Here is a 40,808-nt window from a genome sequence, read left to right on the forward strand (position 1 = left end):
GGGGCTTTTTGGCCTTTGATCAATACCTTTCCTAGGCCGTTGCTGAACCTACGGTCATAGCCGTCAGCATAGCCTATGGCGATGGTAGCGATTTTTCCGTCCTGCGTCATGGTCCCTTTTCGGCTGTAGCCTACAGACTCTCCCTTTGCCAGTTGCTTGATCTGGGAAATGGTTGTTTTTAGGATACTTACCGGTTGTAGGGCTTCCTCATGAAGGCTGTTCACTTCTACTCCATACAGGCCAATTCCCAATCTTACCATGTCCATTTGGTGCTCAGGGTATCGGATGATGCCGGCCGAATTCAAGGCGTGCATCAGGGGGGTGTAATGAAGGATGGATTTTATTTTGCTTCCCATTGACTGAAACTTTGCCAGTTGTTGTAGGGAGAAATCCTTGTGCATTGCCTCATCCGCACCGGCCAAATGGGTGTAAAGGCTGGCTATTTCCAATTCGGGATATTCCTTGATCAATTTTTGGAGCTGCTCGAGATCCTCCTCCTCAAATCCCAAACGGCGCATTCCCGTGTCAAGATCCATATGTATCCGGATCAATGCTTGGTTTGCCCGGCAAAATTCACCTAGCTGGCGGAAAAAGGAGAGGCTGTATACGACCGGCTCAAGTTGGTACTTGATGAGGTTGCTGAAGGATTCTGGGGCCGGGTTGAGGACCATGATGGGCAGCTCGATTTTATCCTGCCTTAGGGATACCCCTTCGTCCGTATAGGCCACAGCCAGATAATCTGCCTTCAATTGCTCTAGGTGGTGGGCAATTTCCGTGGCTCCTCCTCCATAGGCAAAGGCCTTGACCATCACCATGATCTTTGTTTCCGGCTTCAGTTGTTTTTTATAAAAAGTGAAATTTCTCCTTAGGGCATTGAGGTTGATTTCCAGCACTGTCCCGTGCAGCCTTTCCTGTAAGGCATTCACCACATTCTCAAATTGGAAAGTCCGGGCTCCCTTGATCAAAATCAGATCGTTGTGGAGGTTTATCCCGGCCAAAGAGGAGAGAAGATGTGGAGTGTCGCGGAAAAAGATAACCTCGCAGGGAGGAGTTTTTTCAAGCCGTCTGATGTCTGTTCCTACTGCAATTAAGAGGTCCAACTGATAGTGCTGAAGGAGGTCATGGACTTTTTGGTAAACCTTTTCTTTTTCTCCGGCCTGAAGTAGGTCAGAAAGGATAAGTACTTTTCGGTTTTTGGGCCTTTGGCTTTGTAAAAATTCCAAGGCAATGTCCAGCCCTGCCAGGTCATTGTTGTAGGTGTCATCGATCAGCAGGCATTGATGGATGCCTGATTTTAAGGTCAGCCGCATTTCTACGGTATTTAGCTGGGGCAGGGTTTGCTGGATTTCCCGCTCGCTCAGCCCGAGTGTGATGCTGGCAATGATGGTATGTCTGAGGTTTTCTAATGAAGCTTCATCAGTAAATTTGGTATGGAAGGTGTAAAGCCCCATGTCCGGCTTGATCAGGGTCAACTTACTGCCGTTGCTCTCTTTTTTCACAGAAAGGGTATAATCGGCCCCTGTTTGTTGGGACCATGAAATCAATCGGTCAGATGGAAACCGTTGGATCAGGTAATCGTGAATCAGTTGGTGATCTTTTCTATAAATAAGATATTGGACATCCTGAAAAAGCAGGGCTTTTTCGTGAAGTTTCTCTTCCTGGTTCTTAAATCCTTCAGCATGTGCCGTACCAATATTGGTAAAGATCCCAATATTGGGTTTGATCATCATCTCCAGTTTTGCCATTTCTCCGGGTCTGGAAATACCTGCTTCCAGAATGGCCACCTTATGGTGCTTCTCAATCCCAAAGATGGAAAGCGGAACCCCTGTTTGACTGTTATAACTCTTGGGGCTCTTGGCAATGTCAAACTTTTTCACTAGGAATTGCCCTAGCCACTCTTTGATGATGGTCTTTCCATTGCTGCCCGTGATCCCGATTACAGGGCCCTGAAAAGCATTCCTGTTCCATTTTGCCAATGCTTGTAGCGCCACCAATGCATCAGGGACTTTAATGACATTGGTGTTCTTTAAACTGCTTAAATCAATGTCTTTTTCAATGATAAAATGGCTTACACCTTGCATGGCAGCTGTCTCAAGAAAGTCGTGACCGTCCACTTTAAAGCCTCGAAGCGCAATAAAAAGCGTCTGGCCGGCATTGATGACCTTTCTGGTGTCTGTCGAAACAAAGTTGACGATTTCAGTGCTCTCTTCTTGGAGGATTTTTCCTTTTACGATGAGGGCAAGCTCTTTTACTGTAATGGGGTGGATCATTGTTTTTTATTTGCCGGAAACAGAGGACAAAGTTAATAGAGTTTTGCTCCATTTGGAACCGGAAGGTCGGCAGTGGCGAGTGCCACATGGCCGTTTTCATCGGGAAAACCGGTCACCAGCACTTCCGACATGATGTTGGCGATTTGTTTGGGAGGAAAATTGCAAATACATATGACCTGCTTGCCCAATAATTTTTCAGGTTCATAATTGTCGGTTAGTTGGGCAGAAGTTTTTTTGATGCCCAGGCCTCCCAAATCCACTTGCAATTTGTAGGCGGGTTTAAGGGCTTCTTTAAAAATCTCCGCAGCTATGATAGTGCCTACTCTTATTTCAACCTTTTGAAAATCAGAAAACTGAATGGTTTGCATATTATTTATTAATTTGTATATTTGGAAACTTTGAATGTGTGAAGGATAAACAAGGAAAATTAAAATTATATTTTATAATGCTTCAAATCGGCCAAATCCTGCCTTATTACAGTAAAGCACTCCTTATGGGGCTTGCAATTGGCACGTTTTGGTATGTTGATGCGGATGCGCAGGAAGTTAGGGATTGCGATAACCGCAACGGGCAGCGGGAAAAGAGTATTCTTAATGCTCCCGTGGAGGATGCGGAAGAGCCTATGATCGATGGGTATCGACCAGAGAAAATGTCGCCAAACCATTCCAGCAAAACGGTGAAAGAGGTAAAGGAAAATCCTGTATATAAGGCTTCTGGCGAAAAAGAAGAGAAAAAAGAAGAAATGTCCACTCTATCCTTTAACTTGTTTTTATACATCGTGGATCGATTTAAGGAAGATTAAGCAAAGAACCCAATATATTTTACAATTAACAATAACCCAAACGAGGAGGCTTTTAAGCCTCCTTCTTTTATTTTGATATTAGACTGTAAGAACGAATTCCTTAAGCTCGTTCAGTTTGATTTTGCCTTCATAATAGGCCTTTCCAAAAACCACCCCTCGCAGTCCCATGTCCCTAAGCTTTCTGAAGTCATCTACGTTTCTTATTCCGCCACTGGCTACCAGGTGTAGATTGGGGAATTTGTCGATGATTTCTTTGTAAAGCTTAAAATTAGGGCCTTTCATGGCTCCCTCGCGGGTAGTGTCGGAACATTTGAGGTATTTCAGGCCTCTGTCATAGAAATGCTGTATCTGGTCAAAAATATGGATGTCTGTATTTTTTTGCCAGCCTCTTATTTTGATTTTATGATCCACAGGATCAGTATCAGCCGCCATGTTTATTTTCTCACGTCCATAAGAAATCAGCCATTGATGAAATTTTTCAGGTGATTTGACTGCAACGGTCCCCGCGGTGATGGTTTTTGCGCCATGTTCAAATACCTTAATCACCGCACCGTCAGTGGCCACACCGCCTGTAAAGTCCACCTTGAGCGTGGTGTAGGCTGCAATGGTGCTTAGGATATGGTAATTTTTTGGCTCTCCTCTCCTGGCACCATCCAAATCGACTAAATGCAGCCATTCAATGCCGCAGTCTTCAAATTCCTGTGCAATTTCCAAAGGGTTGTCAGAGATGATTTGCTCTGTTTTAAAATCCCCTCTTACCAGACGGACACACTTTCCGTTTATCAGCCATATGGATGGTATGATGTCAAACATTTGGGTTTCTATTAAGTTGAGGATGGCTTCTCGTTTTTCTTCTGATCCTAAGATGTTTCAGAATACAATGTCTTTACTTGTATTTACTAATATAACATATCAAACAGGGATTTAATAGTTTTATTCTGTAAAATATGTTTAACTGTCTATTAGATAGTGGTTTATTGGCTTAGGATGGCGACGCTTCCGTTTGCACCAGAAGCCCAGATAGCTTCTTCGTTTTTGGACAGTTTGACAGCATGCAGGCCCAATTCTGAGAATTTTGACCAGTTTATACCCGCATCTTTGGAAACATCGCTGCCATTTGGCCCTACAGCTATGATCCAGCCATATTTTGGGTAATATACGACTCCAGAACGATAGCCTGAGGGATTTTTGCCATTGGGCTTTTCCCAGGTGAGTCCCCCGTCAATAGAGAGTACAATATTGTTCTCCTGTTGCTCTGGATTTTTATAATCCCCACCCACTGCAACAAGGTTTTTCTTATTGATGGCCCCCAATGAAAAAATCCCTTGCGAAGGTTCTCCTTGTATGATCGGTGTTGGAATGGTGTCCCAGTCAGCTCCCTGGTTATTGGAGTAATAGACATTGCTTTTGGTTCCCCCGGAGGCAATCCAGACGCGCTGGTCTTTTGCCAAGATTCCTGAGCCGCTTGCGGCAAAACTAGCCTCACCAGCAGAAGCTTTCGGAGCAGTGGCAAGCAAGTCCCATGTCTCGCCGCCATTTAAGGTGTTCAAAATCATCCATTTTCCGTTCACGGGGTCTCCATAGGCATAGCCATTGCGCTCGTCTACGAAAGCTAAACCGTCCAGAAAGGCCTCAGGAGGGCCTTCATATTTCTTTTTCCAGGTTTTGCCCGAATCGGTGGTTTTATAGATGACAGCCGGTTGTCCTGCCGATACCGCAATTGCTGTACTTGCACTAAAGGCTTCAATATCCCTGAAATCTACCGTGTCCAGTCCGTCAATGATCCCGTGTTCCCAGCTGGCTCCTCCGTCCACTGTGAGCATCCATTGGCCATTGCTTCCTGTTGCCCAGGCAATATCTTTTGTCAAAGGAGATAAGCCCCTTAATGAACTTTTGGTGGGAGTTTTTAGTACCTTCCATCCCAGCGATGCTTTGACATCATCTGCTTTAGGGGAATTGCAGGAAGTGAATGAACTTGAAACTACGCTTACCAAAAAGAGGAGTAGAATTAAATGTCTCATCTTAGTTTAAAAGCCTTAATTTTTATAAAACAGGATAATTTTTTAACCTGTTTTAGCCTAGAATAGTTTCTTAAAAAGCAGCAGATTACCACTATTTTTCGGTTATGTTTTTAATGCTCACATAGGGCTGTTTTAATCAATGCTTGATTCTCGAAGGTACATGGCTGTGTAGTTTGTCTCTACTTCCCTCAAAGCCTCCGGAGTCCCTTCAAATATGACTTTTCCCCCGCGTTCTCCTCCTTCAGGGCCAAGATCGATAACCCAATCGGCAGATTTGATGACTTCCGTATTGTGCTCAATGATGATGACAGAGTGCCCTTCCTCAATTAGCGCATTGATGGAATGAAGCAGTTTCTTGATGTCGTGAAAGTGGAGGCCTGTAGTGGGTTCATCAAAGATGAAGAGAATCTGATCCTTGTTTTTGCTGTTTCCTTTGCCTAAAAAAGAGGCCAGTTTGACCCTCTGGGCCTCACCCCCACTTAAGGTATTGGAAGATTGGCCAAGGCCGATATAGCCCAATCCCACCTCCTGCAGGGGCTGCAGCCGGTGGATAACAGCGTTTTTTCCCTGGAAAAACTCCATGGCCTCGTCTATGCTCATGTCCAATACTTCAGCAATGTTTTTCCCTTTGTAAGTAACGTCCAGGATTTCATTTTTGAAGCGTTTTCCTTTACAGGATTCACAGGTTAGGAAAATATCAGCCATGAACTGCATTTCGATTTTTTGGGTGCCTTCTCCCTGACAGGCTTCACATCGCCCTCCGTCCACATTGAAACTAAAGAAGGCCGGTTTGTAGCCTCTTTGCTTGGAAAGGGTTTGCTCTGCAAATAAACTTCGGATTGCATCGTAAGCTTTTACGTAGGTCACCGGGTTCGAACGAGAGGATTTTCCTATGGGGTTTTGATCGACAAATTCTACTTGGGAGATGGATTTATAATCGCCTTCGATTTTATCAAATTTACCCGATTCATCGATGACGGTCCCCAGCATTTTACCCAAGGCTGGATAGAGGACTTTTTTGATCAAAGTGGATTTTCCTGAACCACTGACACCGGTGATGACGGTCAGTGTGTTTAGCGGAATCTGTACACTGACATTTTTTAGGTTGTTTTCACGGGCACCTTTAATGGTGATTTTATCTTTCCATTTCCTGTTGCCGTTTTTGACGTTGATTTTTTCTTCTCCTTTTAGGTATTTGGCCGTATAGGTTTCGCCGTGTGAAAGGAGGTCATCCAGTCCGCCTTGGAAGACCAGCTCCCCTCCATGTATACCTGCCTCAGGGCCTATGTCGATGATTTCATCTGCGGCTTTCATGATTTTTTCCTCATGTTCGACCACAATCACTGTGTTGCCAAGGTCCCGCAGGGATTTGAGTACCGAAATAAGGCGGTCAGTATCCCTGGGGTGCAGGCCTATACTGGGCTCATCAAGTATATACATGGAGCCTACCAAGGCACTGCCTAGGGAGGTGGCCAGTTTGATTCTCTGATATTCTCCCCCAGACAGGGTAGAGGTCAGCCGGTTTAAGGTGAGGTAACCCAAGCCTACCTTGTCAATGTATTCGAGACGATTGAGAATTTCTTTCAATAGCCTGTTGGCGGTTTTTTCTTCAGAAGGGCTGAGTTGCAAATGCTCGAAGAAGTCCAACGCCCGCTCAATAGGCATGAGGACAATGTCCGTAATGGAGTGTCCATTGACTTTTACATAGGAGGCATCTTTTCTGAGTCTTGTGCCTTTACAATCAGGGCAGGTGGTTCTGCCTCTGAATCGGGAAAGCATCACCCTGTATTGTATTTTATGTGTTTTTGTCTGAAGGTGGTCAAAAAACTCATTGAGTCCTTTAAAATGACTGTTGCCCGTCCATAATAGCTCTTTATGGGTCTGGTCCAAATCTTCATATGGCCGATGAATGGGGAAGTCAAAATGGATTCCGTTTTTAATAAGCGGAGCCGCCCACTTTTTGGTGGTTTCGCCTCTCCAAGGGGCGATTGCTCCTTCATAAATGGAAAGTGATTTGTCGGGAATGACCAGGTCAGGGTCTATCCCTAAAACAGAACCGAAGCCTTCGCATGTCTTACAGGCCCCATAGGGATTATTAAAGCTAAAAAAATTAACTGAAGGAAGTTCGAATGTCATGTCGTCCAATTCGAATCTGTCGCTGAAGTGCTTGTCGGTCTTGCCGGGAATGACAATGAAGCATTCTCCATGTCCTTCATAAAAAGCGGTCTGCACACTGTCAGCGATCCGGAATTGATTGTCTTCGTCATCTTTTTGGATAACTGCCCTGTCGATCAAGATTTCAATTGAACCCTTTGGGATTTTTTTGTCCGATAAGAGGTCTTCTACAAAATGGGCCTCTCCTTCTATCAAAACCCTTGTGAAGCCTTTTTGAAGTAATACCTCAAGCTCTTTAAGGACATCTCTGCCTTCGGTAATTTGTAAAGGGCAGCTGATCATTACCTTGTCTCCCTCTTCAAAGGTGTGGATATAATCCACCACGTCGGTGACTGTATGGTGCTTTACTTCCTCACCGCTTACAGGGGAGATCGTCCTTCCGATGCGACTGAAAAGCAGTTTTAGGTAATCATAAATTTCTGTAGTGGTGCCCACCGTGGACCTGGGGTTTTTGGTGGTGACTTTTTGCTGAATGGCGATGGCAGGTGAGACGCCCCTGATATATTCCACGTCCGGTTTTTCCATTCTTCCTAGGAATTGTCGGGCGTAAGAGCTTAGACTTTCCACATACATTCTTTGGCCTTCCGCAAACAAGGTGTCAAAGGCCAGCGAGGACTTTCCGGAGCCGGATAGCCCTGTCACCACCACCAGTTTGTTTCTGGGAATGGCCACGCTCAGGTTCTTCAGGTTGTTTACCCGTGCGTTTTTGATGATAATGTATTCTTTAGGGTCTAATTCTTCTAAGGAAGTCGTGTTCAAGGCAGTCGTCTCATTCATAGCTTACAAAGATACCAAGTGAACTTTTGAAATGGTAATTTGTTTAAAGCTGAATTGTGTCTAAAAGTTCCGCAATGCCCCAAAATGCTTATTTGGCCAAGAGGCGTGCTTTGACTTTGAGCTTTTTGATGATTTTGTCCTGGTAAACAATATTGTCCACCGGGAAAAGCTGGTAATCATCCAGTTCCTCTACGGCCATGATTTCAAAGCGCATGTTCAAGGAGTCCGCATAAGCTGCTATTCTAGCCTCAGCATCTCCCAGGGCATGTTGAAAGCCGCGGTTTTGAAGGGTTTTGTTTTGATCTCTAGGAAGATGAAACCCATTACTGTGGATGGATACCGGGATGTTACTTTTGTTTAGAACTTCGCTGATCAATGTTTTGTCAGATTCTTTTCCCAGTACTATCTGATAATTGATACCGTACTTGAAATCATTATCCTGGCTTTTATCATTGTACATGCCTTCTTTGTAGAAGCTTTCATTCTGTTTTTTTACCTGGAAGTTTTTTAGTTCTTCACTGTTCATTAAAGTTTCAAGCCTTTCTTTGTCAACCACGCTTCCATTGAAACTTACGGTCATGCTTGGCTTAAGGAAGGAGTCCAGCATAAGTTCGTCCATGCCGATTACCTCAATGGTTTTTACGGTATTCGAAGAATGTTGTGAGCAGGAGATAATGCATGTGCACAGCAGCGAGTAGAGGATAAGGTTGAGGAGGAAAGTTTTCATAGTCGGTGAAGGGGTGTTGAAAAGTTCTACAGTTTTTGGAATCAAGTAACAATAAGTGAGCCATTTAAAACTGGAAAAAAAGAAAAATGGTGTGTTTTTCAATAAAGGGAGGGAGGTTCAAGAAAGATTGAAAAGAATGACGGTTTTTTGGAATAGAAATTGGGGTTTTATACGGTTATTTTGAGAAAAATTAAAAAAGATGAATATTCTGATTTTTTAATAAAAAATAGATGAATGTTTCGAACGTATGCCCTAATATGCTTTTGGTGGATTAAAAAAATCAGTTAATTCGTTGCTTTGTGTATTCCTAATATATACATTTGGAATTAACATTGTTTGTTTCACCCTAAAGTTTGCAATATGGAATAAACCTCTACGTTATTTAAACGTCAGAATTTATGAGTAAAAGGTTAGGACCTAAAGACAGTGAGCTTATTGCTCAATACAGAAACGGAAGCGAAGCGGCTTTTGAAGTGTTGGTAGACAAGTATAAGTCCCGTGTATATACGACGATTTATATGATAGTGAAAGATCAGGGAGTAGCGGAAGATCTCTTACAGGATGTATTTGTGAAAGTCATCCAAACCCTAAGTTCAGACAGGTATAACGAAGAGGGGAAATTTCAGCCATGGTTAATGCGCATCGCCCATAACCTGGCCATTGATCATTTCAGAAAGATGAAAAGGTATCCGTCTATTGTAATGGAGGACGGATCAAATCTCTTCAATACCTTGAAATTTGCTGATGATAATGTGGAGGACCGAAAGGTCAAAGACGAAACATATGCATTGGTCAGAGATCTGATCAACGAACTGCCCGAATCCCAAAAACAAGTGCTGATCATGCGTCATTATATGGATTTGAGTTTTCAAGAGATCGCTGACCAGACAGGTGTGAGTATCAACACCGCTTTAGGAAGAATGCGGTATGCATTGATTAATATGCGTAAGAAACTGAAACAAATAAATGTAGCCTATGACAAAATATTTTACCCTAAATGAGCAACTGATAAGGTACATCTATCAGGATATGAGTGAAGCAGAAAGCGAGGACTTTGAGAGGGTGTTACACAGGGATGGAGATTTGATGCAGGATTATTTGGACTTTTTAAGCACCATAGATCAGCTCAAAGATGCGGTTTTGGAGCCCTCAGAGAAGGTCGTCAAGGCCATCAAAAGCAAAGCAAAGTTCTCCGGACTTGAAAAAGTCTAAGTAAAACAGTTTAAACAGTTATTGTGATGCCCTTCGACCGGATTCCGGTCGAAGGGCTTTTTATTGGACTGGGCCTATATTTCTCCTATCTTTGAAGCCGGATTATGTAATAGGATTCGTCGTGAGGACTGATTTTAAAGCAGTTTCAGGCCGTAATAGATTTTCTATTGTATATTTCGGGTTGAGGACCTTAAGGAAGTAGAGTATGTTAAAGAAAGAGCGGTATAAAGCATTTGTTGACCATTTTTCCACCCATATGCCTGTGGCCGAGACAGAGCTGAATTATGAAAATCCCTTTCAGCTATTGATTGCCGTGGTGCTTAGTGCACAGTGTACAGACAAGAGAATAAATATCGTGACACCGGCGATTTTCAGGGATTTTCCAACACCAGCCCATCTGGCTGCCTCCAATTTTGACGAGCTTTTTCCTTATATCAAATCAGTTTCTTATCCCAACAATAAAACCAAGCACCTTTTAGGTTTGGGCAAGATGTTGGTGGATGAGTTTGATAGTGAAATCCCCTCCACTGTAAAGGAATTGATCAAGCTGCCTGGGGTAGGGAGAAAGACCGCCAACGTAATCACCTCAGTGGTTTGGAACCAGCCCAATATGGCCGTAGATACCCATGTTTTTAGGGTTTCCAAAAGGCTGGGATTGGTCCCTCAAAATGCCAAGACTCCTTTGGAAGTAGAAAAGCAGCTTATCAAACATATTCCAAAGGAGCATGTCCACATTGCTCATCATTGGTTGATTTTGCATGGGCGCTACGTTTGCCTGGCAAGAAGCCCCAAGTGCAATGAGTGCCAAATAAGCCATTTCTGCAGGTATTTTGAAAAGAACCAGGAAAAAATTCTGGCTGAAAAAGAACTGCTTGCAGGTAACAAAAAGTGATTTATGTGTGGCGTGAACCTGATCCTGAACTTCCCGAATGGAGGTGCCCGTGCGATTGAAAAACTGATGCAGGGCACCCAACACAGAGGACCGGACCACTCCGCATGGTTAGAATTGTCTACTGGTATTTTCTTGGCCGGCAACCGGCTGAAAACCTCGGATCTAGGTGACTGGCCCAACCTGCCTGTCGTCATCGAAGAAGATTGTTTTTTGGCATGGAACGGCGCCTTGTATAATGCGGATGAGTTAAGGAACCAGCTTTTGTCCGAAGGGCTGAGGTTTGAAAGCCGATCGGATACGGAAGTATTGGGAAAGTGGCTTAAAGCAAGGGGGAGAGATGGCATACAGGGAATACAGGGAATGTATGCCCTACTATTTGTAAACGGAGCAAAAGAGGAAATCCTCGTAGCCAGGGACCCATACGGAAAGAAGCCGCTTTATTTCTTCAACCATAATGAAAGCTGGATTTTTTCCTCCGAAGCTAGTGCAATGGTAAATTCCGGCTTGGTGGAAAATAAAATCGACAGCCACCAGTTTTTGCCCTACTATTTCTCGAGGCACTCTTTTCCTGAACATTCTTTTTTTAAAGGGATCAAACAGCTCCTGCCAGGTCAAATTCTGGAACTGGACTGGAATGGGAAGTTGCTGAATGAAACAAAGGCAAGTCATGAAACTGTCGCGTCCAAAGCGTGCAGCAAAGCGCGTTTCAATAGCCTATTGACAGATGCCGTTTTGAGGCATTTCCATGCAGATGTCCCTGTAGGAGTTTTGCTAAGTGGAGGGGCGGACAGTAGTTTACTTTTACATACCTGGGTGAAGGAGACCGGTGTGCCACTTCATACTTTTACCGTTACCTACGAAGGTAAGGGCTTAGGCGAGTTCCAAGATTCCCAGTATGCAAGGGCTTTGGCCAGTCAGTATAACTGTGCCCATCATGAAATCCAGCTAAGCCCGGGGCTTGTACTCGAAAACTGGGCTGAATATATCCGTACATTGGATCAGCCGGTCGGGGACAGTGCCGGTTTTATCAGTTGGATGATAGCTAAGGAAGCCAAAAAACATGTAAAAATCCTCATTAGTGGAGCTGGAGCTGATGAATTGTTTGGTGGATATAACCGCCATGAGGCTTTTAGGTTTTATTTGAAGCACAAAGCGGGCCTTACCAAATGGGGGGTCTTGGTAAGTAAAATGCCAACTATGGGAAGAGGGATCAATAAGTTTCTGGAAGCCATAGAAAATTCCGAAGAAGCCACATTTCTAAATTTCAGCTCTTTACAGGCCGTGCCTTCAGCGGTCCAAGGTAAGTTTTTAGCCTATTACCCAAAAGAAAAGGGGGCATTTAAATCGGCTTTGGCATGGGATAGGGATTATTATTTGATCAATGATATCCTCAAGATCCATGATAATGCACTGATGGTCCATGGTGTGGAAGGAAGGGCGCCCTATTTGGATAAAGCCCTTGTGGAATTAAGTAACTCCATGAGCGAAGAGCAGCACCTGGCACTGAGTTCGAAACAGTGGATACGGGAATTATTGAATGAGGCTGGCTTGTCTAAATATGCCAAAAGGAAAAAGTTGGGCTTTGGCCTGCCCTTGAAGTCATGGCTTACTCATGAGGAGAATTTCAGGAATGTTATTTGTGAAGTAATTAGGGATTTTGAAAAGGAGTGGACGGATCAACTGCCTCAGGAAATGCGTGATTTAGCCATCGCACCGGAGGCAAATTTGAAAAAAAGCTTTCTACAGGTCTGGAACCTGTTTGTGTTGGCCAGTTGGTGTAAAAAGAATCGGAGATGAGGATAGTTTATGTGCATCAATATTTTCTTACCCCTGAAGAAGGCGGGGCAGTGCGTTCCTATCATTTAGCAAAAGGGATGGTGGATGCAGGGATAGATGTAGAAGTCATTACTGCGCATAATAAGCTAGAATATGATTTTAAAATCATCTCAGGAGTCAAAGTTCATTACCTGCCGGTAGCATATGACAATAAGTTTGGATTCATCAAACGTGTTTACGCTTTCATTGATTTTGTTCGCCAAGCAAAGCGTTTACTGCAAAAGATCCACAGGCCGGATCTTTTGTATATCACTTCTACACCTTTGACGACTGGCCTGATTGGTTTATGGGCAAAAAGGAAAATGGCTTTGCCCTATATTTTTGAAGTGAGGGATCTGTGGCCGGAAGCACCTGTACAGGTGGGGGCCATTCGACATTCCATGCTGAAAAAGGCGCTGTATAAGATGGAAAAAAGGATCTATCAGCATGCACTGAAAGTGGTGGCCCTTTCACCAGGAATCAGGAACTATATTTATGAAAAAGTCCCGGAAGCGCATATCAGCCTTATCCCAAATTTTTCTGATGTTGATTTTTTTAAACCGGTCCAAACGAAAGATAAGACCTATCTGGAGACCTTGGGATGGAAGGAAGATCGATTGACCCTTGCTTATGCCGGAGCCATAGGGGATGTCAATGCTCTTGAAGATCTTTTGGAACTGGCAAAAGCCGCCCAAGATAGCGGAAAAGATTGGCAGTTTGGCATTATGGGAAAAGGAAGGAAATTAGCGGCCCTTAAACAGAAAGCAGGAGCACTTAAGCTCAAAAACCTGGCTTTTTTGCCTTTTGGCGATAAAGACGCAGTAAGAAAATTGCTGAGTGTTTCCGATGTGGCGGTCATTTCTTTTGATCAGTTGCCGGTTTTACGGACCAATAGCCCCAACAAGTTTTTTGATGCCTTGGCCATGGGCAAGGCCATTTTGATCAATCATAGAGGCTGGATACATGATTTGGTGATGAGGAATGGATTAGGACTGTATTACGATATCAAAAAGCCCATTTCAACTGTAGGGGAATTAGAAAAACTGGATGAGAATCCGGGAATGTTAAAAGCAATGGGGAAAAGGGCGAGGAACTTGGCTGAAATGCATTTTACCAAAGAAATGGCTTTAGCGCGCTTATTGTATACGCTGGATCCAAAGAAGTATCCCAGACCGGCTATTGACGAGGTTTATATGCTGATTGCATAAAAATCTTTCGGGCATCTTTTTCTGCCATCATTTCAGTCAGGCTGATGCTATTTTTCTCAGCGAAGGCATCCACAATGTTCCAGCCCACCCAACGGCCCACTCTTCCCGGTGCGTCAGGACTGATCGCGTCTGTAAAGGGGGCTTCCCCAGTGTATTTTCTTATTTCAAATGGGTTGGTTTCATATATCGCTTCATTTTCTATCAAATGCGTCCAGATAAAGCTTTCATTGGCATAGCATGCGGCCAGTTCATCCTGATGATAACCAATGATCAGTTCTTCTTTAGTACAGGGCAACATGGCCTTGGTAAAATGGTAAGCTTTGCCATAAAACACCATTTCTGCCAATAGGGTATTGTCCCGCAAATCGGTTTGGTTGTATTTAGAGGATATGGCGGTGATGATCATAGGAACCAGGTGTTCTTCATTGTATCTTTTGGCGATATAATCCGGGATTTCCGGCGGCTGAAAGCGGTGATCATTCGGTAAGAAATAGTCCAGGCTTATGATGATCATGTTTTCATCCAGGTACAGGTCCGAGGTGAATCCACTTACAAAAGTATATACTGCAGGAATGTTGAAGTCCGGGTAATAATATTTGATATGTTTAAAGGCGCTTTCCAGCTCAAGCTCAATTTTCCCAATATCGCTGAAATAGGAACTGGCCTCCTGATAAAGCTCTTGCATTAAAGTGTCCTGCTTGACTTGAAAAAGGGATTCTGCCAAGGCCTCCCGGCTGGGGTACAGTTCTTCCTGAAGGTATTTTTGGGTAAACTGAGGATGGTTTTCAATAAAGAGGGCAATATCTTCCTTGCTGCTCGCCTCGAATAACAAGGGTTCCAGTCTTTCGATCTCTAGATTTACGGGGACATTGATGATCTCCTCACTGGGGACGCAGCTGCTGTTTTCTTTTTTGCATGCACACAAAAAAGGAAAAAAAAGAAGCATTATGCCGAGTTTAATTCTCATGAAGTAACTTTGTCGGACGGTTGGTGATAAGTTTGTTCTACTTTTACTGTAAACTTAAGCATGGCTTTTGCGGTTCTCCAAAAAAAGCGTTTTATAATTCAAAAATTTATGGGATTCCGTCACTACAGCAGTATAACGTTTTATTCAGGAATGTGTTTTCTGGTTGCTTCAGCTTTTTTTATGGCAAGTTGTGGGGAGGAGGAACACTCTCCCAATTTTCAAAGGTTTACTGTGGAGGGCTTTATCGGTCAAGATCCAAATTTCAGTCTTTTGTCCGAAGTTTTGGAGATCACGGGGCTGGGGGATTCTCTACAAAAACAAACTCATTTTACAATAATGGCCCCTACCAACAAAGCTTTTGAGGAAAATGGGATAGGGTCAGTGGAGGATATGACGGTGGAGGAATGGAAAGCACTCCTTCGGTACCATATTATTAGAGGCTCTTTGCCCAGAGACTCTTTATTGAATAAGATACAGTTGACTTTATTGGCAGACTACTTTTTGTTTGCCGTTGAATCGGAAGGCAGGGTGATATTGAATGGGGATGTGGAGGTATTGCTGGAAGATGTAAGCCTTTCAAATGGAAGGGTTTATGGTATAGACGGGGTGTTGGAACCCATGCAGCTTAATCTCCTAACGCTATTGGGCTATAGAGGAGATTCGGTTTTTCTGGAAGGCTTGGTGGCCAGTGGTTTGAGGCAGCTTGTCCAAGAAGGAGAATTTACCCTTTTGGTTCCTAATGACCAGGCATTTGAAGACTATTTTTCAAGCCAAGGATTGACCAAGGAGAATTGGCTGGCATCCAGTGGCCTAGAAACAATGATGCAATACTTTATCCTGGAAGGGCAAAAGGCCTCAGAAGAATTCGAATCGGGTAAGGTACAAGTAGTATCCGGTGATTCTCTTTTTGTAAGCACTGATCAAGAAGATGTCATTTGGCTAAATGGCCAGGCTCAACTAAGCCAAAAGGATATTTTTGGGGGCAATGGGCTCATACATGAGGTGGATATGGTATATGTCAAACCTGAAAAATCCTTGGCCAACATCATTTCTGATGTGGGAAGCAACAAGGACTACGCAGAATTTGAAGCAGCGGTGATCTTTGCAGGACTTCTGGACGAGCTGGAAGGAAATGCCCGTGGCCCATTTACGGTTTTTGCTCCCAGTAACCAGGCTTTTGCTGATTGGTACGATCAACTGGGCGTTGCGGGATACTTTGAAGTGGAGGAAACGATGCTTAGAGAAACCCTTCAGTACCATATTGGAATGGGGAGAGTTTTTACCCAGGACTTTGCCGGACAATCCCTAAGGACGCGTATGGGAGGTAGGGAGCTCATTTTGGAGGCTGGCGGCACTACCGTAAATGGAGTGGCGATAAGCGAAGATTACCGAAATCAGCATGCTACCAATGGTGTGCTTCATGGAATTTCATCAGTACTGACTCCCTAGTGCTTCAGAAATGGATGGAGCTTAATTAAGCCGTAAAAGGTGCAGTCAATAAAATCGTAAGGAATAAGACTTGATGAATTGGAAATTTAAATGGGAGATCGGTAAGGCCTATGCAAGGTTTTTGACCAGAGAGAAAATTCTTAACTACTGCCTACTTTGTCTTTCTTTCTATTGGTCCCGCCTTGTAAAAAAGCCCATGATGAGGGGACTCCCTACGGCCATGTCCATAGAACCTACCACTGGCTGTAACCTCCGTTGCCCAGAATGTCCCTCCGGACTGAGGAGTTTTTCCAGGCCTACTGGAATGTTGGAGAAAGCCACTTACGAAAAGATCATTCAGGAATGTGCCGGTCATCTGACCTATCTCCATTTATACTTCCAGGGAGAACCTTTTTTACATCCGAATTTTTTGGAGTTGGTAAAATATGCCGATCAACACAAAATATTCACCGCTACCTCTACCAATGCCCATTTTTTAAATCAAAAGACTGTTCCCAAGATTTTGAAGTCAGGTTTAAAGCAATTGATCGTGTCCGTAGATGGGGCGTCACAAGCGGTGTATGAGAACTATAGGATAGGTGGAAATTTGGATCGGGTAAAGTCCGGTATCCGGTTACTGATAGAGGAAAGAGGACGCAGAAACCAGTCTTATCCCCAAGTAATTTTTCAGTTTTTGGTGACGGGCAAAAATGAACACGAAATGGCCGATATACAAGAAATGGCCAGTGAGCTCAAGGTAGATGAACTACAGTTTAAAACCGCACAAATCTATGATTATCGAAACGGTTCCGAATTGATCCCTCAAAATCTCAAGTTTTCACGGTACGTTCCGGAAGGGAATGGAAGGTGGAAATTGAAAAAAAGAATAGAAAATAGGTGCTGGAGGATGTGGCAGGGGGCCGTAGTGACCTGGGATGGCAAGATGGTACCCTGTTGTTTTGACAAAGATGCCAGTCATGTGATGGGGGATCTCAATCTCTCCAAGCTGACTCAAATTTGGTTTAGCGATGCCTATCGGACTTTTAGGCATCAACTGCTCAGAGACAGGACGCAGATTGAAATTTGTAAAAACTGTAGTGAATAGGACCGGTTTTTGTTGTTCCGCCCAACGGCTGATAAAATGCTCCTAGCTAATGGGTAAGTTATTGGCGATTCATGGGATTGGGTTTGGGTTTTTAGTCTCTCGCAGCGGTTCCTCCAATTCTTTGTTAGGAATGGTCCTCAATCCCTCGGAATAATTATCTTTACGGTGGTTTTTAGTTTAGGTACCAAAGACACATCAGAACATGGCTATTATCACTTCTTTGTGAGTGATGTGGCGAAGCTGTGTCTGCCTCGCACAACAATGGAAAGAATATAAGGTAATGATAAAACTTTTGAAGTCAGCTTTGCCCGTTATAATTATGGGGCTGGTGATGTTTTTTAGTATCTGTGATCAATCAGTGGCTCAAACGGTTCCTGATGTTTCGACTATCAAGGTAGATGAACTTTCGGATGAGCAGCTGAGGACTCTTTTAGAGCGGGCATCAAGTTCTGGGATCAGTAAGGCAGACTTGCTGGAAATGGCCAGAGCCAGAGGGATGTCAGATGTAGAGGTGGAAAAGTTAAAGGAGAGGATCCAAAATCTTGAAGGTTCTTCCACAACAATGAAAAGCAGCGCAACGGCATCCAAAAGGGAGCCTAGGATGCAGACCGACCTCAATGAGATTTTGGATGGAGTATTGACCAATCAAAGTAATCTGGAAGAGCATGAAGCCCTGAAGCCTTATTTTGGGCTTGATCTTTTTTATCAAAAGGAGCGCAAGCTTACTTTCGAACCCAGTTTGAGTTTGGCTACCCCAAAAAGCTATGTATTGGGGCCCGGGGATTTGGTTTATGTGGATGTGTACGGAGTCTCCGAAAATTATTATGAGTCGACTGTCACTCCAGAGGGAAAACTGATATTGGACAATATAGGTCCAATCAGTGTCTCGGGGCTTTCCATTGCTGAAGCAAGCAGGGTGATCAAAAACCGTCTTTCCCAGTTCTATACCGAAATGTCCGGCCCAAGCCCGAGTACTTTTATGGAGGTTTCATTGGGTAATATCAGGAGTATAAAAGTACATATGGTGGGAGAGCTACGCTTGCCCGGTACTTTTACGCTGAGCGCCTTTAGCACGGTTTTCAATGCCTTGTATGCAGCAGGCGGCCCCAATGTAAACGGTACCATGCGAAACATTAAAGTTTTTAGGGACAATAAGCAGGTTGCCACGGTGGATGCTTATGACTTATTGGTACATGGTAAAGCGAATATGGGATTTCAGCTGCAGGATCAGGATGTGGTTTTGGTGGAACCTTATCAAGCAAGGGTGAAGTTGGAAGGTGCTGTTAAGCGGCCGCTGATTTTTGAAGTAAAAGAAGGGGAAACATTTGAAGACGTGTTGGGATATGCCGGTGGATTTACCGATGATGCTTTTAAAGATAAGGTCAGTGTAACGCGATACACAGAAAAGGAAAAGGCGGTTTCTGATGTTTATGCGGGTCAGTATGGGATATTTACTTTAAAAGGAGGGGATCAATACAAGATTGGAAGGGTTTTAAACAGATTTAAGAACCGTGTACAAGTCAAAGGAGCTGTTTTTAGGGAAGGGAACTATGCGCTTACAGAAGGGCTGACTTTATCACAGTTGATTGAAAAAGCCGAGGGATTGAAGGGGGATGCTTACCTACAAAGGGCAAGTATCGTTCGTAGTCATGAAGACCTGTCCACTTCCGTGATCCAAGTAAATTTACAGGAGGTGATTTCAGGAGCAACTGACTATGCGTTGGTTGCCGACGATATTGTAAGAATAGCCTCTATTTATGATTTAAAGGATGAGTATTACCTCAAGGTTTCAGGAGAGGTCAGAGATCCTGGCATTTATCCTTATTCTGCGGGAATGACGGTGGAAGACCTTATTTTGAGGGCAGGAGGTTTTAGGGAGTCAGCATCGATCCATGATATAGAAATTGCCAGAAGGCTAACAGATAAGAGGGCTGGGGAGACCGTGGAACTTATACCGGTTGATTTAAATGGTGGATTGGGTATTGATGAGAATTCAGAGGAGTTAGCTCCATTTGACCATGTGATCATCCGCCGCAAGCCTAATTTTTCGATGGATAGAATGGTGAAAGTGGAAGGACAGGTCAATGCTCCTGGGGATTTTGCTTTAAAAGGAGCAGAGGAGCGTATTTCGAATGTGATCAGTCGTGCAGGAGGACTTACGGATTATGCTTATCCCAAGGGGGCGACATTGATCAGAAGGACAGAATATTACAACACTGATTCTGAGCAGATCAGAAGGGCTAAAAATATGCAGCAACTTTTGGATCGTCTGGAAGTGGAAGGAGAAGATCCATCAGAATCACAGCTCAACCAAAAGAGCCGGCTGAATCTCGACAAAGAGCTGGGAGTGAAAGAATCGTCCAAAAATGATGTGGTTACCAAAACCAGAAAGGAAACCTTAGAAAATATCAGTGAGGGAGAGGGTACCCAGACGGAAATCAGGATAAAAGAGACAGAAGCCATTGCCATTGATCTGGAAACCATCATGAAGCAACCCGGTTCAAAATATGACCTGATACTGGAAGAAGGGGATATTATCAGTGTTCCCAAACAGTTGGAAACGGTTAGGCTAAGGGGGGATGTGATTTATCCTACCACCGTGAGGCACGAAAAAAACCGTTCGATGAAATACTATATAGACCGGGCCGGGGGCTTCGATAATAGGGCCAAGAGAAGAAGGGCCTATGTGGTATATGCCAATGGCGAGGTGGCCAGAACCAAAAGCTTTCTGTTCTTAAAATCTTTCCCAAAAGTAGAGCCGGGGTCTGAGGTAATTGTACCTTCAAAAGGTCCCAGGGCACCGATCAGGTTGGGAGAAGTAGTTGGATTAACCTCAGGGCTGGCCACTTTGGTGTTGGTGATTACACAAATCAATAACGGGAACTAATGGCAGACCATAAACATATACTCGATGATAAGATTACTTTTAGGGAGCTTATTCTGAGGGGAGAGGGATGGATCAAGTATTTTAAAAGTAAATGGCGGTTTTTACTGATAGTGGTGTTGGTAGGTGCGGCATTGGGGCTTAGCGCTTCATGGCTGAAAAAACCAAAGTACACTGCAGAAACCACCTTTGTACTAGAGGAGTCAGATGGTAGAGGCATGGGCGGCTTATCAGGCTTGGCCAGTTTAGCCGGGATCAATCTGGGGTCCCTTGGCAGCAGCAGCGGATTGTTTCAGGGGGATAATATCATGGAGCTTTACCGGTCAGACAATATGCTGATTAAAACGCTGCTCAGTCCCTTTGAAGGAGAGACGCTTTTGGTGGAACGATATGTCGATTTTCATAAACTGGATAAGAAATGGGCAGATAAGGTCGATTTCTCCCAGCTGGATTTTAGCTTGGGCCGGGAAGATTTTTCTGTTCAGCAGGACAGTGTAATGAAGGAGCTGGCTAAGGGGATAAGAAATAAGGAACTTTCCGTGAACAAGCCCGACAGGAAATTGAGCATCATAAAAGTAGCCTTGACCTCAAAGGATGAAAGTTTTGCAAAAGTTTATAATGAAAGGTTGGTAGAAAATGTCAATGCATTTTATTATGAAACCAAAACCAAAAAAACAGCTGAAAATTTAGCCATATTGCAGCACCAAGCAGACAGTGTAAGAGCAGTACTGGATGAAAGTCTTGCTGAATATGCAGGGATACAAGATGACCGGCCAAATCCAAACCCACTCATGCAAAGAGCTTCAGTGGAAGCCAAAAGCAAGCAAGTGGATATTCAAGTGGCCAGTAGTGCCTATTCAGAGATTGCCAAAAATCTTGAGATCGCCAAAATCAACCACCGCAACAGTTCCCCTTTGATCCAGATAATCGACAAGCCCCGATTCCCGCTTACCGAGACAAAGCTCAAATGGTATGTGGGGATTTTTATGGGGGGGATGGCAGCTTTTATCCTGGCCGTACTGTACCTCTATGTTTCCAGACTTTATCAGACCAATATTAAGGAATAGCATTGAAAAAAGTGGCCAGGGATACATGGATAGAAATCTTTCTTTGTCCAATCCTTACAAAGCTATCTGTACATTCGCGGGCGAACAACTAAGGCGAAGAATTCTCATTAAAACATGATCGACAAACTCCTGTCTGTATCTTTTTTTCAGCTAATCAGGCATAAATCTGTTCAGAATTTTATTTTTTTACTTTTCATCCAATCATCCAATATCATCATCTCTTTAATGGTCATGCCACTGTTGATCCGGTCCATTGGAGTGGATCAGTTTGGTTTGGTCAGCCTGGCAATTTCCGTCATTCTAATAGCCAATGTTTTTGTGGGATTCGGGTACAACCTAAGTGGCCCGCGTGAGGTAGCCCTGAACCAAAAGAACAGGGAAGCGCTGTCTGCAATCTGGTCCAATGTGGTTTCCAGCAAACTGGTATTGGCCACCCTGGCTACGGTATTTTTGTTAGTGGCAGTTTTAGGGTTCGACCTTTTTCCAGAATATCAGGTCATCCTGATTTATTCCTTGCTGATGCTGTTTTCTGAGGCCACACTACCTGTTTGGTTTTTTCAGGGCCTGGAAAAGATGCGCTTGGTTTCGGTAGCTAATATCTTCAGCAAACTTCTCTACTTGTTTGGTATTGTACTTTTTATCCACGCCCCTGAAGATGCCAAGTGGGTGAATTTCTTTTTTGGAGGGGCGGCATTGAGTGTCAATCTATCCGTATTGGCCTATATCCATCATGCCCTAAAAATCCCATTTTATTTTCTCGGGATCAAAAAGGTGCTTCAGTCTTGGAAAGGCAATGTTTATCTCTTTTTGTCCAATTTGGCCGGCCATATTTCTGTCAGTGGAGGAATGGTCATTTTGAGTTTCTTTGCCAGTGCCAACATTTTAGGGATGTACAGCCTGGCTGAGCGGGTTGCCATGGTTTTACGAATGATCCCTTCCATGACAATCGGGGCGATATTCCCCAATGCAAGTAAGCTTTTTGAGCAAGATAAAAATTCGTTCTTCCGCTTTCTGCTTAAGGTATATAAATTGATTTTATTTGGAGCAGTGATCATTACGGTGGTAATTATCTCCATAGCTCCTTTCATTATCAAAGTGCTCTCCAAGGCAGAAATGTCAGAGTCGGTCGCATTTCTAAGGATATTGGCTTTCGTGCCCTTAATGGCCACCTTAAACATTGCCAATATGATCATGATTTTGGTGACGGAACAAAAAAAGGTCCTGTTCAACAGTTCTTGGATATTTTGTTTGTATATGCTGCCTGTGGCGATTGGACTGACCTCATGGCTGGGAGGAGAAGGATTGGCCTATGCATTGGTTTCCACAGAATTGGTTATTTTTATCACCTGTTCAGCCCTGATCAAAAAAAATACACCAGAATTATTTAATGGATTCTATGCAAGATTGCTTGGTCGCCATCATCATTCTTAATTGGAATGGTTATGCGCACACTCGGAAGTGCCTGAATTCATTGAAAGTAGCCCGTTCAACTGCCTCTTTTCAGGTGATTTTGGTAGATAATGCCTCGGAAGACGGTTCTCTGGATAAACTGAAGCAGGAATTCAAACATCCTGTTTTCATAGCCAATGATCAGAATTTGGGTTTTACCGGTGGGAATAACGTGGGAATGCGGTATGCACTTCAGGAAGGCTTTGAATATATCATGTTGCTGAACAATGACACAGAAGTCGCTCCTGATTTTTTGGTTCATTTGCTCAACACTTTTGAACAAAGCCCAACTATAGGGGCTGTCCAGCCGCTAATGTACTATATGCATGACAAAGCAAAAGTTTGGAATGCCGGAGGTAAATGGAAAAAATGGAGAGGAGACTCTTTGGCCATTAAGCACAAGATGGATGGTGAGTTGTCCTATTTTACAGATTGGATTACAGGCTGTTGTATGCTTGTTAGGGCGGAAGTCATAAAAAAAGTAGGTTTGCTGAATGACCACTATTTCGCCTATTTCGAGGACGTGGATTGGTCATTGAGGATGAAATCTATTGGATATCAGTTGGCTGTGGTGCCTTCATCTGTAATTTATCATGAGGCGGGAGCCTCATCAAAGTCTACGAATAAGGGCAAGGAAGGAACGATTAGTCCAAATGTGCACTATCTGGCCACGAGAAATCAGCTTTTTCAGTTGCGAAATCATGTCCATATGCCCTATGCAGTAAGTGCATGGCTGTATCAGTTGGGTAAATTTATGCTGTACTCTTTTTATTTCCTTGTTCGTAACAGAAGAGAAAAGCTTGCCGCTCTCTTGAGGGGGGTAGTGGACGGGGTTCGTCTAAATAGTTAATAGGTAGATAATTTCCGAAAGCTTTCGTTCGGATAGTTGAAATAAAAAATGAAATCATTTGTAGAGTTATTGAGGTGCCCTAAAACGGGGGATGAGTTAGTGGAGAGTGAAGGAAAGCTAGTTTCAGTAAGTGGAAATGAGTATCCGATCGTGAATAAGGTCCCGGTTCTTATCCATGACGAAAAGAGTATTTTCAAGCAGGCTCAGTTCCTAAATAAAGAAGTAACATTTTTTTCAAATAATAAACTTAAGAATTTTGTTCTTAGTCTGATCCCCTCATTGAGCATTAATTATGCGGGAAAAAGGAACTTTAAAACCTTGTCTCAACTACTGAAAAAGAAGAAAAATCCAGTGGTTTTGACCATTGGAGGCAGTATAGAGGGGAAAGGTTCCAAAGAATTTTATAAGAACAAGGAGTTTATATTTGTGGACACAGACGTCACCATTGGCCCAAAGACGAAGCTGGTATGTGATGGACATGATTTACCGTTTGCCACGGGCTCTGTGGATGCAGTAGTGGTCCAAGCGGTTTTGGAGCATGTGTTGGATCCGGTAAGGTGCGTGGAGGAGATTCACCGGGTGCTCAAAGAGGATGGGATTGTCTATTCAGAAATACCGTTTATGCAACAGGTTCATGGAAAGGCATTTGACTTTACCCGGTTTTCTTTTCTTGGGCAGCGGAGGCTTTTCAGAAGCTTTGAAGAACTGGAAATGGGCCCCACGGCAGGTCCCGGAACATCCTTGTCCTGGGCAATTGTGTATTTTTTTATGGGCTTCTCCAATAATTTCTATGTCCGTGCTTTATTGAGACTGATCAGTACTTATTTGTTTTTTTGGGTTAAGTATCTGGATTATCTCACTAAAAACAAGGCAAGCGCCTTGGATGGTGCTTCAGGCATTTATTTTATGGGACGGAAGGGGAGTAAAGTCCTTTCGGATGACGATCTGGTGAAACGCTATCGGGGAGGGTTTAAGACTTATTTTGCCTAGGTTCAAGGAGCATAATCATTAAAAATAATCCTGTATAGTGCTTTTTTTGTTGGTGATTATAGGGGTTGCATTGTTATTGGGCATAACTGTGCAAAAGATTGTCTTTGAAGGCAAATGGGAATGGGTGATTTATTTTGCATGCTTCTACTTTCCTTTTTATACCACTGTACTGAGTATCGTCTGGCAGGCCACACATTTGATGTGGTTAATTACCCTATTTAAGTTTCTAAAGGAATTTGTCGTATTGATAGCTTTTGTCTCTTTCCTGTTTTATGAAAGAGACATTTTCAATTATCCCTTGAGGATAAACCTGACGGATAGGTTATTGATACTGTTTTTGTCTCTTGGCTTGTGTTTTTTATTCTTACCTATTGGAGCAGCCACATTTGTCGATAAGGCCACTTATTTAAAAAATATTTTCCTCCTTGCAGCATTTTACTTTTTTGGGAGGAATAGTCGATTAAAAGAGGAGGAGATTTCCCTTTTGTTCAAAGGAATAATGGTGATCGCAATTATTTCATTTGGCGTAAATTTAGTGGAGTCGGCCATAGATACCCATTTCCAATCCTTTTCCGGTTATTCTGCATTCAATCTAGCGGTTTATAATTTTGAGCCTACAGGTCACTATAACTTGACGTGGACATTTGAAACCCAAACAGGAGCCAAGAGGTTTGCCTCTTTCTTTTCGGACCCTTTGGAATTGGCTGCCTCCAGTTTGATGGCGTTTTCGGCAGGACTTGTTTGGTATTTGACAAGCAAAAGAAAGGAAGCGAACATTTATTTGTTGGTGATGATTGCGGCTTCCGGCGGGGTGCTATTTAGCAGTTCTAGGGCGTCTTTTACTGCATTCTTTATCATGTTGTTTTTTATCGCCTTTATTTTTAGGCTGTATGGTCTTTTCAAAATCGGCATATTCATCGTATTCAGCTTTATAGCCTATGTTCTCCTCTTTGCGGAGAAGGAGTTTTACTATTTTATTTACGATACCATTACCTTTCAAAATGCCTCCAGTGTAGGCCATATAGTGGAGTGGTTGGTCGCAGTTGATTCAATTATTCAACACCCAGAGGGGATAGGGCTGGCCATGAGTGGCAATACGGCAAGCGTTTCTGATGAGATGCGGGTAGGAGGGGAAAACCAGTATTTGATTTTTGGAGTGCAGATGGGGGTATTGGGAATGGCCCTGTATATAATCTTGTTGGCCGCAAGCATAACTATTGCTTTGAAAACCTTTCGTCAAGTAGAAAATGTAATGGCCGCAAGAGTGGCTTTTGTTGCTTGTACGGTTAAATTTGGCTTATTGCTTCCTCTCTTTACTTCCAATGCCGAAAACTTTCTGTATGTGGCACTCCTGTCGTGGTGGATGGTGGGGTACAGCATCAAGTCTTATCATGAAGTTAAATTGAATCAGCAAGTTTCTTTGACAGATGGATAGGATAAAGTATAAAGTGGCGGTAGATACCAGGGATCTGAATTTGGCAAAGACGGGGATAAGAACCGTTTTGGAAGAAATCTTGAGGGGACTGAGAGATGATGCAACATTTGAGGTAATTGAAATAGGTCCAAAACCATTTTCTCCACCCAGGTCCAAAATCCAAAAGGTGATGGAACATCTCAGGTTTTTTTGGTGGAAAGAGGTGCAGTTGCCTTTAAGGGTCAAAAAACTAGCATGTGACCTGCTGATTTGCAATGATTATGTCGTTCCCTATTTTATGCCCAAGGGGGTAAAAGCATATCCTGTTTTTCATGGTTGTAATATATGGGAACTTCCAGAACATTATAATAAGTATTGGCGCTGGATGTTTACCTGTATGGCTGTGCCTGCAGCGCGGAAAGCAGCCGCTATTTTTACCGTGTCAAAGTTTTCTAAGGGAAGACTCAAAGCGCTTTTTGATTTTGATAGGGACAAAATCAAAGTCATTCCCCTTGGGCCAAAACGGGCTTTATTAGAACCTAAGAAACTTGTTGGTTTAAGCAGGTTTGGCCTTCACGAAGGAGAGGAATACCTGCTTCATGTAGGGGTGATGGAGAAGCGAAAAAACCTGGTCCGGCTTATTGAAGCCTTTTCACAGCTCCCCCAAAAGCATTTAAAGCTGGTTCTGGTTGGACAAAGGGGACCAAAATTGTTTTTGGACGACTATGATAGGGTCGTAGAGAAAATAGCCTTCCACAAGCTGCAGAACAGGGTGGTCCTTACAGGACATGTCAGTGATGAAGAGTTGTTCACGCTTTATTCAAAAGCAAAGGCTTATGTTTTTCCCTCACTTTACGAAGGCTTTGGCATTCCGGTGATTGAGGCATATCATTACGGCTTGCCTATTGCAGCTTCCAATAGGGGTGCCCTGCCAGAGGTAGTAGGTCAAGGAGGACTGATTTTTGATCCGGAGGATGTCTCCGATATGGCCAGCAAGATGGAGAAGCTATTAAATTTGGGGACTGTAGAAATGGAAGAATTTCGAGGAAAGCAGAAAGAAATGTTGGAAAGATACCGCTGGGAAAAAACAGTGGAAACTATAAAGCAGCATGTGGCTGCTGACTAAACTAATGACCAAAGCTGAATGATATCATTACTGTTTAAGCTTATAAAAGTAAATCCAGAAAACCGATTTGGTGAAGGGTGGACAAATAAGGATATTTTTGTTTCTCTATGTATGGTGGCTCCTAAGCTACTAAGAGGGCTTTGGGTAAAGCTATTTTTGAAATCCTCCAAAGGGATGCTCTTGGTAGGGAAGAGGGCGAAGATATTCAATAAATCCTATATCGTAGCTGGTAAAAATTGCATTTTTGAGGATGGATGTGAGATCAATGGGCTGTCAAAGCAGGGAATTCACCTTGGTGAGAATGTTACCATAGGCAGGTATGCAATGATCCGCCCCACCAACAATTACGGAGGGCCACTCGGAGAAGGCTTAAAGGTGGGGGATAATTCTAGTATTGGTCATCTGAGCTACATAGGCTGTTCCGGGTATATTGAAATCGGAAACAATGTCATGATGTCCCCCAGAGTGAGTATCTATTCCGAAAATCATAATTTTGAGCATACAGATCTTCCAATGAAAGACCAAGGTGTCACCAGAAGCTTTGTACGGATTGAAGATGATTGTTGGATTGCTTCCAACTCGATCATCCTGGCAGGGGTCACCATAGGGAAAGGTGCAGTAATTGCGGCAGGAAGCGTAGTAACTAAGGATGTGGCCCCTTATTCCATCGTAGGGGGCAATCCGGCAAAACTTATAAAATTTAGAGATGGCTCTAAAAATACTCTTCCAAAATAGAGGGACAGTTAGCTAATCTTAAGAATGAACCAAGAAACAATTTTAGTATTACACAGTTCGACGGATCTCTACGGGGCCAGTAGAAGTTTGATTCGATCTGTTGTAGGGATGAAAAGAGAAGGCATAAGGCCCATTGTAATCCTTTCTTCTGAAGGCACTTTGGCGGAGGCTATCAGGGCGGAAAATATCGAAGTGCTGATCATTAGATTGGGAGTGATAAGAAGGAAGTACTTTAATTTGTTTGGCCTGGCAAATAGATTAAAGTACATGAGTGGAGCTGCAAAAGCACTAAAGGAATTGGTGAGAGAGCACCATGTAAAAGTCATCTACACGAATACCACTGCTGTTTGGGTAGGGGCATGGGTTGCCAAAAGGATGGGCTTAAAACATATATGGCACGTTAGGGAAATCATAGAACACCCCGGATGGTTTAAGAAATTCATCCAGCTGCTACTTCAGAAAACAGGTGATCTGGTCTTATGTGTGTCAAAAGCAACAGCAAATAATTATTCTTCAGGGGTTGATAAAGACAAATTACGGGTCGTTTACAACGGCATCGATTATCATCCATTTGTTAAGGCCAACTATGATCTAAAAAAGGAAATCGGTCTTTCGGAAGACAGCATCCTGATTGGCATGATCGCCCGGGTGCATTTTTGGAAGGGGCAAACTTATTTTTTGGATGTAGCGAAAGAATTGGCCGATAGATATAAACATGTCCATTTCGTAATGGTGGGGGATGCATTTGACGGTTATGAATATTTATATGATGAGATCAAGGAAAAGATCAAAGCCAATGGTTTGGAGGGGAAGGTAACAGATTTGGGTTTCAGGACTGATATTTCCAATATCATGAGTGGCCTGGATATTTTTATGCTTCCTTCGATTCTTCCCGATCCGCTGCCCACTACTGTATTGGAAGCAATGGCTGCGGGAAAGCCTGTGGTGGCCACTGCCCATGGAGGAGCCACTGAGATGGTTATAGAAAAGAAAACAGGGTACCTGGTTCCTTGGGATGACGCTGGGAAAGCTGCCCGGGCTTTTGATGAACTTATTAAGGAACCGGAGCTCAGGGTCAATCTGGGAAAGGCTGGTCAGGAAAGGGTTATTGCACAATTTTCCATAGATGCTTATATCAAGAATATGGGGGAGGTGTTTAAGGCGGTCTTGAGGAGAAAGCCTTGAGCCTTAGAAAAGGTCAGGCCGATGACTTTGTATCGTTAAACCTTGCTTTTTAGCTCACAGATGAAGAAATCGGCAGCCCTGATCTTGTCGGGACAAGCTGCAGCAACAACTAAATGATCCCAAATTCCTATTGGCCGGTTTCTCAACAACAATCAAACAATTTTGCAATCTTTCAATTCCAAAATGCCGAATAAACCACTTCATATAGCCATTTTTGGAGCCAAGGGCTATCCTTACGTTTATGGGGGCTATGACACCATGATAAAAGAACTGTGTGAGCGACTGGTGAGAAGAGATATTAAAGTGACGGTATACTGCCACAGGGCTTTGTTTAAGGAAAGGCCAAAACAGGTAAATGGCATTGACCTGGTGTATACACCTGCAATAGAGTCCAAGTCCCTGACCCAGTTGACGCATTCCTTCTTTTCCATGATCCATGCCTGTTTTTCCAGTGCGGACGTGATATTTGTCGTCAATAGCGGAAATGGACCTTTTGGCTTGATATCAAAAATCTTCAGGAAGCCTACAGCCATCAATGTGGATGGCCTTGAGTGGTTACGGCCCAAGTGGAAAGGCCTTGGAGCCAAGTATTTCTTTTGGGCGTCCAAAATGGCCACCAAGTTTTATGACCGGATTATCAATGATTCGGACGAAATGCAGAAAGTTTATTTGGAGCTTTTTGATGCCCCTTCCACTGTAATTGCCTATGGATCCAATCCAGGCCTACATGTTGATAGCAGCCTGATCAAAAAGTGGGGCTTGGAGAAGGAAGACTATTATCTCATTGTTGGCCGCTTGGTTCCTGATAATAATGCAGATCTGATAATTGAAGGTTTTACCAAATCTAAGACGAAGAGGAAATTAGTAGTGGTAGGTGATGTCCCCTACAGGGATGCTTTTGCAGAAAAATTAAAGAATATCCCGGATGATCGACTGATATTCACGGGATATGTTAGGGATCAGCAGGAACTGGCCGCCCTGTACCGCAACTGCTATGCTTACTTTCATGGACATGAATATGGAGGGACCAATCCTGCCATGCTCAAAGCACTAGGCTATGACTGTGCCATATTGGCCTTGGATACACGGTTCAACCAGGAAATGCTTCAGAAAGGAAAGTTTGGTTGGTATTTTGATAAAACACAGAAGGCCGTCAAGGAAATAGTAGAAAAAGCAGAGAAGTCTCCTGAAGAACTACGGCAGCTGAGAGAGACGTCAGCTCAAGGGCTGACCCAAAAATATGATTGGGATCATGTTACCGATCAATACATTGAAGTATTCAAAGACTTGGCCAAGAGATAATACACTTGGCACAATTCAGAAAAAAAGGTGGTTTAAGGAGTCTAGATTGAACTAGTTTATGGAGCACTAGTTGTGCTGATTTTTCATCTTTCCTTCACCGCATCACATTTCCCACATCCACAGTTCAGCGAGCTGGATTTTTTAGGTTTTAGGTATTGATAAGCCTTCCAGCCGATAATTCCCATAAATAGTCCCCAAACGATAATTTCTTGCCACATAATAATTGTGTCTAAAGTTAAAGGTCCTTGGCCTAATAGTATTTTCTAATTAAACTGAATAAATAAGCATTCAGTTTCCTCCATCCAATTTTAGGTTTTGATATGATCCGCTCAACTTAAAAACTGGTATACCACCCAAGCGGATACATAAGCAAGCGCCGTCATATAGACGGTTTGGATCAAGGGCCATTTCCAGCCTTTGGTCTCCCTGTAAACTACGGCCAAGGTGCTCATACACTGCATGGCAAAGGCATAGAATACGATAAGAGAAAAGGCAGTGGCCAGATTAAAAACTTTTTCACCTGTTTGAGGATTGGTCTCCCCCTCCAGTTTTTCCTTAATGGTCAGTTCATCCTCTACATCACTTCCCACACTATAAAGGGTAGCCATGGTGGAGACAAACACCTCTCGGGCAGCAAATGATGTGATCAAAGCGATGCCAATTTTCCAGTCATATCCTAAGGGCCTGATGGCCGGCTCAATGAATTTTCCAGCGATTCCAATGTAGGAAGACTCCAGCTCTGCCGAGGCTACTTCATTTTCATATTGGTCAATCACTTCCTGATTGGCATCAGAAGCGGGAGCTTCAATGGCCGCAATGGCTTCTTCCCTCACACCTGAAGGACCGTATGAAGCAAGCACCCATAAAACAATAGAGATGGCCAGAATAACTTTACCTGCCTCCAGGACAAAGGTTTTTGACTTGGAGTACATGGTGATCAGTACGTCCTTCCATCTTGGAAGACGGTACATGGGCATCTCTACCATCAGGTAACTTCTTTCCTTGAAGTGGAGCACCATTTTCAATATCCATGAGGTAAGTAGAACGGCAAATACCCCTAGTAGGTACATGCCCAATAAGGCAATTGCCTGTAGGTTAAAAGGGCCAACATAGTCTTCTGGCACAGCGATGCCGATCAGGATGACATACACAGGAAGCCTGGCCGAGCAACTCATCAAAGGGGTTACCATGATGGTGATCAGCCGATCTTTCCAGTTGCCGATATTTCGTGTAGCCATGATCCCCGGAATGGCACAGGCAATGCCTGATATCAAAGGGACCACGCTTTTGCCGTTTAGCCCAAAGGGTCTCATGATCCGATCCATCAGGAAAACCACCCTTGACATGTATCCTGTATCTTCCAGAATACCAAGAAAAGCAAACAAAAGGGCTATTTGGGGGATAAAGATCACTACCCCACCGATGCCTGGAATGATCCCCTCGGTAATCAGGTCAGTAAGAACTCCGCTAGGTAAAAGAGTGGCCATTGACCCACTTAAACTGGCAAAGAAACCGTCGATCAAGTCCATAGGGACTGCCGACCAGGCAAACACTGCCTGGAAGATGACCAGCAGTATGCCCAGAAAAATCCCATAGCCTCCAATTTTATGTAGGAAAACCCGGTCAAGTTGATCCGTCAGCCTTTTTCTGGTTAAATCCGTCTTTTCAACAGATGTTTCTAGCACCTGCTGGATTGCTGAATACCTGCTTTGGGTTTCTTTAAGCTGAGTGGTCTTAATATCAAATTGAGAAGTTTTGATTTCGTTATGAAGCCACTGACCATCCTCATGAGATAAGGTGGGCTCTTTTTCGTGAAAGCGTATAAGTTGGTAGGCCTGGTAAGTGTTTTCCAGTGAGAACCGGGCCTGGATGCGCTCTGACAGGTCATTGGGTAATAACTCAGCGGTGTCGATAAAGGAAACAGGTTTTTCAAACATCTGCTGACCGATAAGTTCAGTGATACCAGAAATCCCCTCATTGCTCCTTGCATTGGTCTGTATAACGGGAACCCCTAAGGCTTTGTAAAGAGCATGGGTTTTTACCTTTATGCCCTGCTCCTCTGCGGTATCGGACATGTTTAGGACGATGGCCATAGGCAAGCCCAAGTCCATGATCTGCGTGATGAGAAATAGTCCTCTTTCCATGCTGGACATGTCCACAACCGCCAGCACAAAATCAGGGCGGTTTTCTTTGTCCAGTCCATTCAGTACACGGTGGACAATGACCTCATCCTCCGAATTAGGGTAAATGCTATAAGTACCAGGAAGGTCAATTACAGTAGCCTCCTGGCCCTGAATCTTGATATTAGCGTAGCGTTTATCCACTGTCACGCCCGGGTAATTGCCGACTTTTTGGCGAAGACCCGTAAGACGGTTGAATATGGTGGTTTTTCCTACATTGGGATTTCCAATCAGGGCCACGGTGTAGGTAGATTGCTTCGGAGGGGTAAGTACTTCTGGCATAAAAGAATTAATTTTCTAAGGTCACTTCAATGAGCTGAGCCTCTGATTTTCGAAGAGCAATGACGGTATTGCCTAGTTTGAAGGCAAGGGGATCTTTCAGTGGGGCATGTTGCATTAGTGCAATTTTCTTTCCGGGAAGGAATCCCATCTCCATAAGGTGTAAGGTGAGTTCACTCGGCAAAATTCGATTGATGGTTGCCGATTCCCCTTTTTTTATTTGATCCGCCGTCCTCATATTGGTGAAATTAGATTAAATCTAAATTGTTGCAAAATTAACGGAAAAAGATCAGAATCCGTTCTGTTTTCAGCGAAATCTTGTGCTTTTTGATGAGCGGTAACTCGTAATAGGGCTCAGATAGCTAAGAATTTACAGATCTCCTTCTCTAAAGATCATTTTCGACGTTTCACATGTTTTGTTGTCTCTGTATCCAAGAAACTTTTAAAAAGTAATGTGAATATCCGCAATTGTGCATATAAAAAATACTTTCAAGAAGGTGTCCACGAATCCGCCATCACGGACAAGTTTACATCATCTGTCCCGTCGAATGACCGGAGATTTATCTGGTGCTAGACAGGTTAGCAGCTATTAATATTTAGTAGATTCAAAATAACTCAGTGGTCATTATAATTTACGGGTTTTGCTTTATCGATCGTTTAGGTAATGATGGGGGGAATGGACAGATTGGTTATTTGATCGGCACTTCTTTGGACCACACTGTATTGGTACAAAGGGTGAAATTTTTGCAGAACAGTGTTTGGGGAGACTCTATCACTGTTGGAAAAAGGATGGTTTTTCGATGTATGTAGGGATTAAGTGGCTTTCCCTGACCATAGTAAAGAAAATGAAATGTTTAACAGATATTTAATGATGGTTAGAAAAGAATTTTTTATAATTTTACAACACCTTTGTGAAAATAAGGAAATTATTTAATGAGGTCTTAGCAATTTTTAAAACGAAAAGAATTGGTATTTAAATTGCTGTATCATGGCAAAAACTTCAGGGCAGTAACAAATTTTTATGGCAAGACGGTTTTACAAATACTTTCCATGGCTATTTCTTCTTGGTGATGTTTTGATAATCGCGTTTTCGCTATTATTAACTCAGTGGATTGTAGGTAGGTATGTTGAGATAAAGGATATCAATTCAGTCATTTATGCAGCTTACATGCTGATTTGGTTGTTGTTGGCTACTTTTAGAAAGGACTATAAGGTAGGTCGGACCACTGATTACCTTTTTACCATTCAAAAATTGTTCGGTTCGCTGCTGTGGTTCTTTTTTATTATAGCGGTATTGTGGATAGCATTTCAAACCTACCATTTAAGTAGGGCCTTCCTATTGGTGAATGCCATGATCATGATGGCAACGATGGTTTTTTACCGTGTAGGGGTTCATATAGTCCTGAAACAATATCGTTCCCGCGGGGGAAATTATAGGAATGCAGTGATCATTGGGAAAGGCGGAACCAGTTTTAAGCTGGCCAAGGTTTTTCAGACCCGAAGGGATTTTGGGATAAATTTTCTGGGATATTACGATGATATTAGTGATTGCTTGGAAACACGTGGAAATCTTGATGATTTCTTCAGGGAGGCACAAGGAATGGATCTGGATTTGATTTATATCAATGAGCGACTTGACCTTAGGACGATGAAAAAGATTGTCAATTTTGCCGATGAGCATTATATAAAGGTCAAGGTGATTCCCGGTGGCAATCTCCAGATGGAAAAGAACCTGTCCTTCTCCAAATACGGAGAGTTCTTTGTGATCAATGTCAATGCGATTCCTTTGGATAATTTAATCAACAGGACGCTGAAGCGGACTTTTGACATCCTTTTCTCTATCATTGTTACTGTTTTGGTATTGAGCTGGATGATCCCCTTAGTGGGTTTGCTCATCAGGCTGGAATCAAAAGGACCTATATTTTTTATTCAACTGAGAAATGGTGAAAACAACAGGGTTTTCAAATGTCTGAAGTTTCGGTCGATGACTCCGAATGACTATGCAGATACCCACCAGGCCATTAAAAATGATCCCAGGGTAACCCGGATAGGAAGGTTTTTGCGGAGTACATCCTTGGATGAAATGCCCCAATTTTTGAACGTACTTATTGGGGATATGTCGATTGTTGGCCCAAGACCCCATACGGTTCCAATGAATGAAACATTTAAAACACAGATTGAAAAATACAATGCACGCCATAAGATCAAACCTGGCATAACGGGTTTGGCTCAGGTGAAAGGCTATAGAGGTGAAATCATCAAGCCCTATCAGATAAGGTCGAGAGTAAGGTTGGACTACTTCTATATCCAAAACTGGAGCATGTGGATGGATGTGGAGATCGTGGTGAAGACCATCCGAGAACTGGGCTTTAATAGAGATAATGTTTACTGATATGACGGCGAAAGCATCGCAGACATGTCGGCTATGTGGTAATGTGGAGGGGAATGACGTCTTTCCTGTGAGGGAAATGATGTTTGGAAATCAAGCCGAGTTTGATTATCTGCAATGTGGAAAGTGTAAAACCCTTCAAATCGTAACTATCCCTGATGATTTATCGGTGTATTATCCGAAGGATTATTATTCTTTAGAAGCAATAAACAAGTCTCCGTACTGGAAAAGGCTAATAAAGACTTTTAGATATGCCCTCTTTCGAAAGACAAAGCTTGATGTTTTTAAGCATTACCATTATGGTGAGTGGCTGAAAGAGTTGAATTTGCCGCTTTCCAGTAAAATTGCAGATGTTGGCTGCGGGAATGGGCAACTGTTGTATGAATTTTATGCTTCTGGGTACCGTGATCTGGTAGGTATTGATCCTTTTATAGATGCCGATACGAAAGTTAACGACAGCCTGCTTCTCTTAAAGAAATCACTATTTGAAATTGATCAAAAGTTTGATTGCATTATGATGCATCATTCCTTTGAGCATATGGAAAGACCAAAGGACATTATTCAAAAGGCGGGAGACCTGTTGAAAAGCGGCGGGAAGCTGTTGGTGAGAATTCCTTTGGCAAATAAAGCAGCTTGGAAGGAGTACGGAGTTAATTGGGTCCAGTTGGATGCGCCCAGGCATTTTTATCTCCATACCGAAGAATCCCTCATTGGGATGGCAGAATCAGCCGGCTTCGTTTTGAGCAAGACCGTCTATGATAGCAACTCCTTTCAGTTTTGGGGGAGTGAGTTATGCAAGATTGGCGTGCCTCTAAAGGAGGCAGAATTGGAGAAACATTTTTCCGAAAAGAAATTAGGTGAATTTACAAAAAGGTCCCTCGATCTGAATGCCGAGGGACAAGGAGACCAGGCCTGTTTTTATTTTAGAAAGGCTTAAACATTCAACAAAGCTTCCAAGAATCCCATGTTTTCGCCCTTCTTTTTGATGACCAACATCGGAATCTTGTCATTATGCTGGACCAGTTTTTCGGCGACGCTTCCCAGAAGGATGGCGGCCGAATTAGTCCTGCCCCTACTGCCTATTACCACCACATCAGAAGAGTGTTTTACTGCTGCCTCAAGGATATAATCGGCATTGCTTTTGTCATCTTTCAGGATAAAGTCGCAAGGGTACTTTTCGATTTTATGTTCCTCTACCAACTGGTTAAAAGCCTTTTTTGCATTTTCTAGCATTATCTCGGCAAATTCCTCATAAGACTTGCCGGTCTTATGGTAGCCCATAGGAACTTCATAGATGTGGACATATCTTATGGAGGCATCCTTTTTATCTTTGATAAATCTCTCCACTTTTTCAAGTACCATTCCGGTGTGGGGCGAAAAATCAATGGGGACAATGAATTTTTTCAAGGGGTTGGAAGCCATGTCTTCCGTAATAAAGAGGACGGAAGAGGGGGCTTTTTGAGCGATTCTCTTGGCCAGTGCGCCGCTTCCTTCCAATTCGTTTTTTCTCCCCATTACAATGAAGTCCACATTTTTGATTTTTGACCATCTTAGCAGCAAATCCGTTGGGTTGCCCTCTTCGGCTGAAATTTCAATTTCTACTTCATCAGGAAGTTGCAGGCTTTCTACCTTCTTTTTGATTTCTTGTTCTATGCTTTCATCTACTGGGGCCAGTAAATTAGGGTAAGTGCTTGTGATATCTTCCGGCAGGGCCAGATTTTCCGCCACGTGGATGAAATATATTTTGCTAAGGTTTAAAAGTTGGATGATCTTGGGAGTATTCTCTATAATTACCTGGTCCATTTTGCTGAGATCCAGGCCAATCAGGGCAGTGTTGTGATTTTTCATAAATAAACTAGCGGTTTTCTACCAATTTAACCGATACTTGGGAGCTACAAAAGCAATTTCGGAAAATTGTCCTTCAACCACTTTGTTAATGTTAGATTAGGGGCATAGCTTTGTCTATATTTATCTTAAAGTCGCATCAGGGAGAAGGACCTGTCTTTGGAAGATCTATTGTAGATCATCAACCGATGGGAGTGCCCAAATGTCCACAAAAAGCTTGGTTAGGTGTAGGAAACTTGCCAAGCATGATGCTAAACAGTCTGTATTATGCCTACATCCCTCCAAAAATATTTTTTGGCCATTGTTCCCGAAGCAGGAATCCAAGAAGAGGCCAAGGCCATAAAGGAAGCCGTTAAGGAGAAGTATAATGCGAAACATGCCTTGAAATCGCCTGCCCATGTGACCTTGAAAATGCCCTTTGTGTGGAACGAATATAAGGAAGAAAAGCTGGAAGGTTTGTTGCGTACTTTTTTTGATCGGCAAAAATCCTTTCCGATAGAATTTAAAGGGATAGGAAGGTTTGGCAGAAGGATCATGTATGCACGGGTCAGTCACGGCCCAGAGCTTCCGTTGATGCAGGAGGAGCTAAATCAGTATTGCAGAAGGGAACTGAAACTCAACGAAGAGCTGAGTGATAAAGCTTACACGCCGCACATGACTTTGGTCTATAGTGATCTAAAAAAGCGGTTTTTTGATGAATGCTGGAGCATGGTCAAGGAAAAAGGCTTTTATGGAAAGATGGAGGTAAAAAAAGTGGCCCTTCTGAAGAAAATCGATTACCGTTGGCAGGTTTGGATGATTTTTGAGCTGCCCCAGCAGGAATAAAAAAAAGGGAGTGATGAAACTCCCTTTTTTAATGTATAAGCTGTGATTAGTGTTTCACAGTGATTTTCTCTTTTACTCTTGCAGCTTTTCCTTGACGGCCTCTTAGGTAGTACAATCTTGCTCTTCTCACTTTACCAGCTCTAAGCAGTTCGATTTTCTCGATGCTTGGGCTTAGGATAGGGAAGATTCTTTCTACACCGATACCGCTAGAGATTTTTCTTACAGTGAAAGTCTCACCGTTAGAGTTGATGTTTTTTCTCTGAATTACGGTACCTTGGAACTGCTGGACACGCTCTTTGTTACCTTCTTTGATTCGTACGTGAACGTTGATGGTGTCCCCTGACTTGAAAGAAGGGAAGTTAGATCTTACATCTTTATATTCCTCTTCTACAATTTTAAGTAGTTCGCTCATATCTTTATGATTTATGTGCTTGTCGCAAATTCGAATTGCAAAGGTATGCAATTATCTTTTTTATTCAATTAATTATCAATTATTTACCTTTATCGCCACCTTCGAAATCCTTCCCTTTCAAGAGGTCAGGCCTTCGCTCTTTGGTACGGCGAACCGATTCTTCAAACCTCCAGTTGGCGATCTTTTCATTATGTCCTGAAAGCAATATTTCGGGCACTTTCATACCTTCATATTCCGCAGGCCGTGTATAGATCGGCGGGGCTAGCAATCCGTCCTGAAAGGAGTCTGTAAGGGCCGAAGTCTCGTCATTGAGCACTCCGGGGATGAGCCGGATCACGGCATCGGCCAGTACGGCTGCTGCCAGTTCTCCTCCGGAAAGGACAAAATCCCCAATGCTGATTTCCTTGGTGATGTATTTTTGCCTAATCCTTTCATCCACTCCCTTGTAATGGCCGCAAAGTACCATCAGGTTTCCTTTTAAGGACAGGGAATTGGCCATCTGCTGATCGAGTGTTTTTCCATCGGGACTCATGTAGATGATCTCATCGTATTCCCTTTCGCTTTTCAGTGCTTCGATGCACTTGGCTATGGGTTCGACCATCATGACCATGCCGGCACCGCCGCCAAAAGCGTAGTCATCGACCTGCTTTTGTTTGCCGCTGGCATATTCCCTGAGATTGTGAACGCGGACCTTGGCCAATCCTTTTTCCTCAGCTCTTTTGAGTATAGAGTGTGAAAAAGGGCCTTCCAAAAGTCCAGGTACAACGGTGATTATATCGATCTGCATGGACTATTCCTCTAAATAGATTTCAAGTAAGCCTTCCGGCAAACGGCAGAAAACTTTTTTTGCTGCCTTGTCCACCTTGAGAATGATGTCGTCCTGGATAGGGACCAGCACTTCTTTCCCTTGGTGTTCCAACCCGATCAAATACTGGGTTTGAAGGTCATATATTACCTGCACATTTCCTATTACTCCTCGGGACTCATCTTCTATTTCGAAGCCTACCAGTTCGTGATAATAGTATTGGTCATCATCAAGCTCAGGAAGGTCTTTGAGCGGAAGATACAGTACAGAGCCTACTAGGGTCTCTGCTGCACTCTTGTCATCGTAGCCTTCAAACTTGGCAAGTACCCTGCCATTGGGCTGCGAAACAAAATGCTCAAGAAAGTAAGGGGCAAGCCTGTTGTTTTTATCCAGAAAGACATGCTCAATGTCTTCGTATTCCTCCGGATAATCTACATCAAGTACGGCCGTTACTTCTCCTTGGAGTCCATGAACCTTAGCAATGTAACCTATTTGGAAACAATTTTCCTTGTTCATGGAAAAATGCGTAATTAACCTTGAGTTTCTTCTTCGCTAGATTCAGAAGCTTCTCCTTCAGCTGGAGCCTCCTCGGAAGCAGCAGCTTCTTCAGCAGCGGCAGCAGCCTTGGCTTCTTCTTCTCTTTTCTTGATTGCATCAAGACGCGCTTCGTTCTTAGCCGTCTCAGCTTCAAGAGATTTCTTACGGGCGTCTTCCTTCGCTTTAGCGATCTGGTCTTTCTTGCCGGAAATAGCAGATTCTTTTTGCTCTAACCAAGCTTCAAATTTCTTGTCAGCTTCTTCTTGAGAGATAGCACCTTTCAATACACCGATCTGAAGGTGTTTCTTAAGCAATACTCCTCGGTAAGAAAGCATGGCTTTTACCGTGTCTGTAGGTTGGGCACCGTTCAACAACCACTGTAGAGCGCGCTCATTGTTGATGTTGATAGAAGCAGGGTCAGTGTTCGGGTTATAAGATCCGATTTTCTCGATAAAGCGTCCATCACGTGGAGCTCTTGCATCAGCTACAACTACATCGTAGATGGCTTGTCTTTTTCTACCTCTACGTGCTAATCTGATTTTTACTGCCATAGTATATTGATATTTAGTTAATTGATGGATCACGTCCATCGTAAATTTGGACTGCAAAGATAGCGGATTTATCTTTAAAAGAACAAGTTAGGCTGTGAATATTTGTGGATTAAGGAAAATATGTTTTAAATTGCGGCACAATTCAGGAAAGCAAAAAGTCCTTACCACAGCGAATAGCTTGGATTGTATAAATTGGCCTCGTAGTTTTTACCTCCCGGAAGGGAGGCAATGGATAGAATACCTGCCTGACGGAAGGCAGGGAAGTTTCCTAAAACTGTGATGGTTATGTATACAGTTTATGCAATTAAAAGTTTGGTTGATGGAAGGGTGTATGTTGGGTTTACCAGTGATCTTAGAAGGAGATTGCTACAGCATAATTCAGGAAAAACGAAATCTACAAAAGGTTACCGGCCTTGGGAGTTGATTTATAGTGAGGAGGCAGAAACAAGCGTAATCGCTCGAGAAAGGGAAAAGTACTGGAAATCTGGAATTGGAAAGGAAAAATTAAAATCTTTGTAAAATACATGGCCTCGTAGTTCAATGGATAGAATAGAAGTTTCCTAAACTTTAGATACAGGTTCGAT

The 40,808-nt window shown here is 43.2% G+C and carries 36 protein-coding genes; 22 read left to right on the forward strand and 14 right to left on the reverse strand.

What is annotated here, in order from left to right; translation table 11 throughout:
- Both ACYVAA_RS13980 and ACYVAA_RS13985 read right to left on the reverse strand, forming a co-directional pair.
- Positions 1-2,270: bifunctional UDP-N-acetylmuramoyl-tripeptide:D-alanyl-D-alanine ligase/alanine racemase (locus ACYVAA_RS13980; RefSeq protein ID WP_460542735.1), on the reverse strand; the 2,270-nt coding region annotated here is incomplete at its 3' end.
- Positions 2,271-2,302: 32 nt separating this feature from the next.
- Positions 2,303-2,638: a tRNA-binding protein gene (locus tag ACYVAA_RS13985; RefSeq protein ID WP_460542737.1), complete on the reverse strand. Its 336-nt coding sequence runs from the start codon at positions 2,636-2,638 to the stop codon at positions 2,303-2,305.
- A 125-nt stretch (positions 2,639-2,763) separates the two neighbouring features.
- On the opposite strand from ACYVAA_RS13985, the gene ACYVAA_RS13990 reads away from it, so the two are divergent.
- On the forward strand, positions 2,764-3,072 hold the full coding sequence (locus ACYVAA_RS13990) for a hypothetical protein (protein WP_460542739.1): 309 nt from the start codon (positions 2,764-2,766) through the stop codon (positions 3,070-3,072).
- A gap of 78 nt (positions 3,073-3,150) precedes the next feature.
- On the opposite strand, the gene ACYVAA_RS13995 is transcribed toward ACYVAA_RS13990, so the two are convergent.
- The 4 genes from ACYVAA_RS13995 to ACYVAA_RS14010 form a co-directional block, all read right to left on the reverse strand.
- Positions 3,151-3,885 carry a 1-(5-phosphoribosyl)-5-[(5-phosphoribosylamino)methylideneamino]imidazole-4-carboxamide isomerase gene (locus ACYVAA_RS13995; protein WP_460542741.1) on the reverse strand — a complete coding sequence of 245 codons (735 nt, stop codon included), beginning with the start codon at positions 3,883-3,885 and terminating at the stop codon, positions 3,151-3,153.
- Positions 3,886-4,046: 161 nt separating this feature from the next.
- A complete protein-coding gene (locus ACYVAA_RS14000) occupies positions 4,047-5,093 on the reverse strand; it encodes a WD40/YVTN/BNR-like repeat-containing protein (RefSeq protein ID WP_460542743.1) in 1,047 nt (348 codons plus the stop codon).
- Positions 5,094-5,225: 132 nt separating this feature from the next.
- The gene (uvrA, locus tag ACYVAA_RS14005) at positions 5,226-8,045 is read right to left on the reverse strand and encodes an excinuclease ABC subunit UvrA (protein ID WP_460542745.1); all 2,820 of its coding nucleotides are present in this window, start codon (positions 8,043-8,045) and stop codon (positions 5,226-5,228) included.
- A gap of 88 nt (positions 8,046-8,133) precedes the next feature.
- Complete coding sequence (locus tag ACYVAA_RS14010) at positions 8,134-8,772, reverse strand: hypothetical protein (protein WP_460542747.1); 639 nt, start codon at positions 8,770-8,772, stop codon at positions 8,134-8,136.
- A gap of 398 nt (positions 8,773-9,170) precedes the next feature.
- On the opposite strand from ACYVAA_RS14010, the gene ACYVAA_RS14015 reads away from it, so the two are divergent.
- The 5 genes from ACYVAA_RS14015 to ACYVAA_RS14035 all read left to right on the forward strand — a co-directional run bounded on the left by ACYVAA_RS14015 (position 9,171) and on the right by ACYVAA_RS14035 (position 13,899).
- Positions 9,171-9,773: an RNA polymerase sigma factor gene (locus tag ACYVAA_RS14015; protein ID WP_460542749.1), complete on the forward strand. Its 603-nt coding sequence runs from the start codon at positions 9,171-9,173 to the stop codon at positions 9,771-9,773.
- A complete protein-coding gene (locus tag ACYVAA_RS14020; RefSeq protein ID WP_460542751.1) occupies positions 9,748-9,984 on the forward strand; it encodes a hypothetical protein in 237 nt (78 codons plus the stop codon). Before ACYVAA_RS14015 ends, ACYVAA_RS14020 begins: the two co-directional genes overlap by 26 nt.
- Before the next feature lie 205 nt (positions 9,985-10,189).
- Positions 10,190-10,876, forward strand: coding sequence for an endonuclease III domain-containing protein (gene nth, locus ACYVAA_RS14025; protein WP_460542753.1), 687 nt, complete (start codon positions 10,190-10,192; stop codon positions 10,874-10,876).
- A gap of 12 nt (positions 10,877-10,888) precedes the next feature.
- Positions 10,889-12,673, forward strand: a complete 1,785-nt coding sequence (gene asnB, locus ACYVAA_RS14030) for an asparagine synthase (glutamine-hydrolyzing) (protein WP_460542755.1) — start codon at positions 10,889-10,891, stop codon at positions 12,671-12,673.
- Entirely contained in the window at positions 12,670-13,899 is a 1,230-nt protein-coding gene (locus ACYVAA_RS14035; protein WP_460542757.1) for a glycosyltransferase family 4 protein, read from the forward strand. Before asnB ends, ACYVAA_RS14035 begins: the two co-directional genes overlap by 4 nt.
- On the opposite strand, the gene gldB is transcribed toward ACYVAA_RS14035, so the two are convergent.
- Positions 13,868-14,866, reverse strand: a complete 999-nt coding sequence (gene gldB, locus ACYVAA_RS14040; protein ID WP_460542759.1) for a gliding motility lipoprotein GldB — start codon at positions 14,864-14,866, stop codon at positions 13,868-13,870. The two genes, ACYVAA_RS14035 and gldB, sit on opposite strands and share 32 nt — an antisense overlap.
- 108 nt (positions 14,867-14,974) lie before the next feature.
- Between gldB and ACYVAA_RS14045 the strand changes: the two genes are divergently transcribed.
- The 12 genes from ACYVAA_RS14045 to ACYVAA_RS14100 all read left to right on the forward strand — a co-directional run bounded on the left by ACYVAA_RS14045 (position 14,975) and on the right by ACYVAA_RS14100 (position 30,401).
- Positions 14,975-16,315, forward strand: a complete 1,341-nt coding sequence (locus ACYVAA_RS14045) for a fasciclin domain-containing protein (protein ID WP_460542761.1) — start codon at positions 14,975-14,977, stop codon at positions 16,313-16,315.
- A gap of 73 nt (positions 16,316-16,388) precedes the next feature.
- Positions 16,389-17,399: a radical SAM/SPASM domain-containing protein gene (locus ACYVAA_RS14050; protein ID WP_460542763.1), complete on the forward strand. Its 1,011-nt coding sequence runs from the start codon at positions 16,389-16,391 to the stop codon at positions 17,397-17,399.
- Between the two features lie 280 nt (positions 17,400-17,679).
- Entirely contained in the window at positions 17,680-20,286 is a 2,607-nt protein-coding gene (locus ACYVAA_RS14055; protein WP_460542765.1) for an SLBB domain-containing protein, read from the forward strand.
- The gene (locus ACYVAA_RS14060; RefSeq protein ID WP_460542767.1) at positions 20,286-21,350 is read left to right on the forward strand and encodes a GumC domain-containing protein; all 1,065 of its coding nucleotides are present in this window, start codon (positions 20,286-20,288) and stop codon (positions 21,348-21,350) included. Before ACYVAA_RS14055 ends, ACYVAA_RS14060 begins: the two co-directional genes overlap by 1 nt.
- 114 nt (positions 21,351-21,464) lie before the next feature.
- Complete coding sequence (locus ACYVAA_RS14065) at positions 21,465-22,781, forward strand: oligosaccharide flippase family protein (RefSeq protein WP_460542769.1); 1,317 nt, start codon at positions 21,465-21,467, stop codon at positions 22,779-22,781.
- On the forward strand, positions 22,747-23,649 hold the full coding sequence (locus tag ACYVAA_RS14070) for a glycosyltransferase family 2 protein (protein WP_460542771.1): 903 nt from the start codon (positions 22,747-22,749) through the stop codon (positions 23,647-23,649). Before ACYVAA_RS14065 ends, ACYVAA_RS14070 begins: the two co-directional genes overlap by 35 nt.
- Positions 23,650-23,697: 48 nt before the next feature.
- Complete coding sequence (locus ACYVAA_RS14075; RefSeq protein WP_460542773.1) at positions 23,698-24,639, forward strand: methyltransferase domain-containing protein; 942 nt, start codon at positions 23,698-23,700, stop codon at positions 24,637-24,639.
- 88 nt (positions 24,640-24,727) lie between these two features.
- The gene (locus ACYVAA_RS14080) at positions 24,728-26,074 is read left to right on the forward strand and encodes an O-antigen ligase family protein (protein WP_460542775.1); all 1,347 of its coding nucleotides are present in this window, start codon (positions 24,728-24,730) and stop codon (positions 26,072-26,074) included.
- Positions 26,067-27,179, forward strand: a complete 1,113-nt coding sequence (locus tag ACYVAA_RS14085; protein WP_460542777.1) for a glycosyltransferase family 4 protein — start codon at positions 26,067-26,069, stop codon at positions 27,177-27,179. The genes ACYVAA_RS14080 and ACYVAA_RS14085 overlap by 8 nt, the downstream gene beginning before the upstream one ends.
- A gap of 18 nt (positions 27,180-27,197) precedes the next feature.
- On the forward strand, positions 27,198-27,914 hold the full coding sequence (locus ACYVAA_RS14090; RefSeq protein WP_460542779.1) for an acyltransferase: 717 nt from the start codon (positions 27,198-27,200) through the stop codon (positions 27,912-27,914).
- Positions 27,915-27,938: 24 nt separating this feature from the next.
- Positions 27,939-29,099 (forward strand): glycosyltransferase family 4 protein, encoded by a 1,161-nt coding sequence (locus tag ACYVAA_RS14095; RefSeq protein ID WP_460542781.1) that lies wholly within the window; start codon positions 27,939-27,941, stop codon positions 29,097-29,099.
- A gap of 183 nt (positions 29,100-29,282) precedes the next feature.
- Positions 29,283-30,401 carry a glycosyltransferase family protein gene (locus ACYVAA_RS14100; RefSeq protein ID WP_460542783.1) on the forward strand — a complete coding sequence of 373 codons (1,119 nt, stop codon included), beginning with the start codon at positions 29,283-29,285 and terminating at the stop codon, positions 30,399-30,401.
- 329 nt (positions 30,402-30,730) lie between these two features.
- Here ACYVAA_RS14100 and feoB read toward each other — a convergent pair whose 3' ends face one another.
- Both feoB and ACYVAA_RS14110 read right to left on the reverse strand, forming a co-directional pair.
- Complete coding sequence (gene feoB, locus ACYVAA_RS14105) at positions 30,731-32,863, reverse strand: ferrous iron transporter B (RefSeq protein ID WP_460542785.1); 2,133 nt, start codon at positions 32,861-32,863, stop codon at positions 30,731-30,733.
- Between the two features lie 7 nt (positions 32,864-32,870).
- Positions 32,871-33,098: a FeoA family protein gene (locus ACYVAA_RS14110; RefSeq protein WP_460542787.1), complete on the reverse strand. Its 228-nt coding sequence runs from the start codon at positions 33,096-33,098 to the stop codon at positions 32,871-32,873.
- Positions 33,099-33,881: 783 nt separating this feature from the next.
- Here ACYVAA_RS14110 and ACYVAA_RS14115 point away from each other — a divergent pair.
- Complete coding sequence (locus ACYVAA_RS14115; protein WP_460542789.1) at positions 33,882-35,252, forward strand: exopolysaccharide biosynthesis polyprenyl glycosylphosphotransferase; 1,371 nt, start codon at positions 33,882-33,884, stop codon at positions 35,250-35,252.
- Between the two features lies 1 nt (position 35,253).
- A complete protein-coding gene (locus ACYVAA_RS14120) occupies positions 35,254-36,186 on the forward strand; it encodes a class I SAM-dependent methyltransferase (RefSeq protein WP_460542791.1) in 933 nt (310 codons plus the stop codon).
- Here the strand turns inward: ACYVAA_RS14120 and ACYVAA_RS14125 are convergent.
- Complete coding sequence (locus ACYVAA_RS14125; RefSeq protein WP_460542793.1) at positions 36,183-37,097, reverse strand: universal stress protein; 915 nt, start codon at positions 37,095-37,097, stop codon at positions 36,183-36,185. The genes ACYVAA_RS14120 and ACYVAA_RS14125 overlap by 4 nt on opposite strands.
- Before the next feature lie 264 nt (positions 37,098-37,361).
- On the opposite strand from ACYVAA_RS14125, the gene ACYVAA_RS14130 reads away from it, so the two are divergent.
- Positions 37,362-37,919, forward strand: a complete 558-nt coding sequence (locus ACYVAA_RS14130) for a 2'-5' RNA ligase family protein (protein ID WP_460542795.1) — start codon at positions 37,362-37,364, stop codon at positions 37,917-37,919.
- Positions 37,920-37,965: 46 nt separating this feature from the next.
- On the opposite strand, the gene rplS is transcribed toward ACYVAA_RS14130, so the two are convergent.
- The 4 genes from rplS to ACYVAA_RS14150 all read right to left on the reverse strand — a co-directional run bounded on the left by rplS (position 37,966) and on the right by ACYVAA_RS14150 (position 40,224).
- Positions 37,966-38,331, reverse strand: a complete 366-nt coding sequence (gene rplS, locus ACYVAA_RS14135; RefSeq protein WP_460542797.1) for a 50S ribosomal protein L19 — start codon at positions 38,329-38,331, stop codon at positions 37,966-37,968.
- Positions 38,332-38,410: 79 nt separating this feature from the next.
- Positions 38,411-39,118, reverse strand: coding sequence for a tRNA (guanine(37)-N(1))-methyltransferase (gene trmD, locus ACYVAA_RS14140; RefSeq protein ID WP_460542800.1), 708 nt, complete (start codon positions 39,116-39,118; stop codon positions 38,411-38,413).
- A 3-nt stretch (positions 39,119-39,121) separates the two neighbouring features.
- Entirely contained in the window at positions 39,122-39,652 is a 531-nt protein-coding gene (rimM, locus tag ACYVAA_RS14145; protein ID WP_460542803.1) for a ribosome maturation factor RimM, read from the reverse strand.
- A 14-nt stretch (positions 39,653-39,666) separates the two neighbouring features.
- Positions 39,667-40,224: a 30S ribosomal protein S16 gene (locus tag ACYVAA_RS14150; protein WP_460542807.1), complete on the reverse strand. Its 558-nt coding sequence runs from the start codon at positions 40,222-40,224 to the stop codon at positions 39,667-39,669.
- A 285-nt stretch (positions 40,225-40,509) separates the two neighbouring features.
- Between ACYVAA_RS14150 and ACYVAA_RS14155 the strand changes: the two genes are divergently transcribed.
- Positions 40,510-40,743 carry a GIY-YIG nuclease family protein gene (locus ACYVAA_RS14155; protein ID WP_460542805.1) on the forward strand — a complete coding sequence of 78 codons (234 nt, stop codon included), beginning with the start codon at positions 40,510-40,512 and terminating at the stop codon, positions 40,741-40,743.
- The last annotated feature ends 65 nt before the right edge of the window (positions 40,744-40,808 follow it).

This window comes from Echinicola sediminis (assembly GCF_054777495.1).

Bases quoted from the DNA above. Each gene is read 5' to 3' on its own strand.
- trmD (WP_460542800.1), bottom strand. From the start codon at position 39,118: ATGCAGATCGATATAATCACCGTTGTACCTGGACTTTTGGAAGGCCCT.
- ACYVAA_RS14085 (WP_460542777.1), top strand. From the start codon at position 26,067: ATGGATAGGATAAAGTATAAAGTGGCGGTAGATACCAGGGATCTGAAT.
- ACYVAA_RS14110 (WP_460542787.1), bottom strand. From the start codon at position 33,098: ATGAGGACGGCGGATCAAATAAAAAAAGGGGAATCGGCAACCATCAAT.
- rplS (WP_460542797.1), bottom strand. From the start codon at position 38,331: ATGAGCGAACTACTTAAAATTGTAGAAGAGGAATATAAAGATGTAAGA.
- ACYVAA_RS14130 (WP_460542795.1), top strand. From the start codon at position 37,362: ATGCCTACATCCCTCCAAAAATATTTTTTGGCCATTGTTCCCGAAGCA.
- ACYVAA_RS14100 (WP_460542783.1), top strand. From the start codon at position 29,283: ATGCCGAATAAACCACTTCATATAGCCATTTTTGGAGCCAAGGGCTAT.
- nth (WP_460542753.1), top strand. From the start codon at position 10,190: ATGTTAAAGAAAGAGCGGTATAAAGCATTTGTTGACCATTTTTCCACC.
- ACYVAA_RS14020 (WP_460542751.1), top strand. From the start codon at position 9,748: ATGACAAAATATTTTACCCTAAATGAGCAACTGATAAGGTACATCTAT.
- ACYVAA_RS14045 (WP_460542761.1), top strand. From the start codon at position 14,975: ATGGGATTCCGTCACTACAGCAGTATAACGTTTTATTCAGGAATGTGT.
- ACYVAA_RS14055 (WP_460542765.1), top strand. From the start codon at position 17,680: ATGATAAAACTTTTGAAGTCAGCTTTGCCCGTTATAATTATGGGGCTG.
- ACYVAA_RS14095 (WP_460542781.1), top strand. From the start codon at position 27,939: ATGAACCAAGAAACAATTTTAGTATTACACAGTTCGACGGATCTCTAC.
- ACYVAA_RS13990 (WP_460542739.1), top strand. From the start codon at position 2,764: ATGGGGCTTGCAATTGGCACGTTTTGGTATGTTGATGCGGATGCGCAG.
- ACYVAA_RS14060 (WP_460542767.1), top strand. From the start codon at position 20,286: ATGGCAGACCATAAACATATACTCGATGATAAGATTACTTTTAGGGAG.
- ACYVAA_RS14155 (WP_460542805.1), top strand. From the start codon at position 40,510: ATGTATACAGTTTATGCAATTAAAAGTTTGGTTGATGGAAGGGTGTAT.
- gldB (WP_460542759.1), bottom strand. From the start codon at position 14,866: ATGAGAATTAAACTCGGCATAATGCTTCTTTTTTTTCCTTTTTTGTGT.
- ACYVAA_RS14150 (WP_460542807.1), bottom strand. From the start codon at position 40,224: ATGGCAGTAAAAATCAGATTAGCACGTAGAGGTAGAAAAAGACAAGCC.
- ACYVAA_RS14015 (WP_460542749.1), top strand. From the start codon at position 9,171: ATGAGTAAAAGGTTAGGACCTAAAGACAGTGAGCTTATTGCTCAATAC.
- ACYVAA_RS13995 (WP_460542741.1), bottom strand. From the start codon at position 3,885: ATGTTTGACATCATACCATCCATATGGCTGATAAACGGAAAGTGTGTC.
- ACYVAA_RS14000 (WP_460542743.1), bottom strand. From the start codon at position 5,093: ATGAGACATTTAATTCTACTCCTCTTTTTGGTAAGCGTAGTTTCAAGT.
- feoB (WP_460542785.1), bottom strand. From the start codon at position 32,863: ATGCCAGAAGTACTTACCCCTCCGAAGCAATCTACCTACACCGTGGCC.
- ACYVAA_RS14065 (WP_460542769.1), top strand. From the start codon at position 21,465: ATGATCGACAAACTCCTGTCTGTATCTTTTTTTCAGCTAATCAGGCAT.
- ACYVAA_RS14125 (WP_460542793.1), bottom strand. From the start codon at position 37,097: ATGAAAAATCACAACACTGCCCTGATTGGCCTGGATCTCAGCAAAATG.
- ACYVAA_RS14115 (WP_460542789.1), top strand. From the start codon at position 33,882: ATGGCAAGACGGTTTTACAAATACTTTCCATGGCTATTTCTTCTTGGT.
- ACYVAA_RS14070 (WP_460542771.1), top strand. From the start codon at position 22,747: ATGCAAGATTGCTTGGTCGCCATCATCATTCTTAATTGGAATGGTTAT.
- ACYVAA_RS14035 (WP_460542757.1), top strand. From the start codon at position 12,670: ATGAGGATAGTTTATGTGCATCAATATTTTCTTACCCCTGAAGAAGGC.
- ACYVAA_RS14010 (WP_460542747.1), bottom strand. From the start codon at position 8,772: ATGAAAACTTTCCTCCTCAACCTTATCCTCTACTCGCTGCTGTGCACA.
- rimM (WP_460542803.1), bottom strand. From the start codon at position 39,652: ATGAACAAGGAAAATTGTTTCCAAATAGGTTACATTGCTAAGGTTCAT.
- uvrA (WP_460542745.1), bottom strand. From the start codon at position 8,045: ATGAATGAGACGACTGCCTTGAACACGACTTCCTTAGAAGAATTAGAC.
- ACYVAA_RS14075 (WP_460542773.1), top strand. From the start codon at position 23,698: ATGAAATCATTTGTAGAGTTATTGAGGTGCCCTAAAACGGGGGATGAG.
- ACYVAA_RS13985 (WP_460542737.1), bottom strand. From the start codon at position 2,638: ATGCAAACCATTCAGTTTTCTGATTTTCAAAAGGTTGAAATAAGAGTA.
- ACYVAA_RS14090 (WP_460542779.1), top strand. From the start codon at position 27,198: ATGATATCATTACTGTTTAAGCTTATAAAAGTAAATCCAGAAAACCGA.
- ACYVAA_RS14050 (WP_460542763.1), top strand. From the start codon at position 16,389: ATGAATTGGAAATTTAAATGGGAGATCGGTAAGGCCTATGCAAGGTTT.
- ACYVAA_RS14120 (WP_460542791.1), top strand. From the start codon at position 35,254: ATGACGGCGAAAGCATCGCAGACATGTCGGCTATGTGGTAATGTGGAG.